This window comes from Methylobacterium sp. WL19, assembly GCF_008040005.1.
GTDB classification, from domain to species: Bacteria; Pseudomonadota; Alphaproteobacteria; order Rhizobiales; family Beijerinckiaceae; genus Methylobacterium; species Methylobacterium bullatum.
Genome location: NZ_VRVC01000024.1, coordinates 1 through 45,458, shown reverse-complemented (window position 1 = coordinate 45,458; position 45,458 = coordinate 1). Strand labels below are relative to the sequence as shown.

General features: G+C 67.2%; 42 protein-coding genes and 1 tRNA gene. 20 read left to right on the top strand and 23 right to left on the bottom strand.

Going from position 1 to position 45,458, the window contains the following annotated elements; genetic code table 11:
* Together FV220_RS07225 and FV220_RS07220 are read right to left on the bottom strand one after the other, a co-directional pair.
* Nucleotides 1–845: hypothetical protein (locus FV220_RS07225; protein ID WP_246689399.1), on the bottom strand; the 845-nt coding region annotated here is incomplete at its 3' end.
* A 101-nt stretch (nt 846–946) separates the two neighbouring features.
* The gene (locus tag FV220_RS07220) at nt 947–1,915 is read right to left on the bottom strand and encodes a glycine betaine ABC transporter substrate-binding protein (RefSeq protein WP_147830414.1); all 969 of its coding nucleotides are present in this window, start codon (nt 1,913–1,915) and stop codon (nt 947–949) included.
* A 187-nt stretch (nt 1,916–2,102) separates the two neighbouring features.
* On the opposite strand from FV220_RS07220, the gene FV220_RS07215 reads away from it, so the two are divergent.
* The gene (locus FV220_RS07215; protein WP_018045115.1) at nt 2,103–2,492 is read left to right on the top strand and encodes a response regulator; all 390 of its coding nucleotides are present in this window, start codon (nt 2,103–2,105) and stop codon (nt 2,490–2,492) included.
* 39 nt (nt 2,493–2,531) lie between these two features.
* On the opposite strand, the gene FV220_RS07210 is transcribed toward FV220_RS07215, so the two are convergent.
* Together FV220_RS07210 and rsmI are read right to left on the bottom strand one after the other, a co-directional pair.
* Complete coding sequence (locus tag FV220_RS07210) at nt 2,532–2,924, bottom strand: YraN family protein (RefSeq protein ID WP_056140849.1); 393 nt, start codon at nt 2,922–2,924, stop codon at nt 2,532–2,534.
* A complete protein-coding gene (rsmI, locus tag FV220_RS07205; protein WP_147830413.1) occupies nt 2,911–3,873 on the bottom strand; it encodes a 16S rRNA (cytidine(1402)-2'-O)-methyltransferase in 963 nt (320 codons plus the stop codon). Before rsmI ends, FV220_RS07210 begins: the two co-directional genes overlap by 14 nt.
* Before the next feature lie 208 nt (nt 3,874–4,081).
* Here rsmI and FV220_RS07200 point away from each other — a divergent pair, with 208 nt between their 5' ends.
* The gene (locus tag FV220_RS07200; RefSeq protein WP_246689398.1) at nt 4,082–5,254 is read left to right on the top strand and encodes a penicillin-binding protein activator; all 1,173 of its coding nucleotides are present in this window, start codon (nt 4,082–4,084) and stop codon (nt 5,252–5,254) included.
* A 111-nt stretch (nt 5,255–5,365) separates the two neighbouring features.
* Here the strand turns inward: FV220_RS07200 and FV220_RS07195 are convergent, their stop codons facing one another.
* From FV220_RS07195 to FV220_RS07175, 5 genes are all read right to left on the bottom strand, one after another.
* Complete coding sequence (locus FV220_RS07195) at nt 5,366–5,593, bottom strand: hypothetical protein (RefSeq protein ID WP_147830412.1); 228 nt, start codon at nt 5,591–5,593, stop codon at nt 5,366–5,368.
* Between the two features lie 16 nt (nt 5,594–5,609).
* Entirely contained in the window at nt 5,610–6,788 is a 1,179-nt protein-coding gene (gene hemW / locus FV220_RS07190) for a radical SAM family heme chaperone HemW (RefSeq protein ID WP_147830410.1), read from the bottom strand.
* 114 nt (nt 6,789–6,902) lie between these two features.
* Entirely contained in the window at nt 6,903–7,538 is a 636-nt protein-coding gene (rdgB, locus tag FV220_RS07185; protein ID WP_147830408.1) for an RdgB/HAM1 family non-canonical purine NTP pyrophosphatase, read from the bottom strand.
* Nucleotides 7,535–8,248 carry a ribonuclease PH gene (rph, locus tag FV220_RS07180; RefSeq protein WP_018045122.1) on the bottom strand — a complete coding sequence of 238 codons (714 nt, stop codon included), beginning with the start codon at nt 8,246–8,248 and terminating at the stop codon, nt 7,535–7,537. Before rph ends, rdgB begins: the two co-directional genes overlap by 4 nt.
* 124 nt (nt 8,249–8,372) lie before the next feature.
* Nucleotides 8,373–8,693 carry a hypothetical protein gene (locus tag FV220_RS07175; RefSeq protein WP_056140371.1) on the bottom strand — a complete coding sequence of 107 codons (321 nt, stop codon included), beginning with the start codon at nt 8,691–8,693 and terminating at the stop codon, nt 8,373–8,375.
* Nucleotides 8,694–9,183: 490 nt separating this feature from the next.
* Here FV220_RS07175 and FV220_RS07170 point away from each other — a divergent pair, with 490 nt between their 5' ends.
* Complete coding sequence (locus FV220_RS07170) at nt 9,184–10,224, top strand: glutamine synthetase beta-grasp domain-containing protein (RefSeq protein WP_018045125.1); 1,041 nt, start codon at nt 9,184–9,186, stop codon at nt 10,222–10,224.
* Nucleotides 10,225–10,411: 187 nt separating this feature from the next.
* Here FV220_RS07170 and FV220_RS07165 read toward each other — a convergent pair whose 3' ends face one another.
* On the bottom strand, nt 10,412–11,014 hold the full coding sequence (locus tag FV220_RS07165; RefSeq protein ID WP_056140368.1) for a glutathione S-transferase family protein: 603 nt from the start codon (nt 11,012–11,014) through the stop codon (nt 10,412–10,414).
* 75 nt (nt 11,015–11,089) lie between these two features.
* On the opposite strand from FV220_RS07165, the gene FV220_RS07160 reads away from it, so the two are divergent.
* Nucleotides 11,090–11,794 (top strand): WYL domain-containing protein, encoded by a 705-nt coding sequence (locus tag FV220_RS07160; protein WP_147830406.1) that lies wholly within the window; start codon nt 11,090–11,092, stop codon nt 11,792–11,794.
* A 29-nt stretch (nt 11,795–11,823) separates the two neighbouring features.
* Here the strand turns inward: FV220_RS07160 and FV220_RS07155 are convergent, their stop codons facing one another.
* The gene (locus FV220_RS07155; protein WP_056161658.1) at nt 11,824–12,753 is read right to left on the bottom strand and encodes a glutaminase; all 930 of its coding nucleotides are present in this window, start codon (nt 12,751–12,753) and stop codon (nt 11,824–11,826) included.
* Between the two features lie 213 nt (nt 12,754–12,966).
* On the opposite strand from FV220_RS07155, the gene hrcA reads away from it, so the two are divergent.
* Entirely contained in the window at nt 12,967–14,064 is a 1,098-nt protein-coding gene (gene hrcA / locus FV220_RS07150; protein ID WP_056140363.1) for a heat-inducible transcriptional repressor HrcA, read from the top strand.
* Nucleotides 14,065–14,475: 411 nt separating this feature from the next.
* Here the strand turns inward: hrcA and FV220_RS26475 are convergent, their stop codons facing one another.
* Nucleotides 14,476–14,853, bottom strand: a complete 378-nt coding sequence (locus tag FV220_RS26475) for a DUF1236 domain-containing protein (protein WP_308444979.1) — start codon at nt 14,851–14,853, stop codon at nt 14,476–14,478.
* Nucleotides 14,850–15,287, bottom strand: a complete 438-nt coding sequence (locus FV220_RS26470; protein WP_308444978.1) for a hypothetical protein — start codon at nt 15,285–15,287, stop codon at nt 14,850–14,852. Before FV220_RS26470 ends, FV220_RS26475 begins: the two co-directional genes overlap by 4 nt.
* A gap of 389 nt (nt 15,288–15,676) precedes the next feature.
* On the opposite strand from FV220_RS26470, the gene FV220_RS07140 reads away from it, so the two are divergent.
* Nucleotides 15,677–17,038 carry an MFS family transporter gene (locus tag FV220_RS07140; RefSeq protein WP_056140357.1) on the top strand — a complete coding sequence of 454 codons (1,362 nt, stop codon included), beginning with the start codon at nt 15,677–15,679 and terminating at the stop codon, nt 17,036–17,038.
* A gap of 93 nt (nt 17,039–17,131) precedes the next feature.
* Here the strand turns inward: FV220_RS07140 and FV220_RS07135 are convergent, their stop codons facing one another.
* On the bottom strand, nt 17,132–18,964 hold the full coding sequence (locus FV220_RS07135) for a chloride channel protein (protein WP_147830402.1): 1,833 nt from the start codon (nt 18,962–18,964) through the stop codon (nt 17,132–17,134).
* Between the two features lie 235 nt (nt 18,965–19,199).
* On the opposite strand from FV220_RS07135, the gene FV220_RS07130 reads away from it, so the two are divergent.
* From FV220_RS07130 to FV220_RS07105, 6 genes are all read left to right on the top strand, one after another.
* A tRNA-His gene (locus FV220_RS07130) sits at nt 19,200–19,276 on the top strand.
* A 317-nt stretch (nt 19,277–19,593) separates the two neighbouring features.
* Nucleotides 19,594–20,739, top strand: a complete 1,146-nt coding sequence (locus FV220_RS07125; protein WP_018045134.1) for a transglycosylase SLT domain-containing protein — start codon at nt 19,594–19,596, stop codon at nt 20,737–20,739.
* Nucleotides 20,740–21,027: 288 nt separating this feature from the next.
* On the top strand, nt 21,028–21,558 hold the full coding sequence (locus FV220_RS07120) for a response regulator (RefSeq protein WP_026176164.1): 531 nt from the start codon (nt 21,028–21,030) through the stop codon (nt 21,556–21,558).
* 221 nt (nt 21,559–21,779) lie between these two features.
* A complete protein-coding gene (locus tag FV220_RS07115; RefSeq protein ID WP_056140840.1) occupies nt 21,780–22,700 on the top strand; it encodes a transglutaminase family protein in 921 nt (306 codons plus the stop codon).
* A gap of 72 nt (nt 22,701–22,772) precedes the next feature.
* Nucleotides 22,773–23,579, top strand: a complete 807-nt coding sequence (locus FV220_RS07110; protein ID WP_018045137.1) for a transglutaminase family protein — start codon at nt 22,773–22,775, stop codon at nt 23,577–23,579.
* 110 nt (nt 23,580–23,689) lie between these two features.
* Nucleotides 23,690–24,343 carry a L,D-transpeptidase gene (locus FV220_RS07105; protein ID WP_026176166.1) on the top strand — a complete coding sequence of 218 codons (654 nt, stop codon included), beginning with the start codon at nt 23,690–23,692 and terminating at the stop codon, nt 24,341–24,343.
* Between the two features lie 75 nt (nt 24,344–24,418).
* On the opposite strand, the gene FV220_RS07100 is transcribed toward FV220_RS07105, so the two are convergent.
* The 4 genes from FV220_RS07100 to FV220_RS07090 all read right to left on the bottom strand — a co-directional run bounded on the left by FV220_RS07100 (nt 24,419) and on the right by FV220_RS07090 (nt 26,294).
* The gene (locus tag FV220_RS07100; RefSeq protein WP_018045139.1) at nt 24,419–24,751 is read right to left on the bottom strand and encodes a hypothetical protein; all 333 of its coding nucleotides are present in this window, start codon (nt 24,749–24,751) and stop codon (nt 24,419–24,421) included.
* A gap of 141 nt (nt 24,752–24,892) precedes the next feature.
* Complete coding sequence (locus FV220_RS25420) at nt 24,893–25,060, bottom strand: hypothetical protein (RefSeq protein WP_187273350.1); 168 nt, start codon at nt 25,058–25,060, stop codon at nt 24,893–24,895.
* 215 nt (nt 25,061–25,275) lie between these two features.
* Nucleotides 25,276–25,536, bottom strand: coding sequence for a DUF2798 domain-containing protein (locus FV220_RS07095; RefSeq protein ID WP_056140346.1), 261 nt, complete (start codon nt 25,534–25,536; stop codon nt 25,276–25,278).
* Nucleotides 25,537–25,805: 269 nt separating this feature from the next.
* On the bottom strand, nt 25,806–26,294 hold the full coding sequence (locus tag FV220_RS07090; protein WP_026176167.1) for a phasin: 489 nt from the start codon (nt 26,292–26,294) through the stop codon (nt 25,806–25,808).
* Between the two features lie 202 nt (nt 26,295–26,496).
* Between FV220_RS07090 and FV220_RS07085 the strand changes: the two genes are divergently transcribed.
* From FV220_RS07085 to FV220_RS07055, 7 genes are all read left to right on the top strand, one after another.
* Nucleotides 26,497–29,415, top strand: coding sequence for an ATP-binding protein (locus FV220_RS07085; protein WP_147830400.1), 2,919 nt, complete (start codon nt 26,497–26,499; stop codon nt 29,413–29,415).
* Between the two features lie 141 nt (nt 29,416–29,556).
* Complete coding sequence (locus FV220_RS07080; protein WP_147830398.1) at nt 29,557–30,849, top strand: ABC transporter substrate-binding protein; 1,293 nt, start codon at nt 29,557–29,559, stop codon at nt 30,847–30,849.
* A gap of 113 nt (nt 30,850–30,962) precedes the next feature.
* Nucleotides 30,963–31,223 carry a hypothetical protein gene (locus FV220_RS07075; RefSeq protein WP_056140337.1) on the top strand — a complete coding sequence of 87 codons (261 nt, stop codon included), beginning with the start codon at nt 30,963–30,965 and terminating at the stop codon, nt 31,221–31,223.
* A 169-nt stretch (nt 31,224–31,392) separates the two neighbouring features.
* Nucleotides 31,393–33,342, top strand: coding sequence for an acetate--CoA ligase (gene acs, locus FV220_RS07070; protein ID WP_147830396.1), 1,950 nt, complete (start codon nt 31,393–31,395; stop codon nt 33,340–33,342).
* Nucleotides 33,343–33,588: 246 nt separating this feature from the next.
* The gene (locus tag FV220_RS07065) at nt 33,589–33,897 is read left to right on the top strand and encodes a DUF485 domain-containing protein (RefSeq protein ID WP_018045146.1); all 309 of its coding nucleotides are present in this window, start codon (nt 33,589–33,591) and stop codon (nt 33,895–33,897) included.
* Complete coding sequence (locus tag FV220_RS07060; RefSeq protein WP_056140331.1) at nt 33,894–35,588, top strand: cation acetate symporter; 1,695 nt, start codon at nt 33,894–33,896, stop codon at nt 35,586–35,588. The genes FV220_RS07065 and FV220_RS07060 overlap by 4 nt, the downstream gene beginning before the upstream one ends.
* 386 nt (nt 35,589–35,974) lie before the next feature.
* Complete coding sequence (locus FV220_RS07055; protein ID WP_147830394.1) at nt 35,975–37,714, top strand: MFS transporter; 1,740 nt, start codon at nt 35,975–35,977, stop codon at nt 37,712–37,714.
* Nucleotides 37,715–37,857: 143 nt separating this feature from the next.
* Here FV220_RS07055 and FV220_RS07050 read toward each other — a convergent pair whose 3' ends face one another.
* The 3 genes from FV220_RS07050 to FV220_RS07040 all read right to left on the bottom strand — a co-directional run bounded on the left by FV220_RS07050 (nt 37,858) and on the right by FV220_RS07040 (nt 42,743).
* Nucleotides 37,858–39,228: a DUF2252 domain-containing protein gene (locus FV220_RS07050; protein WP_147830392.1), complete on the bottom strand. Its 1,371-nt coding sequence runs from the start codon at nt 39,226–39,228 to the stop codon at nt 37,858–37,860.
* Nucleotides 39,229–39,285: 57 nt separating this feature from the next.
* Nucleotides 39,286–40,884, bottom strand: a complete 1,599-nt coding sequence (purH, locus tag FV220_RS07045; RefSeq protein WP_147830390.1) for a bifunctional phosphoribosylaminoimidazolecarboxamide formyltransferase/IMP cyclohydrolase — start codon at nt 40,882–40,884, stop codon at nt 39,286–39,288.
* Nucleotides 40,885–40,958: 74 nt separating this feature from the next.
* Nucleotides 40,959–42,743 (bottom strand): heparinase II/III family protein, encoded by a 1,785-nt coding sequence (locus tag FV220_RS07040; RefSeq protein WP_147830388.1) that lies wholly within the window; start codon nt 42,741–42,743, stop codon nt 40,959–40,961.
* A 385-nt stretch (nt 42,744–43,128) separates the two neighbouring features.
* On the opposite strand from FV220_RS07040, the gene FV220_RS07035 reads away from it, so the two are divergent.
* Nucleotides 43,129–43,683 carry a hypothetical protein gene (locus tag FV220_RS07035; RefSeq protein ID WP_018045152.1) on the top strand — a complete coding sequence of 185 codons (555 nt, stop codon included), beginning with the start codon at nt 43,129–43,131 and terminating at the stop codon, nt 43,681–43,683.
* Nucleotides 43,684–43,692: 9 nt separating this feature from the next.
* On the opposite strand, the gene FV220_RS07030 is transcribed toward FV220_RS07035, so the two are convergent.
* The gene (locus tag FV220_RS07030; RefSeq protein ID WP_056140313.1) at nt 43,693–44,835 is read right to left on the bottom strand and encodes a hypothetical protein; all 1,143 of its coding nucleotides are present in this window, start codon (nt 44,833–44,835) and stop codon (nt 43,693–43,695) included.
* Nucleotides 44,836–44,843: 8 nt separating this feature from the next.
* Nucleotides 44,844–45,458, bottom strand: a 615-nt coding sequence (locus tag FV220_RS07025) for an RsmB/NOP family class I SAM-dependent RNA methyltransferase (protein WP_147830386.1), incomplete at its 5' end; no start/stop codon positions are given.

The following is a 45,458-nucleotide window of genomic DNA, read 5'->3' as shown; positions in this document are numbered from 1 at the left end:
CCGAGGGGCAGCGTCACTCGGGCCAGGATCTGGGCCTTCGTCAGGCCCATGGCCTCGGCGGCGTCGATGGCGGCGGGATCGGCGGCGCGCAGGGCCGTGCCGATCCCGCGCCAGAGGGGCAGCAGCAGGTAGGCGGCGATGCCGAGGAGCGCGGGCCACGGCCCGAGGGCCGAGAGGCCGAGATCGCGCAGCGCCGGCACGGCGCGCAGCACTCCGCCGACGAGGGCGACGAGGGCGCCCAGCAGGGCGACGGCGGGGATCACCTGCACGCCGCTGACGAGGAGCCCGACGAGCCCCTGCGCGGAGCGCCAGAGAGAGAGGAGCACGGCCGCCGGGATGGCGAGGGCGATCGCTCCCCCCGCCAGGAGCAGGTGCTCGGCGATGGCCTCGTGCACCGCCTCCCGCCGCGCGGCATATTCCACCGCCAGGGACAGCCCGTCCAACCCGCCGCCGCGCCAGGCCGCGACCAGGAAACCCGAGGCCGCGAGGATGGCGAGCACGCCGAGCCCCCGGCCTCGAACCCGTGCGATGCTGCCTCCGGCCAGCGCCAGGAGGCAGGACGAGGCCAGCCAGAAGCCGGAGCCGAGGCTGGCCCTCGCGGCCGGCGGCATGGAGGACACGATCCGGGCGGCCTCCGCGCCGAGGCCGAGCAGGAGCACGGCCCAGGCCGACAGGAAAAATCCCAGGGCGAGAAGGCCGCCCGTCCGCCGGGCCGGCATCACACCGACGACGAGGCCGGCCAGCGACAGGAGCGAGACGAGGCCGATCGACCATTCGTGGAACGCGGACGCACGGACGGGATCGCCGGGCAGGAGACGGTTTGCCGCCACATCGAGGAGCGCCATCCCATGGAGGGACGCGACGAGAAGGCCGGCCGCGAAAAGCCCGGCCCATGGCGCTCGATGGCCCGTCGCATGGCGCATCGAAGCGGGCGGCGATGGCGCTCTCACCCGATCAGCCCGCGCTCGTTGAGGTAGCGCCGGGCGACCCGATCCGCGACCTCGCCGTCCACGGTGATTCGCCCGTTGAGGCCGCGCAGGGTCGGTGCGTCGAGCCCGGCGAAGACCCGCGCCAGGGCCGGACCGATGGCCGGAAAGCGCTCCAGCGCGGAGGCGCGGATCACCGGGGCGACCTCGTAGACGATCTGGGCCGCCTTGGGATCGCCCATGACCACGAGATCGAGGGCGGCCAGCGCCCCGTCGGTGCCGTAGACCATGCCCGCATTGACCCCGCTGATGCGCTGCGCCGCGGCCCGGGCCGTCACCGCCGTGTCGCCGCCGGGCAGGCTGACGATGCGGTCGAGGGGCAGGCTGAAGCCGTAGGCCGCCTCGAAGGACGGCAGCGCCGCCGGGCTCTCCACGAACTCGGTGGAGGCCGCCAGCAGGATGAGGCCGTCATTGGCGGCCCTGGCGAAATCCGCCATCGTGGCCAGATGCCGCGCCCGTGCGAAATCCCCGTTGAGGGCGATGAGCCAGGTGTTGTTGGCGGGCGCCCTGGCGAGCCAGACCAGCCCCCGTTCGGCATCCTTGCGCCGGATGGTCTCGTAGGCCTCCTGCGGGATCTTCCAGGCGGGATCGGTCTCGGTGCCGGTGAAGAACGCGCCGTTGCCGGTGTATTCCGGGTAGATGTCGACCTCGCCGGAGAGGAGGGCCTCGCGGACGATCAGGGTGGGGCCGAGGCCGAGCTTGCGGACCACCGGCACGCCGAGATGCTCGAGCACGAGGGCGATCATCGCCCCCGTGAGCGCGCCTTCGGTGTCGCTCTTCGAGGCCACGACGAGGGGTCGCTCCGCCCGCGTGGACGTGCCGGCGGCGACGGCCCAGCTGACAAGGAGTGCCAGGGCGCCGCGCCGGTTCGTCGCTCCGGGCGCAACAGGTCCCGCCGATCTGCGTGAAAATGTATCGTCCGATAACATTAACCCGATCCTGAACCTCCGCGGCCACTTTCTGCGCCTTGACACGCCAAGCGGAACGGGCGACGGCTCGACCGTTGCCGCAGGCGCTAAACGTCATTCTCGCCAACCTCACGGATGGCAAGCCTGTAAGGCTCTGGATGACGGCACCGTTCCAGGCCGGAACGAATCGAAGGGAAGAATCCCCAGCGTGAGTGCTGAACAGAACGACACTCTCCTCGACGGCGCCAGGGTTCTGGTGGTGGAGGACGAAGCCGCCATTTCCATGCTGCTCGAAGACATGCTGCTCGATTTCGGGTGCACCGTCGTCGGGCCCGCGGCTCGTCTCGCGACGGCCCTGGAAATGGCACGGAGCGAGACCTTCGAGGTCGCCATCCTCGACGTGAACGTCGCTGGCGAACCCATCTATCCGGTGGCCGAGGCGATCACGGAACGCAACCTGCCCATCGTTTTCTCGACGGGGTATGGCGGCGCGGGAATTCGCGAGCCGTTCCGCGACCGTCCCGTGGTCCAGAAGCCGTTCAGCCAGGCCGATCTCAAGCGCACGCTGATCGCCGCCCTCGCCGCAGCGAGGAAGTAAGCGGCGACCTTCGATGTGCGGTACGGCCGTCGCGCCGCCTCACATGCCCTCGATCGCGAAGGCATCGGGCAGGTGGCGCGGCCAAGTGCGCGGTGCCACGAAGACAGCATCCGCACGCAGCGTCATCGACCCATAGCGCGGATTGCGCGCGATCCAAGCGCGCACCGCGCGCGAAAAACGGGCGCGCTTCTTCGCATTGATGGCGGTCCGGGCCGCGTCGAGGGTGGCCCTCGCCTTCACCTCCACGAAAGCGATCGTGTCGCCCCGGCGCAGGATCAGATCGATCTCCCCGCCGCTCGCGCTGAAGCGCCGGGCGAGTGGGCGATACCCCTTCATCATCATGGCGAGGAGCGCGAGGGTCTCGCCCGAATGGCCGCGCAGGTAGGTGGCGCGCCGCCGCTCTTTGGCGTCGACGAGCTTAGACGTCGGCATCGGTGCGCCGGGCGAGGACGAGGGCGCGGGCATAGACCACGCGACGGGGCTGACCGGTGGCATCGGCCACGAGGGCGGCGGCATCCTTGATCGAGTGGCGCGACAGCGCCGCTTCGATCGCCGCATCGAGACCGGCCTCGACCTCCTCCTCCGGCGGTTCTTCCGGGTTGGTCCCGATCACCACCACCACCTCGCCCTTGGGAGCCCCCTCCTCGGTGAAGGTCTCGGCCAGGGTCGCGAGGGTGCCACGCCGGATCGTCTCGTAGAGCTTGGTGAGTTCGCGGGCGACTGCCGCGGGCCGGCTCCCTCCGAGGATCGCGGCGGCATCCACCAGCATCTCGGGCAGGCGGTGGGGTGATTCGAACAGGACCAGCGTTCCGGGGATCTGCCCGAGCGCCGCAAGGCGATTGCGCCGGGCACCGGATTTCTGCGGCAGGAAGCCTTCGAAAAAGAAGCGGTCGGTGGGCAGGCCCGCCGCGACGATGGCGGTCATCACCGCGGATGGACCGGGGATAGGCGTCACCGCAATGCCCGCCTTGATCGCAGCCTGGACGAGCTTGAAACCGGGGTCGGAAACCAACGGCGTTCCGGCATCCGAGACCAGGGCCAAGGCCTCGCCGTTCTGCATCCGTGCGATCATACGCTCACGCACCGCCGCGTTCGAATGCTCGTGATAGGCGACGAGCGGCGTCGTGATGCCGTAATGCATCAGGAGGGTGCGGGTGACGCGGGTGTCTTCGGCGAGCACGGTATCGGCCGCCGCCAAGGTCGCCAGCGCACGGAACGAGACGTCCTTGAGGTTGCCGATCGGGGTCGCCACCACGTGCAGTCCGGGGTCGAGCGGTTCGGCCTCCGCCGCAAGGCCGAAAGCGGTGAAGGTGGAGACGGGCTTGGCCGGATCGTGCACTACCCTGGAGCGGCGCGTCCGATTGTCGATTCTCTGAGTCATGAGGCGGACTTTGCCACGGGGACACGGGCCGGAGGAATGCCCGCGCCGGGGGTGTCGGCACATTTACTTTTGTCGTCCAGGCTTTAACCCTGCGCGGATCGGGCGGGCGATGCAGATGAGCGACGGGGAGTACCGTGCAATGGGGAAAAGCCTTGCAAGGGGCCACGGTCCCGCCACGGTCGGTTGGGCAAGGGCCGCGGCGATCCTCATGCTTGTCGGGGGGCTTGGCGGCTGCATTGGCGGCCCCGATGGCGGCCCGCGCGCCACGAAAGCCGCGCCTAACCCGGATATGGCCGCCGCGGGCGATCCGCAGGCGACGTCATTGGGTGCAACGAAGATCGGCACCGGGTCGGTGAAGATCGCTCTCATCCTGCCCCTCTCCGGTCCGGGTTCGGCAGTCGGCGCGGCTCTGCGCAATGCCGCAGAACTCGCCGTGGAGGATTTCCAGAAGCCCGACCTGCAGATCCTGGTGAAGGATGACCGCGGCTCGCCGGATGGCGCGCGCGAAGCGGCCCAGGCCGCCCTCGCCGAGGGCGCCGAGCTGGTGCTCGGACCGCTTTTCGCGGCCAATGTCCAGGCGGCGGCGGGGGTCACGCGTGGGGCCGGCAAGCCGATCATCGCCTTTTCCACCGATGCGAGCGTCGCGGCGCGCAGCGTCTATCTTCTCAGCTTCCTGCCGCAGGCCGAGGTGGACCGCGTGGTCGACGAAGCGGTCGCGGCCGGACGCCGCTCCTTCGCCGCTCTGATCCCCGAGAGCAGCTACGGCAATGCCGTGGAGGCGCAGTTCCGCGAGGCGGTGGCGAGGAAGGGCGCCCGCCTGGTGGGAATCGAGCGCTACGCGCCCGGCGCGCCCGCCCCCGCCATCTCGCGCCTCGCCGGCCTGATCAACGGTCCCGGCGCCCAGGCCGATGCCCTGTTCCTGCCGGAAAGCCCGGAGGGCTTGGCCGTCGTCGCACCCGCGCTCACCACGGCGGGGTTTTCTCCCGGCCGGGTCAAACCCATTGGCACGGCGGTGTGGAACGATCCACGCGTCTTTGCCCTCCCCGCCCTGCAGGGCGGCTGGTTCGCAGCGGCGGATGCCAATGGGTTCAACGGTTTCTCGCAGCGTTATCAGGCGCGTTTCGGCTCCGTGCCACCACGCGTGGCGACGTTGGCCTATGACGCCGTCTCGCTCATGGCGGCGCTGACGCGGCAGTACGGTTCGCAGCGCTTCGCCGACGTCACCCTGACGACGCAGGCAGGCTTCTCTGGGATCGACGGCACCTTCCGCTTCCGGCCGGAGGGGTTGAGCGACAGGGCACTGGCCATCTACGAGATCCGTAGCGGCGCACCGACCATCGTCAGCCCGGCACCGCGCACGCTCGGCCCCTCCGGCACATGATCCGCCGTGCGCGTCAGGTGTGGCCGATGAGGGCTGCATGGAGGGCGACCATGGCCGGCGATGAACCCCAGGCGATCGGCTAGGTCTGGCCGAGATCGCCCCTGCGATCGGTCACCGGCAGCAGAGCGTTTTAGGCGATGTGGAGGAGGCCGCCGCGTAGGGCCAGCTCGACAGGTTCGGCAGGCCGAATGCGATGAGGCCCGCGAGGCCGAGCCCGCCGACGGCGAGGTTCATCACGCTCATCGACCAGAGCCGGTCCGTGCCGCCACGCAGTAATATGTTCCAGGCGGCGTGGAGGAAGGCCGCGACGAGCACGAGGGCGACGACCGACGCGGTCATGGCCGGCGCTCCGGCATCAGGCAGCGAGTTCCGCCACCACCGCGTTCAGAACCGGCGCACCGCGCGGGGTCGCGGCGATACGGCCTCCGTCCAGACGGGCGACGAGCCCATCGCCGATCAGGGCCTCGACCCGGACCGGATCGAGGGGGCGACCCTTGAGCATCGCATAGCGGCCCGGATCGACGCCCTCCCTCAAACGCAGGCCCATCATCAGGAACTCGTCGCCCTGGTCTGCGGCCGAGAGGGTTTCGGTCTCGACGATGCCGTGGCCGTCGCGCTCGACCCGGGCGAGCCAGGCTTCCGGAGCCCGTTCGGTGACCGTACCGATTCGCCCTTCGCCGGTCACCAGCCGGCCATGCGCGCCGGGACCGATGCCGGCATATTCGCCATAACGCCAGTACAGCAGGTTGTGCCGCGATTGCGCACCGGGGCGGGAATGGTTGGAAATCTCGTAGGAAGAGAGCCCGGCCGCGTCACAGACCTCCTGCGTCACGTCGTAGAGCGCTCTCGCCATATCGTTGTCCGGTGGGACGAGCTTGCCGGCGGCGTGAAGTCCGAAGAACGGCGTCCCCGGCTCGATGGTCAGTTGATAGAGCGACAGGTGCTCGGCCGCCCTGGCGATGGCCTCCCTGAGCTCGGCACGCCAGGCGGACGCGCTCTGGTTCGGCCGCGCATAGATGAGATCGAAGGAGTAGCGCTGGAAATGCGCGGCTGCCGTCTCGACCGCCGCCATCGCCTCTGCGGCCGTGTGGAGCCGCCCGAGGGCCTTCAGGGAGGCGTCGTCCATGGCCTGGACCCCGAGGGAAACGCGGTTCACTCCGGCGGCCCGATAACCGCGAAAACGGCCGGCCTCGACGCTGGTCGGGTTCGCTTCCAGCGTCACCTCGATATCGGGCGCCGCGCCCCAGGCATCGTCGATGGCCTCGAGCAACCCCGCGACGGTGCTCGGCTGCATCAATGACGGGGTGCCGCCGCCGAGGAAGATGCTCGACACGGTGCGGCCCGGAATTCGCGCCGCCACATTGGCGATCTCGGCCCGAAACGCAGAGAGGAAACGACCCTCATCCACTGGTGCATGGCGGACATGGCTGTTGAAGTCGCAATAGGGGCACTTCGAGGCACAGAAGGGCCAATGGACATAGACGCCGAACCCGGCATCGCGGGTCGGGTGGTCCGGGCCTGAACGATCGGTCATCGGGCGGATGTGCGCGCGGCTGGGGATTTTGGCAATGGTGCCGGGACGATCCAAGGTGACCGCCTCACCTCCGCATGCGGCCGAGGTGAGGCGTAAAGAAGCTCGCCCGCCCGTTCAGCCGGGCCGACGCAGGCAGCTCGCGGCCAGAAGCACGAACGCGCGGGCGCGGTGCGACAGGGCGTTCCCGCTCTGCCAGTCGACGCCATGCTTCTCCTCCGAGGAGATCTCGCCGAAGGTGCGATCGTAGCCGTCCGGCAAGAACATCGGGTCGTAGCCGAAGCCCTGTGAGCCGCGCGGCTCCACGAGATCGCCGAACACCCGACCCTCGAACGTTTCGGTATGGCCATCCGGCCAGGCGATGACGAGGGCAGAGACGAAGTGAGCTCGGCGGGTCGCGGCGCCACGCTTGTCGAGTTCGGCCGCAATGCGGGCCATGGCGCCGGAGAAGTCCTTGTTCGGACCAGCCCAGCGGGCGGAGAACAGGCCGGGTGCACCGTCGAGGGCATTGACGCAGAGGCCGGAATCGTCGGCGAAAGCGGGCAAGCCCGAGGCCTGGGCGGCGGCAACGGCCTTGATCGCCGCATTCTCGGAGAACATCGTACCGGTCTCATCGGGCTCGGGCAGACCGAGTTCGCCCGCCGAGACGGCCTCCACGCCGAACGGCGCCAGCAGCTCGCGCATCTCCACGAGCTTGCCGGGATTGTGGGTGGCGATGACCACCCGCCCTGTGAGAATGCGCGGCTCGCTCATGCGATCGCCTGCTTCTGAAGGGAAACGAGCTGCTCGACTCCGCCACGGGCCAGCCGCAGCAATTCGATGAGTTCGGCCTCTGAAAAGGGCTTGCCCTCGGCGGTGCCCTGCACCTCCACGAGGCCGCCGGAGCCGGTCATGACGAAATTCGCATCGGTCTCGGCGGCCGAATCCTCCGCGTATTCGAGGTCGAGCACCGGGGTGCCCTTGTAGATGCCGCAGGAAATCGCGGCGACATGCTCGCGCAGGGGGTCGACCGAGATGATGGAGCGCCCGCGCATCCAGGTGAAACAATCGTGCAGGGCAATCCAGGCTCCGGTAATCGCAGCGGTGCGGGTACCGCCATCCGCCTGAATCACATCGCAATCCACGGTGATCTGTCGCTCGCCGATGGCGGGAAGATTGGTGACGGCACGGAGCGAGCGGCCGATCAGCCGTTGAATCTCCTGCGTCCGCCCGGAGGGCTTGCCGGAATTCACCTCGCGGCGAGTGCGCTCGTGGGTTGCTCGGGGGAGCATGGAATACTCGGCGGTGACCCAACCCTTGCCGGAGCCGCGCAGCCATGGCGGGCCGCGTTCTTCGAGGGAGGCCGTGCAGAGCACTTTCGTCTGGCCGAAGGTGACGAGGCAGGAACCCTCGGCATAGCGGGCGACGGCGCGCTCCAGGGTGACGGTGCGCAGTTCGTCGTTCGCGCGCTTCGAGGGCCGCATGGGCACTCTCCTTGGTCGAGTTCCGGATTGATCGTCCGGGCTCTTAAGCCCCGGTTTGTCCACCGGCAAGCGCGGCCAGAATGGAGAGGAGCGCGCCCACGGGGACGCGCCCCCAACTCACGCCTCAGTAGCGGTAGTGGCGACGATGATGATGACCGAAACGGCGGTGATGGTGGTGGTGGCCGAAGCGACGGCCGTAGTGATGGCCGAAGTGGCGACCGCGATGGTGACCGAAGTGACGGCGATGATGCCGGCCGTGATGGCGCCAGTGACCACCACCGTACTGGACCTGCGTGGCGGCCACGTTGACCGAGCCGGCGACTTCGCTGGACACCGCCATCGGTGCGGCTTGGGCGCCGCGCGGAGTACCGAGGATCATCGCGCCCACCAGGGCGACCACGATGGCGAGGGTCTTCGCCATGGCGGACAGGGTTGGGTTCTTCATCAGGACGGACTCCGTTCCGTGAGTTACTCGTATCGCCGACCGTATTGGTGCGGATGCGATGGAACGCGTGCTCGCCTGGAAAGGCAGCATGCGCTGCTCCGAATTTATATTTTTTGTTTAGGGATTAAGCAGAAGGCGCGCTTCCACCGGACAATGTTCCTAGCCACACGACCACGCTGCGTCGTCGCTTGCTAAGCAAATGGGCAAGGCAACGATGGCGAACAGAATATGAGCATTCGCTCGAGCACTTCCCGGATGCCCATTTAGGGGTGCCTACACGGTAGGCAGAAACATTCCCGCGAGAAGGATTCTCTATCCATGTGAGTAAAGGGTCCGCCTCGTTGCGGCCGGATCCCGCCGTCGATGGCACCTCGCCCCACGACCATGGCTGGCACACGTTATGCTAGCGGCGATTCCGGCTACGAACGGCCGCGAACGATGTGAGGGGGAGACCCGGCCGTCGGATCGCTTGAGGGACGAGAGGCTCGAAATGACGAAATATAAGCTCGAGTATCTATGGCTCGACGGATACACGCCGGTGCCGAACCTGCGTGGCAAGACCCAGATCAAGGAATTCGACGGCTTCCCGACCCTCGAGCAGCTTCCGCTTTGGGGCTTCGACGGCAGCTCGACGATGCAGGCCGAGGGCGGCAGCTCCGACTGCATGCTCAAGCCCGTGCGCCACTTCCCCGACAGCACACGCAAGAACGGCGTGCTGGTGATGTGCGAAGTGATGATGCCGGACGGCGTGACGCCGCATGCCTCCAACAAGCGCGCCACGATCCTCGACGACGACGGCGCCTGGTTCGGCTTCGAGCAGGAGTATTTCTTCTACAAGGACGGTCGTCCGCTCGGCTTCCCCGCCAGCGGCTACCCGGCCCCCCAGGGCCCGTATTACTGCGGCGTCGGCTACAAGGAAGTCGGCTCAATCGCCCGCAAGATCGTCGAAGAGCACCTGGACCTGTGCCTGGACGCCGGCATCAACCACGAGGGCATCAACGCCGAGGTGGCGAAGGGCCAGTGGGAGTTCCAGATCTTCGGCAAGGGCTCCAAGAAGGCCGCCGACGAGATGTGGGTCGCCCGCTACATCCTGCAGCGCCTGTGCGAAAAGTATGAGATCGACATTGAATACCATTGCAAGCCACTCGGTGCGACCGATTGGAACGGCTCGGGCATGCACGCCAACTTCTCGACGGAGCACCTCCGCACGGTGGGCGGCAAAGCCTATTTCGAGGCGCTCATGGCGGCGTTCAAGGAGAACCTGGACGACCACATCGCCGTCTACGGCCCGGACAACCACATGCGTCTGACCGGCAAGCACGAGACTGCGGCGATCGACCAGTTCAGCTACGGCATCGCCGATCGCGGCGCCTCGATCCGCGTGCCGCATAGCTTCGTCAACAATGAGTACAAGGGCTATCTGGAAGACCGCCGTCCTAACAGCCAGGGGGACCCCTACCAGATCGCTTCGCAGATCCTGAAGACCGTCGCCTCGGTTCCGACTTCCGAGGAAGCGAAGGCAGCAGCCTGACACGACATCCGCCACGGCGCTGCTCGGCGCCGTGGCGATTTTCATTCTCCATGACTGCTTCATGAGCCGAATGACTTTTTTTTAGGCACAATGCCCGATATCGACGCTGCGCGGACGATAGTCGAGGCATTAGCTCAGAACCGCCGCGCTTCACCCATGCTGAGATGGAGTGCCCTGCTGAGACCGCTCATTTCAGTGGGTGTAGGAGGTCGAACTCCGTGGCGAAAGCCGCCCCAGGACGGGCCATGCAGCGCTCGACCCACGCATCGAGGACCGGATCGCCCGGTTTGCCGAACCAGGCATAAGGCGAGTGAAGCAGTAGGTCCGCCGCCGTGAAGCGCTCGCCGAAGAGATAGGGCCCCTTGGCGAGTGCTGCAGCGAGCCGCTGTCGCACCTCCACACTCCCGCGAAAAGTCGAAGCGATGGCGGGATGCGTGAGCCCGATCGCTTCCAGCAGCATGACCGGCTCGACCACACCCGAATACCACGCGAACCAGCTGAGATAGGCCCCCCGCTGCGGATGACCCGGCGGGATAGTCAGGCCAGCTTTCGGGTAGAGGTCGGCGAGGTAGAGCATGATCGCGCTGCTCTCCCAGATCGTTACGCCGTCATGAACGAGGAGCGGCACCTTTCCCTCGGGATGGGGATTGCTGGGATCGCACTGGCCGGAGCCGTCCTGGCGCGCGATGGCGACGATTTCCACCGACACCTCGTCGAGGGCGCCGAGCTCGTGCAGCAACGCGATGATGCGGGTCGAGCGGCTTTTGGGCGAATGAAAGAGGGTCAGCATCGGGGTACTCGTGTTGGCGGGGTCGACACCGATGCTTTTAAGCGAGCGCTACTGCCACTCTGCGTCAGTTGAACTTTGGCTCGCACGGACCGCCTCTTCCGACTGCTTCAGGCTCTGCGCATGCTGCCTGCGCCGGTGACGGCGGCCCGGCTGGCGGAGGAGACGGGCGTCTCCCTCCGCTCGCTCTACCGCGACATCGATAGCCTTCGCGCAGCCGGCGCCCATATCGAGGGTGAGCGCGGCTACGGCTACCGACTGATCGAGGACGGGGCTCTGCCGCCGCAGATCTTCGATCGAATCGAGATCGAAGCGCTGGTGCTCGGCTTGTCCGAGGTCCGGCACATGGGGGATCCGGCGCTGGCGAGGGCCGCCGCCGCAGTGCTCGCCAAGGTGGCGGCGACCCTCCCCGATACCGGCCAACAGCACCTGCTCCACGCGGTCTCGCAGGTCCGGCGCTCCGAGGAGCGCTTCGCCCCCTCCCCCGCCACGGCGGTGATCCGCGAAGGGTGCTGGCGCGAAGAGGCGGTGACGATCCGCTACGCGGACGGTGAGGCGCGGATCACGGAACGAACGATCGGGCCGCTTGCGATCGTCTATCTCGACCGCAAGCTGGTGGTCCTCACTTGGTGCTGTCTGCGCGAGGCGCACCGGATGTTCAGAGTGGACCGGATCGCCGCTGCCGAACTCGCGGGCGCAAGCTTCCGGCCGAAACGCGTGGGGCTCCTGCGGGACTACCTCGCTGTGTTGAAGAGAAAGGCCGCGGACGCGCCGGAGAGCTGAGGACCGGAAAGGCGCCCGGGCGAGCGCGATCAAGCGCCGAAGATCGACCAGCCGAGGCGCTTGGTCAGCTGTTCCAGGGCGATCCGGCCAAGATGGGAATTGCCGGATGCGTCGAGGCCCGGCGACCAGACCGCGATCGAAGCCTTTTCCGGTGCCACGGCGATGATCCCGCCGCCGACTCCGCTCTTGCCCGGCAGGCCGACCCGATACGCGAACTCACCCGAGCCGTCGTAGTGACCGCAGGTGAGCATCACCGCATTGATACGCCGGGCTCGCTCAGCCGAGACCACGGAATAACCGGTCAGCGGGTTGCGCCCGGAATGCGCCAGGAAACGGGTGGCGTTGGCGAGCTGCCGGCATGACATGGCGATGGCGCAGTGGTGAAAATAGACGCCGAGGGTAAAATCCACCGGATTGTCGAGAACGCCGAAGGATTTCATGTAGTTGGCGAGCGCGATGTTGCGAAAGCCCGTGCGCAGCTCCGAGGCCGCCACCGCCTCGTCGATGATGATCGTGGGATCCTGCGCCAGGAACTGCATGAAACGCAGGATCTCGCCCAGGGCCTCCCTCGGCTGATGGCCCGACAGGATCACGTCGGTGACCGCGATGGCGCCGGCATTGATGAAGGGATTGCGCGGAATGCCGCGCTCGCGCTCCAGCTGGACGATGGAGTTGAAGGGGCTGCCCGAGGGCTCGCGTCCCACCCGGCGCCAGAGACGGTCGCCGGCCATGCCGAGTGCCAGGGTGAGGGTGAAAACCTTCGAGATGCTCTGGATCGAGAACGGCGTGTCGCTGTCGCCTCCCGCCGCCACGTGACCGTCCGCATCGATGACGACGAGACCGAACGCCTTCGGGTCGACCCGGGCGAGTTCCGGTATGTATGTGGCGACCTCCCCCCGGTCCGGCCTGTCCGCCATCTCCTCGGCGATCTCTTTGACGACGGTGTCGAGGTCGGGCACGGCGGCGTGTTCCTCCGAACGGACGGGAGCTGCGGGTCCGTCAACCAGACCCGCCGGCCACGGCGAGCAGGCTCGCGAGGGCGGCGACGCAACGCAAAGGCCGTTCCGTTCGGGCGGCAAACGGATTAGCAGACCACAGGGCGGCTATGCCTCACCGGTAAAGGTTGTGCCCGGGCTCCGGGCCGGACACAATCGGCGGTCAGGAAACACCCAGTGACCGAACGCGCGCATCCCTATTCGTCCTCGCAGCAACTTCAGGCCCTCTCGGCCCTGAATGAGCGGACACGTGAGATCTTCCGGCAGATCGTCGAGAGCTATCTCACGACGGGCGAACCGGTGGGGTCGCGCAACCTCGCGCGGATCCTGCCGATGGCCTTGTCCCCGGCCTCGATCCGAAACGTCATGGCGGATCTGGAGCATTCCGGGCTCATCTTCGCGCCCCACACCTCCGCCGGGCGCCTGCCGACGGAACTCGGCCTGCGCTTCTTCGTCGACGCCATGTTGGAGATCGGCGATGTCGGCCGCGAGGAGCAGGAGCGGATCGAGGCGCAGATGCGCGCCGCCGCCTCGGGCCACACCTTCGAGAGCGCCCTCGCCGAAGCCTCGTCGATGCTGTCGGGCATTTCGCGGGGGGCGGGCGTTGTCGTCACCACCAAGAGCAACGTCCATCTCAAGCACATCGAGTTCGTCAGGCTCGATCCCGCCCGCGCCCTCGTCGTCCTCGTCTCCGATGACGGCTCGGTGGAGAACCGCCTCCTCGACCTGCCGCCCGGTCTTCCGGCGGGCGCCCTGCAGGAGGCCTCGAACTACCTCAATGCCCGCTTGCAGGGGCGGACCCTCGGAGGCTTGAGAGCGGAAATCGAGGCTGGCCGCGAGGCGATGAAGCGCGAACTCGACGTCATCACCGAGCGGCTGGTCGATGCCGGTCTCGCCACCACGGTCGGGCCGTCAGAGGCACGCCAACTGATCGTACGCGGCCAGGCGAACCTGCTCGACGACCTGCGCGCGGTGGAGGATCTCGAACGGATCCGCCTGCTGTTCAACGATCTCGAGACGCAGAAGGACGTCATCGAACTCCTCTCCCGCGCCGAGGGCGGCGAGGGCGTCCGCATCTTCATCGGCTCGGAGAACAAGCTGTTCTCGCTCTCGGGCTCATCGATGATCGCGGCGCCGTTCCGGGACGGTTCGCAGAAGATCGTCGGTGTCGTCGGCGTGATCGGTCCGACCAGGCTCAACTACGCACGGATCGTTCCGATGGTGGATTACACCGCCAGGGTGGTCTCGCGGATGCTGGATCGAGGCGGCCGCTGAGGGAAACCAGGCACCGTGAGGGCCGGCCCGCCCGAGCCGAGTGGGCCGCGCGAAGGCGCCCCCCGTTTCTGCCTTTGAGAACCTGTGACACGCCGAAGGCCCGAACGACCAAGCGGTGCCGGCGGCGGAAACCACGAACCGAGAGACGAAGACGACAAAATAGGATCACAGACCTTCGCTGGCTACGGATATGCCTTTCGCAGCGAGCGACAGATCGGTGGAAAAGCTGAGACGTAGAGGCTCCGGATCGGTGATGACAACCGATCCGGAGCCTCTGGACTTACTTTCGCATCATCACGTCGCGGCTGTTGAGCACCAGCATCGCTATGGCCGGCATCGCGGCTACGGACGACAAAGGAAGATGCTTCGCCCTGCGGCGGCTCCCCTCTCGGGGAAACCGCCGATCCGAGATCAGCCGCGAATGACGTCCACGATTTCGTAGGTATCGGGATCGACGATGACGATGTCATCATCGACGAGGACGTAGCGGTAGTCTTCGTATTCCGGCACGATCCGAACGATATCCGGCGGGAGGTCGTAAAGGGTGTAATTGCGAGCAATGGCGGTCCCCACCGTCAGGGCGAAGGCACCGGCGGCGAGGCGTGGAATGCCGCGACGCAGCACGTTCTGGCGAAACTCCGTCCGCTGCGGAGCACCAAGCCGGCCATAGGCTCCACGCACGGCGCCACTGTCGCCTCGTCCGCCTCGATCTCCACGCCCGCCCCTGTCACCGCGATCACCCTTCTCGCGATCCATCCGCTCGCCACGGTCCGCCTTGCCGTCCTTCATGTCGCGATCGGCCTTGCCGCCTCGCTCCATGCGCTCGCCCCGGTCCGGCTTATCATCGCGTTCAGCCTTGCCGTCACGATCGGCCTTGCCGTCACGATCTGGCCGGCCGGCGTCCGTCCTTCCGCCGGCACCCGGGCGTTCACCCTGCTCCATGCGGCCATTCCGGTCGCTACCGCCCCGTTCCATCCCGGCCGCTCCGCCGCGCTCGCCCGCCGGACCACCACGTTCCCCCGGAGAACCGCCACGCTCCGAACCGCCTGCCGCTCCACCACGTTCCGCTCCGGCGCCACCGCCGCCACGCATTCCGGCGCCACCGGCCGATCCCGCACCACCCGCGCCGCCACCACCCGGCGCACCGGCTCCTGCCGCGCCGCCGCCCGCACCGCCTCCACCGCCGGCTCCAGGCCCACCTTGGGCGAAAGCAGTCGCCGCACCGACGACCAGAACGGCAGCCGTCATCGTACTCCGCAAGATCTTGCTCATGTCGATCAGTCCATTCTCATGTGGAACTCAGACGCCGACAGGCGCCGATGCGAAGCCGAAACAGAAAGACCGGCAAAACCGTTCCTCATTTTTGTAACATGACGCCTCTCATCATGGAGACCGCTACGCTCAAGCTTGAATGATGCGCCTTTCATTGGACGGGCGCGCTCGCCTATCCTTTGGCTCTGAACAGCCAACCGTCCCGGCGCGAAGAACGGCTGACATTTCAAGCGCGCTGTAGAAAAGCCGCGCTTAAGCCCTTGTGAATCTTGGACCGGTGCTTAACGTCGCCGCCCAAGAGACCTACTCCGAAGGTCCTGCTCGAAGTCTGGGAGTCCACATGTCCGATGCTATCGCGATCGATCCTTCGCGGCCCGACGATCCGGAAGATCGCCGTCGCCGCATCTTCGCCATCGTCGGCTCGTCGTCGGGCAACCTGGTCGAGTGGTTCGATTTTTATTGCTACGCCTTCTTCGCCCTCTACTTCGCGCCGGTTTTCTTCCCAGAGGGTGACGATACCAGCCAGCTCCTGAAATCCGCGGCCGTGTTCGCCGTGGGGTTCTTCATGCGCCCCATCGGCGGCTGGTTGTTCGGCCGCATCGCCGACCGTCTCGGCCGCAAGACCTCGATGATGATCTCGGTGCTGATGATGTGCGGCGGATCGCTGATGATCGCCGTGTTGCCGACCTATGCCAGCGTCGGGCACTGGGCTCCCGCCCTGCTGCTGCTCGCGCGCATGATCCAGGGCCTGTCCGTGGGCGGCGAGTACGGCACCAGCGCGACCTACATGAGCGAGGTCGCCCTGAAGGGTCAGCGCGGGTTCTTCGCCTCGTTCCAGTACGTCACCCTGATCGGCGGCCAGCTCCTCGCCTCGCTGGTGCTGATCATCCTGCAGAGCGTCCTCACCGCCCAGCAACTCACCGCCTGGGGCTGGCGCATCCCGTTCTTGATCGGCGCGATGGCGGCTGTGGTCGCCCTGTTCCTGCGCTCGTCGCTCGCGGAAACCGCCACGAAAGAGGACATGGCCTCGAAGGAATCCGGCACCTTCGCCGCCCTCTTCAAGCATTGGCGGGCGTTCTGCGTGGTGCTCGCCTACACCGCCGGCGGCTCCCTGAGCTTCTACACCTTCACCACCTACATGCCGAAGTATCTCTTCAACACGGCGCATATCGACAAGATCACTGCCTCGCAGATCTCCACGGCGGCGCTTCTGGTCTACATGGTGATCCAGCCCTTCTTCGGCTGGTTGTCGGACCGGATCGGCCGCAAGACCAACATGCTTCTCTATAGCGGGCTCGGCACGTTGATGGTGGTGCCGCTGATGACCGCCATCGGCGCCACGACCAACCCGTACCTCTCGTTCGGCCTGATCATGATCGGCCTCACGGTGATCAGTTTCTACACCGGCATCAGCGGCATCGTGAAAGCCGAACTGTTCCCGACCCAGGTCCGCGCGCTCGGCGTCGGCCTCTCCTACGCGGTCGCGAACTCCATCTTCGGTGGCACGGCGGAGATGGTGGCCCTGTATCTGAAGCAGATCGGCTCTGAGAGCAGCTTCTTCTGGTACGTCACGGCGATGCTCGCCATCGCCTTCATCGGCTCGCTGATCATGCCGAACCCCAAGCGTCACGGCTATCTCGACGGCGACGGCACCGTGGAAGAGGCGCTGATGCGCAAGTCGCGCCGGGTGGTGCCGGCCTGAAACGACCAATCCCATCCGCCCTTCCCGGGCGGATGGGGCGATGGCGAAACCAGCTCCCGGGTCCGGCACAGAAAATCGCGAAGCGTCCTGTGCTTATCCAGACTCGCCCATGATCGCCCGCCTCTGCCGGTCGAGTTCCTCGGTGTAGCGCTTCAGCGTGTGGCTCTCGGTGAGCAGGCCGACCACCCGGCGCGAGGCCAGATCGTCCACCACCGCCAACGCCTCGCTCTCGGCTCCATCGAAGGCAGTGGCCGCCTGCTTGGCGTTCATGTCGGCAGTGAGGAACACGTCGGCATAACGCATGGCCTCGGCGAGAGCGGCCTCGCCATCGACGGTAGCGAGGGCATGGGCCTCGGGCACCAGCACGATCCCCGCATAGCGCCCTTCCCCGTCGACCAGCACCACGCGCGAGGGCGAGCCGAGGGGATGGGCTTTCAGGAAATCCCGCAGCGTCATGTCGACCGGTGTGGTTTCGACCTCGCGGCGCATCAACGCCCCCACGGTGAGCGACCGGATCCAGCCGATATCGTGCGCGCTGCGGATGCTTTCGCCGCGAAGGTGGAAGCGCCAGGTGGCGAAGGAATAGCCGAAGGTCTTCCGCACGGTCATCGACGAGGCGATCACGGCCACGAGGACGAGGCCGGTTATGGGAAAGCTGCCGGTGAGTTCGAGGGCGAGGAACGTCATCGTCAGCGGGCCGCCGATGACGGCCACCGCTAGCGCGCTCATGCCGATCACCGCATAGGCGAGCGGCGTGAGGCCGAACATTGTGAGGCTCTCCAGACCGGACAATCCGTGAAGGCCTGACAGGCCGGGGATCGTCTCCGCCACCAACGCGGCGAAGAGTTTCCCCGCAAGGGCGCCGAGGAAGAGGGAAGCGAAGAACAGCCCGCCGCGAAAGCCCGATCCGATGGAGATCGCCGAGGCCGAAGCTTTGGCCACGAACAGCAGCGCCAGGGCACCGATCCCCATGGCGGGCATGTCGACATCGAGGTGGAGATGGAGCGCGCCATGACCGCCGGAGAGAATCTGCGGCGAGACCGCGAGAGCCAGGGCGCCGACGCAGAGACCGCCGAGGGCCGGCGCGAGGAAGGACGGCAGACCGGTCGCCCGCACCCCCTGCTCCACCAGGGTGACGCCGCGCATGATCAGGATGCCGAGCCCGGCGCAGGCAAGACCGAGGGCGAGGCTCGGCAGGGTGTCGATTCCCGTAATCGCCCGGGTCGTCAGGGCCTCGAACCCATTGGCGCTGACGAGGGGGCTTTGCGTCACCAGCGCCTTGGCCACGAGGCTGCCGCACAGGGCCGCCACCACGACCGGTGTCAGTGTGGCAATGGAATAGGTGCCGATGATGAGTTCGAACGCATAGAACGCCCCCGTGAGCGGCGCGCCGAAGGCGGCCGCGATGGCAGCGGCCGACCCGCAGCCCACCAGGGTCCGTAGATCGGAGCGGCGCATTTCGAAGGCGACGCCGAGACGGGAGGCGAGGCTGGCGCAGATCTGGGTGAAGCCGGCCTCGAGGCCGACCGAGGCACCGCTGCCGTTCGAAATCACGTTCTGGGCCGCCACGGCGACGGACCCCTTCACCGAGAGCCGCCCCCCATGCAGGGCATTGGCCTCGATGGGATCGACGATGGGCCGTTGCGGGCCGCCGCGACAGCGCGCGAGCCCGAAAGCGATGAGGCCGATAGCCAAGCCGCCGATGGCCGGGCCGAACAGGATGAGGAGCGGATCCACATCCGTCGATGCGCTGAGGCGCGCGCCGTGCGGCAGGCGATAGAGGATTTCCCGCAGGCCCTGAGTCGTGAGGCTCATGGCCGAGACGGCGATCCCGGCGATGGTTCCAACGCAGGCGGCCAGGATCACGAGGCCGAACTCGCTGCCGCGCACCAGGGCGCGCAATCGGCCGGGCACGTGAACCAGCATCTGGCCGGCGGGAAATCCACGGCGCGGCACGCTTCTTGGCTTCATCGACCGCTGGGAAAGAGTGAGACGAAAGGGGTGGGAAACAGCCGCCACCTTAGGGGGCAAAGGCCGGAGGCGTCGACCGGTTTCCGGTGCGAGCCCGCCTGCGCGCGACAATGAGTTTTCCCCATTCTGCATTCCCTGCGCCGCAGGCGCTTGAAATGCCCGCGGCCTCGGGATACATCGCAGCCCGAGTGCCGCTGTAGCTCAGTTGGTTAGAGCGCTTGATTGTGGATCAAGAGGTCCCCCGTTCGAGCCGGGGCAGTGGTACCATTCGACCTTCCGGGCGCGTATGACGACGCCCGGCAAGGCATCGGGCACGGGTTCGCGTCACGGACTTCCATGAGGTCCGACGGCCGAGACGCCATCCCTCCATCGAAAGTCTGGAATCGGCGATGCCGTAAGTGTCCGATGGACACGGAGCGGGTCCGATCGAGCGCGCGATAGCGCGGCCGTTGCCTCGACTTACGGCCAAGCTGCCTCAAAGCGGCCATCGACGCCACGGGATGAGCACAAGCCTAGCCGTTTTGTCGCCACAACTGTCCTCGTAAATGCCGATGTGCGCCACCACACGGAGACGAGTCGATCAGATGCGGGTTCAGAAGGTCGGATCATCACGGATTTCCCCTCCCTCGCGCCGCTTCGGCGCTGGCGGTGACGTTGCGACATCGTCCGATGCTCTGACCCTCAAGAATCGCGTCGGCCGCGATCATGGCAGCCGCCCCGCGCTCACGCGCTCCGTTATCGCGATGATGCTGGTCGCCGGCGGCCTCAGCGCCGTCGTCCTCAACGGCACGGGCACGAGCGGCTTTGGCGCCGTGGTGCAGTCGGCTCAGGCGATGACCGAGCCGTCGATGCCCAAGCCCAGGATTCAATCGTCGGTACCGGCGGTCCTCGATGCGGCGCCCACCGTGCTCACGGCGTCCTCGGCCTTCGCTGCCGTACACGACCTCGACACCGAGATCGGCTCCAATGCGGTCGACCGGGTGTCTTACGATTATCTGCTCACCGAAAGCGCCGTCGGCGACCCGAACGACATCCTCGAATTCGGGCCGATGAAGATCCGGCGCCACCTCGTTCAGAAGATCGTCCGTGCGGCCCAGGCCGTCCAGACCGACCCTGTCCTGCTGATGGCGGTGGCCGACAAGGAATCGAGCTTCATCACCGAAGTGCAGGCCAAGACCTCCTCGGCCACCGGTCTGTTCCAGTTCATCGAGCGGACCTGGCTCGGCGTCGTGCGCGATTTCGGACCGAAATACGGGCTGACGCAGGAAGCGGCCCTCGTGGTCTCCGGCGACAATGGCAAGCCGAGCGTCGCCGATGCCGCCGAGCGGACCCGCATCCTCGAATTGCGGCGCGATCCCTACCTCGCCGCCCTGATGGCGGGCGAGATGCTCAAGCGCGACGCGGCGCGAATCTCCCTGCGCATCGGCCGCGAACTCACCCTCGGCGAGGTCTACCTCGCGCACTTCCTCGGGCCGGACGATGCCGAGGAATTCCTCGCCAGCGTGGTCGACAAGCCGAAATCCGCCGCGGCACAGATGCTGCCCGGCCCGGCACGCGCCAACCGCACCATCTTCTTCGCGGCGCAGCGCGGTCGTCGCAAGGCCGCAAGCCTGTCGGTGGCCGAGGTTCACGAGAAGTTCGAGACCATGATGAGCACCCGCGGCGCCCGCTACCGCGATGTCCGCTCGCTTTCGGGCGTGATGGCCTATGCCGACGCGTCGGCCGAGTAGGCGCACGACACCGATTTCCATCTTCATGCTGTCCGTCGCCGGCACGGATCACGCGCCTTGCGGCCGCGTTCGCCGCATGCCGGCCCCTCTTGTTGTCCATTGGGGCAACTGACGCCGAACTCCCGACGTTGAGCTTGCAGTCGCGCATGTCGTGCGGGGGCGGATTACGAAAGTCGGAGGGATGACGTGCTCGATCCAAAAGGCCCGTTGAAGGATCGGTCCCCCACGCCGTTCAAGGCCGCTCCCGCCAAGCGCGCCGGTCACGATACGCTCGCGCCCAGCCTCGCTCTGGATCAGATCGGCGAAGCGCTCGCTTCCTTCTATGACGACCTGATCGCCGAGGGCATCCCCGAGAATCTGGCCGCCCTCGTTCGTCAGGTACCTTCGCCGGACGCTGCGGCCGAGCCGGAGCCCGTCGTCTCCGCACCGGTGCGCAAGTCCGGTCGCCTCGCTTTGGTGGTGGAAGACGACGCGTCGACGCAAGGTCTGGCGGTCGCCCTTCTCGATGAGACCGAACTCGACACGATCGGCTGCAGCTCGGCGGAAGAGGCGCTCGCCGTGATGCGGGATCGGGGTGGGGACGTCGCTCTCGTCTTTGCCGATATCCAGCTCTCCGGTGTCATGGACGGCCTGCAGCTCGCACGGGCCGTGGCCATGCTGTGGCCCACGGCCCGCATGGTCGTCACCTCCGGCCGGCGCGCCCCGCGACCGGATGCGTTACCCGAGAGAGTGGTGTTCATCCCTAAACCCTGGCGACCGCAGGACGTTCTGGTGGAGGCCGAGCACGCCACGAGCAATCCTCCGCCGGCCGTACCCTGATCGACGGCTGCGCACCGAGACATCGACTCGGGCCGCACGGTCCTTCATCCAAAAACATCCCTGTCGAGCAGGCTCGCCGACCATTGCCCCGGCGATGATATCCAGGACAATGCTGCGCAGGCGTGGCAGCGGAATCCTGCTCCGCCACGGAGTTGGGCGCACCTCTTGCATTGCGTCGATCCAAGAGAGTGGTACCGACCGGTGCCGCGGAGCCCGTCAACGTGCCGATACTGTCCGTCCGACACATCACCACGTACCGCTACCGCCAGCCCGTCGGGTTGGGCGAGCATCGAATCATGTTCCGGCCTCGCGACAGCTACGACCAGCGCTTGCTCGCCGCGACGTTGAAGATCACGCCGGAGCCCTCGTCCCTGCGCTGGCTTCACGACGTGTTCGGCAATTGCGTCGCGGTGGCCACCTTTCAGGGGCGGGCCTCGTCCCTCATCTTCGATTGCTCGATCACCCTCGACCACACGCCTGAACTGGCGCCGGAATTCCCCATCGCGCCGCATGCGGCCTTCTACCCCTTCGGCTACGGCGCCGACGACATGCCCGATCTCAGCCGTTCCATCGAGCGCGAGCATCGCGACCCGAAGAACGAGGTCGATGCCTGGGCGCGCAGCTTCGTCCCGCCCGCCGGCCGCGTCGGCACGCAGGAATTGCTGGCCGACATGACGCGCCATGTCCGACGCAATTTCGCTTATCTCGCCCGCTCGGAAAAAGGCGTTCAGGATCCCGTCACCACCCTGCGCCTCAAGCGCGGAAGCTGCCGCGATTTCGCGGTGCTGATGATCGAGGCCGTGCGCGCTCTCGGAATGGCCGCCCGCTTCGTCTCCGGCTACCTCTACAACCCGCGCGGGGACCGCAACCGCCATGTGGGCGGCGGCTCGACCCATGCCTGGGTCCAGGTCTACCTGCCGGGCGCGGGCTGGATCGAGTTCGACCCCACCAACGGCATCGTCGGCAACCGCGACCTCATCCGCGTCGCCGTCGCGCGCGACCCGCGCCAGGCGGTGCCGTTGCACGGCTCCTTCTTCGGGTTTCCCGCGGACGATCTCGGCATGTCGGTGAGTGTCGAGGTCGACGAAGTCGAACCGGGTTCCATCGAGCAGCGCACACCGGATCCGATCCTCGTGCGTTGACGACGATCACGCCCCTGTCGTCGGACGACGACCGGGTTCAGACCAGATTTTTACAGACATGGGGCCATTACGATGAAGATCAGGACTGGGTTCGACATCGCCTTCGAATCGGTTCAGCCGACGCCCATGATCCTCGAACTGAGCGTGCACCCGTCACGCATGCCGGATGTGATGACCCCGCACGTCATCAGCTTCAATCCGCCCATCCCCTTCCAGGAATACCGGGACGTCTACGACAACATCTGCACCCGCATCGTCACGCCGGTGGGGCGTCTCGACATCTCGGCCGACTTCACTGTCTATGACACGGGAATGCCGGACGAATACGCTCCCTACGCACAGCAGATCGATGTCCAGAACCTGCCGAGCGACGTGCTGGTCTACCTTCTCGGCAGCCGCTACTGCGACACCGACAAGCTGTCGGAGACCGCCTGGTCGCTGTTCGGCGGGACGATGCCGGGCTGGTCACGGGTCCAGGCGATCTGCGACTACGTCCATGACCGCATCCGCTTCGACTACATGCTCGCCGACGCCACGCGCACCGCATGGGACGGCTTCATGCAGCGGCAGGGCGTGTGCCGCGATTTCGCGCATCTCGCCGTCGCCTTTTGCCGCTGCATGAACATTCCCGCGCGTTACTGCACCGGCTATCTCGGCGATATCGGCATCCCGCCCGTCCCCGACCCGATGGATTTCTCGGCCTGGTTCGAAGTCTATCTCGACGGGCGCTGGTACACGTTCGACGCCCGCCACAACACGCCGCGCATCGGCCGCATCGTCATGGCGCGGGGTCGCGACGCCACCGACGTCGCGATCACTACCAACTTCGGATACTCGCACCTCGCCCGCTTCGACGTGCATACCGACGAGGTGTACTGATTTTGGAAGCTCACGTTAACGAGATGTGAAATCTGCATCGGGGGGTGGAACCACCGGCCTACGCTTACGCTTGTATAGCAAAGGTTACCGTACAGCCAAGGCATCTGACCATGAAGACGTTGGCGACCGCTCTTGCAGGCATCATGGGTGCTTGCATCCTCGCTTCCACCCCCGTCCTCGCCGCCTCCTCCTACGATCCGTTCGGAACGGGTGGCGACGATTACTACCCCGAGACCGAGTACGCTCAGCCCTCCTACGATCCCTATGGCTATCAGGGCACCGTCGGTCAGGGCGCTCAGGCCGCTCCCCAGGCCCAGGTCGCGCCGATCCCGCGCGAGATCGTCGGCTTCAACGGCGCATACAAGCCGGGAACGATCGTCGTCTCGACCGCCGAGCGGCGTCTCTACTTCGTCCTGCCGAACGGCGAAGCCATCCGCTACGGCGTCGGTGTCGGCCGCCCAGGCTTCACCTGGTCGGGCACCAAGACCGTCACCGCCAAGCGCGAGTGGCCGTCATGGACTCCCCCGGCCGCGATGATCGCTCGTCGCCCCGACCTGCCGCGCTACATGGCCGGTGGTGTAGAGAACCCGCTCGGCGCCCGTGCCATGTATATCGGCAACACCGAGTACCGGATCCACGGCTCGAACGAGCCCGACACGATCGGTCAGGCCGTTTCCTCCGGCTGCATCCGCATGACCAACGACGACGTCACCGATCTCTACGAGCGTGTGAAGGTCGGCGCCAAGGTCGTCGTCCTCAACTGAACGACATCCGGCACAAGATACAACGCCGCGTCATCGCTGGATGGCGCGGCGTTCTTCGTCGTTGGCTCGAGACCCTTACGGGACGACGCGCCCCACTGCCGTCTGAGGTGCGCTGAAGGACGCGATTGGCATGTCGCAGAAGCAGCGGGCGCCGAGCGGACGCGGCCCCGGCAGGGGACAGGAATAAGGCTGCGGCCCGGTGATGCCCGATTGAACCGCATCGCAGTTCAGGCCCACGGCCCGGCGGGGCGGGGGGCCGCGATCGTCGTAGTAATCACGGCGCGGCGGCGGACGGTAATAGCCCTCGTCATCGTATTGCGCGCTGGCGGCGCCAGCGGAGAGCACACCAGCCAGAGTGAGGGCCAACAGGCCGAAACGCTGGGCGGAGCGCGAAAAACCAGGTCGCATGGAGGATCGCCCTCTTCGACGAGCCCGAAATCCGGGCGGGGCGCCAGGGTTAGGAGACCGCTCGCCGCCGTGCAAGCGCCGTGTCGCACGTCGTTCGCTGCCGTCGCCGACGGGACTACGGCACCGGCGATCGCGCGCCTTTCAAAGAACCGTGAGGGAGGCGATCGGCAGCCACGCTTCCAGTTCGTCGCCGTCGACGTCGCCATCCACGAACCAGCGGCACAGGGCCTTGTCGTCCACGATCTCGACGACGGTCATGGTCGCCTCGTTGTCGTCCGACCCTACGTAATCACCCGGCTTGATGGTCATCGATCCCCATTCCCCCGATCTGCGCCGCCTGTCGATCCTGAGCTTTAGTCTCGAGGCTCTCGAGCAAGGCTCCCGCACCGCACCGGGCATGGCCTCGGGAGCGATGCGGGAGTTTCTTATGCCGTGCCGGCTTGTCTGAGAACCTGCCTCAGCCCTCTCTGGCTTGGTCCAGATCGTCCTTCCGGACATCTGATGTTTGTAGGCCGGGGCGGGCGTCAGGCTGATCTAACCAGGAACCCGACGATCCGGCGGACCAGGGGCAGAACCAGGAGAAGCGTCGGGAACGCCACCACCCAGGACAAAGCCCAGGCCGGCGGCCAATGGTCGAGGAAAGCCGCGTCGGCCCCCAAGGTCTTGTAGGTGGAGATCGCCGAGACGACGAGCGTCATCAGCAGCGAAAGTACCAGCGGCATGATGAGCCACTGACTGCTCTGTGGCAGGCATCCCCGGAGACGGAACGATTGCAGGCGGTTCATGATAACCCGACGTCTGGACCGTAATCCGGGGCAGCACTGACACCGACCGGATGACGGATCGGAAAATGCGTTGCTTGACGTCAGACGCTTACGGCACGCGCTCGGCGCGGCGAAACTTGACTAGGACAGCTTGGCCGGGACCGTCAACAACCGAATATCGAGCCGGATCATCGAGCCCGTCTTCCGAAAAACAGCGAGGCCCGCCTCACCGTGCGGGCGGGGCGGGCCTCTATCGTCGGACGGATCAGATCCGTCGCATTTCGAAACTATCAGGAATTGGCGTTGCGAATGGCCTGCTCGGCATCGGCGCCGGCCTTGCGAGCGGCTTCCGTACCCTGTTCCATCGCCTTGCGGGTGTTCTCGGCAGTCTCCTGCATAGCGGCCTTGGCCTTCTCAGCACCCTGCTGCATGGCGCTCTGCGCCAAGCCACCGAACTCCTTGGCCTGCGCCTGGATCGCAGCGAACTGGCTGCGGACGAACTCGGCCTGATGCTGCATGGCCTCCTGCAGGTCGCGCGAGCGAACCAGCTTCTGGGCGAGGTCGAAGGCGGCATTCACGTTCTGCTCGGCGAACTCGAAGCCGCGAGCGGAGACGTCATGCGCGCTCGTGCGGGCCGTATCGGCCGAGCCATGAACCGTGTCGGCGGTGCGGCGGGCCGCACCGATGAACGAATCGAAAGCCTTGCGGGCCTGATCGACGCTCTTTTCGGCAAAATCGCGCATTTCAGCAGGCACTTCATAGTTCGGGGTGTTGCTCATGTCCGTCTCCTCTGAACTTGCTTGTTGATCGTTTGTTGTGCGCTGCACAATAACACATCGCCTGCCCTATGCCACCCTCGTGCGTGGCATTAAGGATGACAAAAGGTAAACGCGCACCGGCAGCGCTTGGTGTCTATATCGGCGGCGCGTTGCGGGTAAAAAAGGGCGCGAATCACTTACATGCCAGGCGAAACGGGTACGGATGTTCGAAAAAGGGGCTGAAGAACCGACGTCCGGCCCCGAACCGGACCTCGGCGACCTCGTCAGACACTGGAGTGGTGATTCGCGGTTCGGGCTTCGCCTGAGCGCCCCGGATGCCGTTTGGCTCGTGCTGGACGGGACAGCGGAGCGAGTCCTGCTGGCTTCGACGGCGGCGGACGGCCTCGGCCGCGCGATCGGCACCGACGAATCGGGCCGGGTCGATGCAATTCGCCTGTGCGACCAGGTTCGCCCGCGCCGTCTCCCGTTGGATCGGCCGACGCTGATGAAGCTTCGGTTCGAAACGCGCCGTCTCGGAGCGGCCACAACGTGCCTCGTATTGCGGACGAAGGACAAGTCGGGGCGCAACCTGCTGATCGTGGCGCTTCTCGACCGCTTGCCGAACCACCGCGCATCGCCACAGAAAGCCATCGTGGCGCCCGCCCTCCCGCAGGCCGAGGAGGCGCCAGAGCCCGCGGGCCTGTCCCCGGTCGCGGAAGGCGTGCCTTCGCCGCAGGACACTCCTTCGATGCAGACCGGCCGCCTGGTATGGCGCAGCGATGCCGACGACAGGCTCACCGACATTTCCGGCGCTGCCGCCGCGTCGGTCAAACCGGCGATGCTCGGCCGGACATGGTCCGCCCTGTCACAGACCCGTACGCTCCTCGATGCGGAGGGGCTCCTGCTCGCCCTCGCCCAGCGCCGCACCTTCCGGGCGATCTCCGTCACCCTGCAGCCGGACGGGGCGCCGGATGCGATGGATCTCGACATCTCCGGTACGCCGACCCGGCGCGCCGGAGACGAGTTCTCCGGATTCAACGGCTTCGCCATGGTCCGCCCCTCCGTGTCCCCCTCGGCACAGGATGTCGTGGCGAGCACGGACGATGCGGAAGCGTCCCCCGATCAGTCTCCGAGCGAGCGACCCGTCCCGGAGGCGGCAGGCGGCATCGGCACCGTTTCCGATCCGGCCGAGGTGACGGCCCCCGTCACCTCTCTGTCCAAGAGTACCGGATCGCCCGTTTCCTCCGGGGTTCCGGCAATCGATGCGGCGGCGCTCCCGCCCGTCGCCGAACCCTCCCCCTTTCTCATCGCAGACGCGGCGAGCCCGGTGGTGGAGGCGGATGCTCCCCCTGCCCCGCCGCCGCTCGTTTCGGAGTCCGACGCGCCGCCCGAACAGGTCGAGTTCGCCACCGAGCCTTCGTCCGACGCCCAGAGCGGTTGGTCGACGCTCCAGGACTCTCATCTGTCCAGCCACGAGCATGCGGCGTTCCGCGAGATCGCCCGCGCCCTGGGCGCGCGCTTTGCCGGCGATTCCGAATCCGATGATGAGGTCACGACGGACGACGAACGCCCGGCCAGCGGATCGGTGACCCCGTTCCCCTCCGCGATGGCGCGCAATGTAGAACCGGCTCCGGAAGGCCCGAACGCCGCCGTGGCGGCGACGCTCGAACGGTTGCCCGGCGGCGTGATGATCTATCGCGACGACAGCGTCCTGTTCGCCAATGGTCGCCTGCTGACAATGGCCGGGTTCGCCGATCTCGCCGAGCTCACCGCGTCGGGTGGCCTCGACAGGCTGTTCGGAGGGCTCATCCCACACGAGCGGTCGGCGGACGGCGCGCCCGCTCTGCTCACCACCAGGACCGGCGACCGCCTGAGCGTCGATATCCAGGCGTCCGAAGTCGACTGGACCGGCGCGCCGGCCCAGCTGCTCCTCGTCCGCGATGCGGTCGCGGGGGAGCCGGCCCGCGAGCGCGCGGCGATGCAGATCGCCGACGCCTTCGCCGGTGCCCGCGCCGCCGACGCGCAGGCCGTGCTCGACAGCCTGGAAGACGGCGTCGTCACCCTCGACCGGAATGCCCGGATCATCGGGCTCAACCGCAGCGCGGCGGCAACGTTCGGTCTCGACCCGCGCGAGGTCGTCGGTGCCGGTATTCTCAGCCTGTTCGCGCCGGAAAGCGCCGTGGCCGTGCTCGCCAGCGTCCATGGCATCGCCGGCCCGGCACAGGCGGCTCAGTCGCAACCGGTGCCCGATGTCATCGCCCGGGCGGCCGCCGGCATGCTGCCGATGCTGATCCATGTGGCGCCTCTCGCCGGGCGGGACGACGGCCGCATGGTGATGACCGTCCGGGACGTGCGCGCCACCAGAAGCGTCGAAGCCGAGTCCTCGAACGCGCGGCGCGCGGCAGAATATGCAAGCGCGCGCAAGTCGGATTTCCTCGCCCGGATCAGTCATGAGATCCGGACGCCAATGAACGGCATCCTCGGCTTTGCCGACATGATGCTGGCCGAGCCGTTCGGCCCCATCGGCCATGAGCGCTACCGCGACTATCTCGGCGATATCCACGCCTCGGGCACCCACGTCCTCAGCCTCGTCAACGACCTGCTCGACCTCGCAAAGATCGAGGCCGGGCGCCTCGACCTGACCTTCGAGGAGGTGCCCCTCAACGACGTCGTCACCCATTGCGTGGCGATGCTGCAGCCGCAGGCGATGCGCGACCGGATCGTCCTGCGCACGAGCTTCTCCCACGACCTGCCGCCCCTGGTCGCCGACGAGCGCTCGTTGCGGCAGGCCGCCCTCAACATCATCGCCAACGCCATCGCCTTCACCGAGGCCGGCGGGCAGGTCATCGTCTCCACCACCCTGGCGGACCGGGGCGAGATCGCCCTCCGCGTGCGCGACACCGGGATCGGGATGAGCCCGGACGAGGTGGAGACCGCCCTCGAACCGTTCCGGCAGATCGCCGTGGCGGCCTCGCCCAAGGGGCGGGCGGATGGGCGAAGCACCGGCACCGGCCTCGGCCTGCCGCTCACGAAGGCCCTGGTGGAGGCCAATCACGGAAGCTTCCGCATCGAGAGCCGGAAGGACGAGGGCACATTGGTGGAAATGCTGTTCCCGCCCCAGGCGGCGGTCAGGACCGCCTGACCGTCGAGGCGGGCGCGGACTCGTCTCACGGCCGGGCATCTGCCATCATCGGCGGGCCATGCGGCGTGCCTCGCGCCTGCGACGCGCGGCCTGCGGAGGACCGGGCCCCATGCACTCTCCATGACGAGACGCCTGCCTCCGATGGCCGTGACGGCCCTGATCCTGGCGCTCTGCCTGTCGGCCGAAGCCGCCGAGCCCGTCCGCATGACCCTCCTCACCAACCGCACGGGTCCCGGCGCCGCCATCGGCGCGCGGGTGGCCAACGGCGTTCACGATTACCTGGAGATGCTGAACCAGCGCGATGGCGGGATTGGCGGCGTGCCCTTGCAGGTGGAGGAATGCGAGGTCGCCTCGGAGGTCGAGCGCGCCCGGGCCTGCTACGCCGCCGCGCAGGCGTCCGGAACGGTCCTGATCACGACGCCGGACCGGGGCATCACCCAGGACCTGCTGGAACCGGCCGCGCGCGACCGGATCCCGATCCTGTCCCTCGCCGACGGCTTCCCGGCCGGAACGCGCGGCGACCTGCTTCCATGGGTGTTCAACCCCTCCTCCACCGTGCTCGGCGGCATCACCATCGCGATCCGGTATCTCGCCAATAGGCTCGGCGGCCTGTCCGAACTGCAGGGCCTCTCCATCGGCCTCGTCTACAGCCATGCGGGCGCCGACCCGTCCGCCCTCCTCATCCTGCAAGAACTCGGCGCCCGCTACGGATTCTCGACACCGCTCTTCGCCGACGACGAGACTGAGGCCAGCAAGGCCGCCCTGTGGACACGCATCGCCGCCGCGCGCCCGGACCATGTCATCCTTCTCGGCCAGGGCACGCGGAGTGGAGCTTCCATCGAGGAGGCCCTGAAGGTCGGCTTCCCGCCCGACCGAATGATCGCCCTGCGCTGGCCCGATCAGGACGGCATCCGCCGCACCGGCTCGGCGAGCCGCGGCTTCAAGGAGGTGAGCCGCCACGCTTTCGGCGATGCTTTCCCCGCCTTCGATGCCATCGACACCTTCGTCGCCGATCGCGGATTGTCCTCGACGCCGAAGGACGGTTCGGGGGAGACCCATTACAACCGGGGCGTCTACAACGCGGTGCTCGCCGCCGAAGCCATCGCGGAGGCCCAGAGAGCGCGGCGCGGCGCACCGTTGCGCGGCGCGGACGTGCGCCTCGCCTTCGAGGGCCTCTCGATCGACGACAGCCGCTGGAAAGGACTCGGGCTGGCGGGCTTTGCCCATTCCCTCACCTTCACCTGCCGCGATCACGGCGGACGGCCTTCCGGCTTCGTGCAGGTCTGGGATGGCGCCAAATGGCTCCGGGTGGCCGAGGGGGTTCCGCAGATGAGCGACATCGTGGATGCGCGCCTCGATGCGGTCGTCGCCGAGTTCCGGACGGCCAACCCGTCGCTGCCGGCCCGCGCCGAGCCCTGCGGGTCGCTTCCCTGACCCGCCCTGGCGTGGCCTACCCGTGCCGACACAGTGTTCGACGACGCCGCTCTTCGGCCGTAAGCAACCCCGGCGCACCCCATCCGTTCTTCCGCGACAGATGGAGAAGCGCGATGCGTACAACCCTGAGACTTCTGGCCGCCGGACTTTTCATGGCCGGAGCGACCGGCGTCCTGGCCCAGACGGCCGGCACCTCGACGACCGGGCAGAACCTCGACTCGGCCGGCGCCTTCCGCAACATCACCCCCACCGGCGTCACCAAGCCCCCCGGCGCCGCGGCCGCGCCCGACACGCCGGTGAAGCGTGACGACGGCGGCAAGCGGCCCAAACCGGAAGGTTCGGGCATCAAGGGGATCTGTATCGGCTGCAACTGACCTGCAGGCCACCGCTGGCGAGGAGTATTCCCCCAATTGGGGGGTGCCGGCGCTGTTGGATCATGCCCCTTCGCGCTTGCGGTAAATCTGCTCCTGCGCATAAGAACAAGGTGGAAGTCCCGGCTGCGCGGTTTTCGCGATACGATCGGGCACCAGCAGGGAAAACGTCATGGACGAGAAGGTGGTCGACGTCCGCGCGGCCTGGATCGACGGCGCGCATGTGGACGATGCCGGGTATCAGGCGATGTACAAGGCCTCGGTCGACGATCCGGCCGCGTTCTGGGGCGAGCACGGCAAGCGGATCGACTGGTCGACGCCGTACTCCACCGTGAAGAACACGAGCTTTGCTCCGGGCAACGTCTCGATCAAATGGTTCGAGGACGGCAAGACCAACGTCGCTTACAATTGCATCGACCGCCACCTCGCCACCCGTGGCGATCAGGTCGCGATCATCTGGGAAGGTGACGACCCCAACGAATCCAAGCACATCACCTACCGCCAGCTTCACGCGGAAGTCTGCCGGATGGCGAACGTGCTGCGCAACCGCGGCGTCGGCAAGGGTGACCGCGTCACCCTCTACCTGCCGATGATCCCGGAAGCGGCCTATGCCATGCTGGCCTGCGCCCGGCTCGGCGCGATCCACTCCATCGTCTTCGGCGGCTTCTCGCCGGATTCCCTGGCAGGCCGCATCGAAGGCTGCGCCTCGAAGCTCGTCATCACCGCCGACGAGGGTCTGCGCGGCGGGCGCAAGGTCGCGTTGAAGGCCAATGTCGACGCCGCCATCGCGCGGCTCGGCAAGGATGCGGTGGACCATGTGATCGTCGTGCGCCGCACCGGCACTGCCGTGCCGATGGAGCCCGGCCGCGACGTCTATTACGACGAGGCCGCCGCCCAGGTCACCGATGATTGCCCGGCCGTGGCCGTAGAGGCGGAGCACCCACTCTTCATCCTCTACACATCAGGCTCGACGGGCCAGCCCAAGGGCGTGGTCCACACCACCGGCGGCTATCTCGTCTACGCCGCCATGACGCATCAATACGTCTTCGATTACCGCGAGGGCGAAGTCTATTGGTGCACGGCCGATGTGGGCTGGGTCACGGGCCACAGCTATATCGTCTACGGGCCGCTGGCCAATGGCGCCACGACCCTGATGTTCGAGGGTATCCCGACTTATCCGTCGACGTCGCGGTTCTGGGACGTGGTGGACAAGCACAAGGTCAACATCTTCTACACCGCTCCCACGGCGATCCGCTCGCTCATGGGCGGCGGCGAGGGCCCGGTTAAGAAGACCTCGCGGGCCAGCTTGCGCGTCCTCGGCTCGGTGGGCGAGCCGATCAACCCGGAAGCCTGGGACTGGTACTACCGCGTGGTCGGCGACAGCCGTTGCCCCATCGTCGACACCTGGTGGCAGACCGAGACCGGCGGCATCCTCATCACCCCGCTTCCCGGCGCCACCAAGCTGAAGCCCGGCTCGGCCACCCGCCCGTTCTTCGGCGTGCAACCGCTGATCGTCGACGCCGAGGGCAAGGAACTCGACGGCCCCTGCGAGGGCAACCTCTGCATCAAGGATTCCTGGCCGGGCCAGATGCGCACGGTCTATGGCGACCACGAGCGGTTCGAGCAGACCTACTTCTCCACTTATCCGAACCTCTACTTCACCGGCGACGGCTGCCGCCGGGACGCGGACGGCTATTACTGGATCACCGGTCGCGTCGACGACGTCATCAACGTCTCGGGCCACCGCATGGGCACGGCAGAGGTCGAATCCTCCCTCGTCGCCCATCCGAAGGTGTCGGAAGCGGCCGTCGTCGGCTACCCGCATTCCATGAAGGGACAGGGCATCTACGCCTACGTCACCCTGATGGAGGGCGAGGACGGTTCGGACGAGTTGCGCAAGGAGCTGGTGGCCTGGGTCCGCAAGGATATCGGCCCCATCGCCTCGCCGGACCTGATCCAGTTCGCCCCCGGCCTGCCCAAGACCCGCTCCGGCAAGATCATGCGCCGCATCCTGCGCAAGATCGCCGAGGACGAGTTCTCGTCGCTGGGCGACACCTCGACCCTCGCCGAGCCGGCCGTGGTCAACGACCTGATCGAGAACCGGCAGAACCGCGCGGACTGATCGTCAAACTCCCGCAACGAAGCGGCGCATCTCGAAGGAGATGCGCCGATCGCGTCCTGGCCGGATCCCGAGCCGTCGCTTCCGTTCGACCTGACGATATCGTGACCCTGCGACGCTTGCGCTGACGCGCCTCGGGACATGAGACAAGATCGGCAGACTTAAGCGCGCCCGCTCCTTCATCGCTACAGTATTCGTCGAGACCGAGACCCCGTTCAGAAGGGTCGACGCTCCAGGGAAAGGTACGCCATGTCCGATATCGAGACTGCGCGGATTGCGCAGAACCCGCGGTTCAAGGAGCTCGTGCACGAACGCACCCGCTTCGGCTGGACGCTGACCATCCTGATGCTGCTGGTCTATTTCGGCTTCATCGGCCTCATCGCCTTCGACAAGTCTTTGCTCGCCCTGAAGATCGGGAGCGCCACGACGTCCCTGGGCCTGATCCTCGGTGTCGCCGTGATCGTCTTCGCCTTCATCCTCACCGGCATCTACGTCCAGCGCGCCAATGGCCGCTTCGACGAACTGACCGCCGCGCTCAAGCGGGACCTCGGCCGATGATCCGCTCCGCCCACCCCATCGCCCTCGGCACCACCCTCGCGGTCATTCTCGCGGGTGCCGCCTATGCGGCCGGCCCGGATATCGGCGCCGTCACGAAGGCCCAGACGAACTGGCCGGCCATCGGCATGTTCGCGTTCTTCGTGCTCTTCACCCTCGGCATCACCTACAAGGCGGCCAAGGGCACCAAGTCGGCTTCCGACTTCTACGCCGCAGGCGGCGGCATCTCGGCCGGCACCAACTCGCTGGCCATCGCCGGCGACTACATGTCGGCCGCCTCGTTCCTCGGTATCTCCGGCCTCGTCTACACCTCCGGCTTCGACGGGCTGATCTACTCCACCGGCTTCCTCGTGGGCTGGCCGATCGTGCTGTTCCTCATCGCCGAGCGCCTGCGCAACCTCGGCAAGTTCACCTTCGCCGACGTGGCGAGCTTCCGCCTCGACCAGACCTCGATCCGCATCATCTCGGCGGTGGGCACCCTCGTCGTCGTGGCCTTCTACCTGATCGCCCAGATGGTCGGTGCGGGAAAGCTGATCCAACTCCTGTTCGGGCTCGAATACCTCTACGCCGTGGTCATCGTAGGCGTGCTGATGATCGTCTACGTGGCCTTCGGCGGCATGAAGGCGACGACCTGGGTCCAGGTGATCAAGGCCTGCCTGCTGCTGGGCGGCGCCACCTTCATGGCCGGCGCGGTCCTCTACAAATACGGCTTCAACCCGGAGGCCCTGTTCTCGGCGGCCGTCGCCACGCACCCGAAGGGCGACGCCATCATGGCGCCCGGCGGCCTCGTCTCGAACCCGATCGAGGCGATTTCCCTCGGCGTCGGCCTGATGTTCGGCACCGCCGGCCTGCCGCATATCCTGATGCGGTTCTTCACGGTCTCCGACGCCCAGGCCGCCCGCAAGTCGGTGTTCTATGCCACCGGCCTGATCGGCTACTTCTACATTCTCACCTTCATCATCGGCTTCGGCGGCATCGCCCTGCTGATGTCCGACCCGGCCTATTTCAAACTCGATCCGGCCGGCGCCTTCGACAAGCTCAAGGGCATGGTCGGCGGCACCAACATGGTCGCCGTGAACCTCGCCAATGCCGTGGGCGGACCGTACTTCCTCGGCTTCATCTCGGCGGTGGCCTTCGCCACGATCCTCGCGGTGGTGGCCGGCCTGACCCTCGCCGGCGCATCGGCGGTGAGCCACGACCTTTACGCCAGCGTCATCGCCCGCGGGCGCAGCAACGAGACCTCCGAGGTCCGGCTCTCGAAGATCTCGGCGGTCGTCATCGGCATCGTGGCGATCTATCTCGGCTACGTCTTCGAGAACCAGAACGTCGCCTTCATGGTGGGCCTCGCCTTCTCGGTGGCGGCGAGCTGCAACTTCCCGATCCTCACCATGTCGATCCTGTGGCGGGGCACGACCACCTGGGGTGCCCTCATCGGCGGCTTCGTCGGCCTTTTCGCGGCGGTCGGCATGGTGATCCTGTCGAAGGCGGTGTGGGTGACCACCTTCGGCAATCCGGTGGCGATCTTCCCCTACGACAACCCGGCCCTGTTCTCGATGCCGCTCGCTTTCCTCACGATCTATGTGGTGTCGAAGCTCGACAATACTGCAAGGGCCAAGCGCGAGCGCGCATTGTTCGAACAGCAGTTCGTGCGCTCGGAGACCGGGATCGGAGCCGACGGCGCTCACGCTCACTGACGGTTTCAAGATCATTCGACAAATGCTTGAAAGGGCGCGGCGGAAGCCGCGCCCTTTCTCATTCATGGCATCCCGCCGGGCGGCGGCCCGATCAATCGGCACCAAAGTGACACGTTTGCATAAAAACGTGAGTATCCTTGTGCCGTACAGCTTTTTCACTCTTGGGCGAAATCATGGCGTGAGGTAGCGTCGATCGCTCTCTTTTCCGTGAGCGGTCAGACCAGCGCGCGCCAGGACTAGGGCGACTGCGAACGCCGACGCAGTGCCCAAGTCTCTGAAGTGTTGAAAGCCAGGCCTGCAAAAGCCTGGAAGTATAAAAAATTTTGGAGGTTCCCCCCATGTCTGCAACGTCAGCGGTCTCATTACCAAAGGATGCCGCACGGCCCATGAGTGCCGGCGAGAAGAAGGTCATCCTGGCCTCCTCGCTCGGCACCGTGTTCGAGTGGTATGATTTCTATCTCTACGGATCGCTCGCCGCGATCATCGGCGCACAGTTCTTTTCGGCCTACCCGGAAGCCACGCGCAACATCTTCGCCCTGATGGCCTTTGCCGCCGGCTTCCTGGTCCGCCCCTTCGGTGCGCTGGTGTTCGGTCGTCTCGGCGACCTGGTGGGCCGCAAGTATACCTTCCTCGTCACTATCCTGATCATGGGCATCTCGACCTTCGTGGTCGGCCTGCTGCCGTCCTACGCCACGATGAACGAGTACGGCGTCGGCTGGGTCGCACCCGTGGCGCTGCTGGCGTTGCGCATGCTCCAGGGCCTCGCCCTCGGCGGTGAGTACGGCGGCGCGGCGGTCTACGTGGCCGAGCACGCTCCCCCCGGGCGTCGCGGCTTCTACACCGCCTTCATCCAGACCACGGCGACCCTCGGGCTGCTGTTGTCGCTGATGGTGATCCTGTTCACCCAGATCTACGTCAACGCGAACTACGCGCCCGTCGCCACCACCCTCGCCGATGGTTCGGCCGGGACGATCACGCCCTTCGCCGCCTGGGGCTGGCGCATTCCGTTCCTGGTCTCGATCGTGCTGCTCGGTGTCTCGGTCTGGATCCGTCTGCAGATGCAGGAGAGCCCGGCCTTCAAGAAGATGAAGGACGAGGGCACCGGCTCGAAGGCACCGTTGTCCGAGGCGTTCGGCCAGTGGCGCAACGCCAAATGGGCGCTCCTCGCGCTCCTCGGCCTCACCGCCGGCCAGGCCGTGGTCTGGTACACCGGCCAGTTCTACGCGCTGTTCTTCCTCCAGACGATCCTGAAGGTCGATCAGTTCACGGCCAACGTGCTCATCGCCTGGTCGCTCATCCTCGGCACCGGCGGGTTCCTGTTCTTCGGCGCACTCTCCGACAAGATCGGCCGCAAGCCGATCATTCTCGGCGGTTGCGTGATCGCGGCACTGACCTTCTTCCCGCTGTTCAAGGCGCTGACCGCGGCCGCCAACCCGGCCCTGCACGCGGCCCAGCAGAGCACGCAGGTGGTGGTCAAGGCCGATCCGGCGGATTGCTCGTTCCAGTTCAATCCGGTGGGAACGGCCAAGTTCACGAATTCCTGCGACATCGCCAAGGCGCTGCTCGCGCGCTCGGCCGTGAACTACACCACCGAGCCCGCCGCTCCCGGCACCAAGGCCACCGTCACCGTCGCCGGCAAGGAGTTCGCCGCCGCCGATCCGACCTTCGCCAAGGATATCGGCGCGGCCCTCACCGCCTCCGGCTACCCCACCGCCACCAACCCGAGCATCGTGAAGATCGCCATCGAACCGAAGGACGGCCTGTCGAACTTCGCCAAGATGATCGATATCTTCTCGGTCCAGAAGCTGACGATCATCGGTATCCTGACGATCCTCGTCCTCTACGTGACGATGGTCTACGGCCCGATCGCGGCGGCCCTCGTCGAACTGTTCCCGACGCGTATCCGCTACACCTCGATGTCGCTGCCCTACCATATCGGCAACGGCTGGTTCGGCGGCCTTCTGCCGGCCACCGCCTTCGCCATGGTGGCCCAGACCGGCGACATCTATTTCGGCCTCTGGTACCCGATCGTCATCGCCCTCGCGACGGCCGTCATCGGTGCCCTGTTCATCCCCGAGACCAAGGACAGGGACATCTTCACCTGGGACGACCGCCCGGCGCGGTAGTCCTCGAACGGGGGCGTCGGACCGGGCTCTCCGCCACGGTCCGACGCCGGACGTGAAGCGCCCGATGTTCCGCCATGAAATAAGGGCCCCGGATCGCTCCGGGGCCCTTTCTCGTGTCGTCCGCGCGCGGAGCCCGTGTGCCGTCAAGCAGCCTCGACGGTCTCCGCATGGGCCGCCTGCAGGGCGTGATGATCGGCCATCGTCTGCCAGGCATAGCGCATGGCGAACTCGGCCACCGCCTCGTCGAAGGCGTCGCCCTTGCCGAGATAGCCGGCGATCATCGCCGCGTCCCCGGAGCGGGCATGGGCACGGGCGAGCGTGGTGCCGCAGAGCCGCGCATAGGCTTTGGGGCCGCTCTCGGCGAGGATCTCGGCGACGGCCGAGAGCTTCTTGTTCTTGAGCTGGCGCACGTAATAGGAGCGCCCGCTCACCTCGGAATGAGCGGTGCCGAGGAACATGTCGCTGGCCGCCTGCATGATGCGCTGGCCGTCGATCACCCGCTGACCCTCGGATGCGAGGAAGAACGGGCTCAGGGCGAGCTGACCCAGGACAGAAGGCCGGGCTTCCTTGATCTGCAGGAAGAGCGGCGCGCCATCCGAGTCGGAGTAGAGCCCCACGGCGCAGACCGTGCCCACCGAGCCGATGCCCACCACCTTGAAGGCGACGTCGCGCTGCATGTAGCGCAGGGTCAACAGGTTGCGGTCGGCCTGCAGGCTCTGCGGATAGGCGAGCAACGCGGCGGCCGCTTCCTGCACCGCCTCGGTCAGGCCGTTCGGCCCTTCGTGGAAGATCGTCGGGTCCTTGTCGGCGATGCGCCACTGGGCCGGGTCTGAATGGAAGGTCGCCGGGTCGAGGTCCGGGGCGTCGCCATGGCTCAGACCGTCGGCGGTCTCGGAGGCCGCATCGGCCAGGAGGCGCCGGCACAGGTCCCCATCGCCGAGGCGGCCGATCTCTTCATCGAGGTCGATGCGGCTGTGCCAGATCGCCAGGGGCGAGAGATAGGACAACTCGCGAATGTGCTCGCGATAGGCGCAGACGCTGGCGCGAGCCGCGCGATACGCCTTGTCCTCACCCTGGGCGAAGGCGGCGACGGCGACGCTGGCGGCGAGGCGCTTCACGTCGATGGTGAAATCGACGTTCCAGAGCGTCTCGTCGAAGTCGTTGATGTCGAACAGGGTCTGGCCTTCGGCGCTGCGATACACGCCGAAATTGCCGATGTGGCAATCGCCGCAGGCCTGGACCGGGATGCCCGGAACCGGAACGCCGGCGAGATCGGAGGCCATCACGGCGGCGGCCCCGCGCAGGAAGGCGAACGGACTGGCCCGCATCCGCTCGTGGCGCAGGGGGATCAGCTCGAGCAGCCGGCCCGCATCGTTCGCCCGCAAGACAGCCAGCGGATCGCGGTTTTCGGCCGGGTACCAATCGGCATGCGACTCCCGGGGGACCGAATCGCGCAGGCGCTTGCCGGCCGCCCGGCGCTCCGCGCGATTGGAGGAAAGATACGTGTTGGTCATGGAAGATAGCCTCGACAGGGCGATGCGCGCAGGCCGTTCGCCGCACACCGCGCGGCATCAGTGCCGGAAGTGGCGATGTCCTGTAAACACCATGGCGAGCCCGGCCTCGTCGGCGGCCTTGATCACGTCGGCGTCCCGCATCGATCCGCCGGGCTGAATCACCGCCGTGGCGCCGGCTTCCGCCGCCGCGATCAGGCCGTCGGCGAAGGGGAAGAAAGCGTCCGAGGCCACCACCGAGCCCTTGGCGAGGCTCTCCGCCGCGCCGATGCGCTTGGCGCCCTCCGCCGCCTTCCAGGCGGCGATGCGCGAGGAATCCACCCGCGACATCTGCCCGGCGCCGATGCCCACCGTGGCACCGTTCCTGGCGTAGACGATGGCATTCGACTTGACGTGCTTGGCGACGCGGTAGGCGAAGCGCAGGTCGGCGTATTCCTGAGCCGTGGGCTCGCGCTTCGTCACCACCTTCAGCGTCATGTCGTCGACCACGGCCGCGTCGCGGCCCTGGACCAGGATGCCGCCGGCGAGGTTGCGCATGGCGAAGCCCTTGGCGCGCGGGTCGGGCAGGCCGCCCGCGAGGAGGAGGCGCAGGTTCTTCTTGGCCGCGACGAGGGCGATCGCCTCCTCGGTGGCGTCCGGGGCAATGATCACCTCGGTGAAGATCTCGACGATCCGCGCGGCCGATTCGGCATCCAGCGTGCGATTGAGGGCGACGATGCCGCCGAAGGCCGAAGTCGGGTCGCAAGCCAGCGCCCGCTCGTAGGCCTCCGCCAGGGTGTCGCCTTCGGCGACGCCGCACGGGTTGGCGTGCTTGATGATCGCCACCGCGGCGGCGCGGGCCGGGTCGAACTCGGCGACGCATTCATAGGCCGCGTCGGTATCGTTGAGGTTGTTGAAGGACAGTTCCTTGCCCTGGAGCTGGCGGGCGCTGGCCACACCGGGCCGAACGAGGCCGGGCGTCCGGTAGAAGGCCGCCGATTGGTGCGGGTTCTCGCCATAGCGCAGGGATTGGGCGAGCGTGCCGCCGAAGGCGCGGAAGGCCGGGGCCGCCTCCATCTCCACATGGTCGGCGAGCCAGGAGGCGATGGCGGAATCGTAGGAAGCGGTGCGGGCGAAGGCCTTCTGCGCCAGCCGCCTGCGGGTCGCGGCCCCCAGCGTGCCGTTGCCGGCTTCGAGCTCCGAGAGGATCGCGCCGTAATCGGCCACATCCACCACCACCGCCACGTCGGCATGGTTCTTGGCCGCCGCGCGGATCATCGCCGGGCCGCCCACATCGATGTTCTCGACCGCGTCGTCATAAGCGCAGGGTTTCGCGATCGTCGCCTCGAACGGATAGAGATTGACCACGAGCAGGTCGATGGCGCCGATGCCGTGGGCGGCCAGCGCCGCCTGATGCTCGGGATCGTCGCGCACGGCGAGGAGGCCGCCATGCACCGCCGGGTGCAGGGTCTTCACCCGCCCGTCCATCATCTCGGGAAAGCCGGTGATCTCAGCGACTTCCGTGACCGGCAGTCCCGCCTCGCTCAAGGCCCGGTGCGTGCCGCCGGTGGAGACCAGGGCGACGCCGCGCTGGGACAGCGCGCAGGCGAAATCCACGAGGCCCGTCTTGTCGGAGACGGAAAGGAGTGCGCGGGCAACCCGCGCCTGATCATGCGACATCGTCGAGAACCGTCCGGCACAGGGCAGAATCTGCCCCTGAAACGCGGCGGGTACCACAGATGCCGCCCTATCGGCTACCGCGCCGCCTCGTCGGCCACCGGAGCCTCGCTCCGGGCGGGGTCGTTCCGCCCCGGCGCCTGCGCGAGGTGCAGGAAGCGCCATCGCACCCGCGTGCCCTCCCCCGCTGTCACGTAGAGGACGATCTGGTCGGTCCGCCGCGCACCCGTCAGCCCCGCGAAATACACGCTCTCCTCCAGGGCCAGGGCCGCGCCGTCGGCCTCGAACCGCCAGATCTCTCCCAGGGGCGAGGCCAGGTCGACCCCTCCGCCCTCGGCCGCATTGGCCGCGATGGCGGGATGGAGGTGGAATCGGATCGCCGCCTCCGGCGGACGCAGCCGGATGCGATTTCCCTTGTGGGCCACGGACACGAAGGCATCCTCGCCTTCGAGCCCGGCGCCGTCCGGGAGGAGGCACCAGCGCCGCTCGTGGACGATCCCGAATTCCGCGGCATAGCCGTCATGGCGGCCGGCGAGGATCAGCGAGCCGCCATCGGTCGTCCGCTCGGATTTGACCGCGCGCGGGCCGCGCACCAGCACGGGTCCGATCCGCCCGATGAGCCAGTCCGACGCCCAGCGACTTCCCACCCCCTCGCTGGCGCCGAGGAAGCGGCAGGATGAGGAATCTCCCACCGTCGCGGTGGAATGGGCGGCGGTGCTGCGGGCAAGGCGCCGCAGCTCCGGGCCGCTCGCCGGCAGGCCGCAATTGATCACCACCCGCTGGGGGCCGCTCGACATCTCGAAGGAAAGGCAGCCGGCCCCGGCATTCATCGAGAAGGGCAGCGGCGGCGGCGCACCCACATCGGCGACCACGACGACCCGGCCGCTCTCCAGCCGCTCGTAGCCGGAATTCGGCGCGTGCATCATCGGCTGCGCCAGGGCGCCGTCATAGACCAGCAAGGTGGCGAGATGGTCCGCCGCCGTGGCGCCCATGCCGTTGAAATGGCTCAGGGACGCATCGCCGTGGCGCAGGAGGCGCAGCAGGGGCAGCATGCGGTCGATGGCATGGAGCAAGGCCACCGGCGGATCGAGGCTGCGGCTGAGGAAGCTCTGGCGCAGGGGCAGAAGGTCGAGGAGGAGCTCCATGGCGAAGCGCGGGTCGCGGCTACGAGGGCCGCCGTCCGCCATGATCTGCCGGTCGAGCTCGCGCGACAGGATGCGCGTGGCCCGGCGCAGGATCGGTTGAATGCCCTCGCAGCACAATCCGGCATAGCACAGGGCCACCACCGCCAGGAGCCGCGATTGCGGTGGCAGGCCCCGGCGCAGGGAGCGTTCGAGGTCTCTGGCGCCGCGCCCCACCGCCTTGAGGAAGGCCTGGTAGAAGGCGTGGTCCGCCCCTTCCAGCACGAGGGGCGACTGGCACAGGAAGGAGATCAGCCGCCGTGCCGCCACGGGCACGGTCGCGGCCAGGGCCTCGTCGCCACGGCCGGCGATGAAATCCGCCACGAAGGCGCGGGCATTGGCGCGCGCCAGCGCCGTGTCGGCGGCGCGCAGGTGGCGCAGCCAGCCGAAGCCGTAGAACGCATCCGCCCATTCCGGCGAGGGCGGCGCGTAATCGAAGGGCGAGCGGCCGCTCACCGAGAGCGAGCGCCCCGCGAAGACGAACAGGCCGGCATAGATATCGTCGGCGAAGGTGGCGTCGCTGGTGCGCAGATCGTGCGGGGCGATCACCAGAGCGCTGACACGGGCGCGCGCGAGCAGGTCCGGGCTCGCGGTGAGGCGTGCGGAAACGCCCCGCGCCGAGCGCGCGATCTCACGCCCGACGAGCCGATAGAAACGCCAACGATCAGCCCCCCAACCCACGCACGCCTTTCCTCCAGCACCGCGACCCGGATGGCCATTGTGCCGGATGTCGTCCCATCTGGAAGCTAAGCCGTGCCTATTAACCAACAATTAAGGATGCCGATACTCATCGCGCCGCCTCGTGGCCTCTCCGCTCGGGATTTCCCCCTCCGGAGTGGCGCCGCGCACAGGGGAAAGGTTGGGCACCGCCACGGCCCGGCAAACTGTATTTTTTGGCGAACTCGGCCGGAACGGTTGAATGCTGCACAGGTTATACACAGCGCCAGCGAGTTTCGTTCCTGCAGCCTCCAGCAATGGCAGTGTGCCTGTGACTGTCATCCCCGTCTTCAAGCGCGCCGGTCTCTTGATGTCCGCCGCGGCGTTATTGTGCACGTCTGGCGCTGCGATGGCCCAGAACGCTCAAGACCGTGGCCTCGGCGGCCTGTTCGAGGCGTTGTTCTCTCCGGCCCGCCCAGCGGTGGAAGCGCAGCAGCCCGCTCCCGCGATCGAGTTGCCGCAAAGGTCCCTGACGATCCGGCGCGAGGCGAACCGCCCGCGCCCGAAGATCCGTTACGCCGCCCTGCCGAAGAGCGAGCCGCTGCAGCTGCAGATCGGCGACCGCCAGACGCCGATCCCGCTCTCATCCGGGCCGATGGCCGCCCTCCTCAAGGATCCGACCCTGCGCCCCGGCGACATCGTCGTGCTGAAGGACGGCGCCCGCGTCTTCACCGGCAACGAGGACAAGACCCATACCGCGCGGGATTTCGAGCCGGTCAGCCGCTCCGCTTCGGTCGATCGCAAGACGAAGGCGCTCCTGTCCATGATGATCGCCCCGGTGGGCGCATTGCCGCCCGACGAGGTGCGCAAGTTCATGGCCCGGCTGAAGAAGTCGACACCCGCGAGCGACGTGAACGGCGCGGCGCAAATTCAGACCGTCTCCATGCGGGTGATCACGCCGTAGGGCGGGCGTCTACCGAAGATACGTGACGCTATACAAAGTCCGTCGCAACTCGCTCTCCGTCACCCAGATGCGACCATTGTCGCAGCGCTCGCGGATGCCGTCGCGCATGCGGCCGCAATATTCACCGGTATTGTCCTGGATTCGATACTGGCAAACATCGCCCGCCTTGCGGCGGCCGATGACCGGGCTCGCATGGTCGGCGAACAGGTCGGGATCCTTCGGGTCGCGGTCCTCCAGGAGATACCAGCTGTAGCCCACGGTCGGCACGCGGCCATGGTCGAGGGCGTAATCCACCATGGCCAGGATGCGGTCGAGCTTCGGCCTGCTCGGATGGCGGCCGGATTCGATCATGTCGGCGAAATCGGCCTGGCTCGCCGCCACGCGGTAGGAGACCGGCAGGAGCGGCACCGGCAGCGGCGTCCGGCGGCAAGCCGTCTCCACATGGGCGATCCAGGCCGCGTTGAACGGATCGGCCCATCGCCCGCGCAGATGGGTCGCGGTGGCGGCTACAGCGCGAAAGCTCTGGCGCGTCGGGCGAAGCTTCGTCCGGTAACGCAGCGCGCGTAACGCCGGCATCACGTAGCGATAGCCGTCGTTGGACGGCAGGTCGCGGTCCTCGCAATACCCGCCGATATTGTAGAGGAGCGCTGCCGTATCCTCCTCGCCGCCCTCGATCTTGTCGAAATACGGTTCCAGGCTCGGATTACCGTCCTTGGTCACCTCCGCATTGTTGCGGCTCCAGGCGATGTCGGCCCGGTAGGCAGGGTGCGCGCGAAGATGGCGTTTCAGATGCGGGTCCGCGATCGCCTCCAGGCGCGCAGGGTCGGCGAAGTAGAATTTCGTCGCCACGTCGAGGGGCGAGACCGATTTGCCGACTCGGTGCGAGATCATGTCCGCCGTGGCGTAGGCAAAGCAGATCGCGCTCTCGCCCTGGTTCAGGGGCAGGTCTTTCGGCGAGGGCGAAATCCCCACGTCGCGGGTGCCGGTATGGATCTCGAACGGGATCGTCAGCGAGACAGGGGCGCAGGCGGGATTGCGGGCATAGGCCGGCGCCACCGGCAGGATGCGGCGGTCGGTCCCGTCGGCCCCGGCCTGTCCGACGAGAGGCAAGACCGCGAACAGTCCGGCAATGGCATGGCGGAAGCCCCGCACCGTGCGCCTTAGGCTTTCCGAACCAGACGGCTCGCGAAGAACCCGTCGATCCCGCCACGGACCACCGCAGGGGCACCTTCGCCATCGACCCTATCGCCGGACAGATGCGAGGGCAGCGTTCGAAGGTCACCGTCGCCGTTGATGAGCTCGCCGAGGCCGCCGACCTCTTCGGGGCGGATCGCGAGCCGTTCGAAAGCCGGATTGCGGGCGAGGAAGGCGGCGACCTGCCCCTCGCCTTCCTCGGGCTCCAGCGAGCAGGTGCAGTAGACGAGACGCCCTCCCGGCTTCACCAGGGTGGCGGCGCGGTCGAGGAGGCGGCGCTGCAGCCCGCCGAGGCGCCCGACATCCCCGCCGGCCTTGGTCCAGGCGACGTCGGGATGGCGGCGGATGGTGCCGGTGGCCGAACAGGGCGCGTCGAGGAGCACGGCGTCGAACGTGCCGGCGTCGGTCTCGGGCAATTGGGTGGCATCGCCGACGCGGATCTCGGCCTTCAGCCCGAGGCGGGCGAGGTTCTCGGACAGACGTTCGAGGCGCGGGGCCGAACGGTCCACGGCCACCACCTCCGCCCCCGTGGCGGCGAGCTGGGCGGTCTTGCCGCCACGGGGGCGGAGGTGGTGGCCGTG

Bases quoted from the DNA above. Each gene is read 5' to 3' on its own strand.
- FV220_RS07220 (WP_147830414.1), bottom strand. From the start codon at position 1,915: ATGTTATCGGACGATACATTTTCACGCAGATCGGCGGGACCTGTTGCG.
- FV220_RS07210 (WP_056140849.1), bottom strand. From the start codon at position 2,924: ATGCCGACGTCTAAGCTCGTCGACGCCAAAGAGCGGCGGCGCGCCACC.
- rsmI (WP_147830413.1), bottom strand. From the start codon at position 3,873: ATGACTCAGAGAATCGACAATCGGACGCGCCGCTCCAGGGTAGTGCAC.
- FV220_RS07200 (WP_246689398.1), top strand. From the start codon at position 4,082: ATGCTTGTCGGGGGGCTTGGCGGCTGCATTGGCGGCCCCGATGGCGGC.
- FV220_RS07195 (WP_147830412.1), bottom strand. From the start codon at position 5,593: ATGACCGCGTCGGTCGTCGCCCTCGTGCTCGTCGCGGCCTTCCTCCAC.
- hemW (WP_147830410.1), bottom strand. From the start codon at position 6,788: ATGACCGATCGTTCAGGCCCGGACCACCCGACCCGCGATGCCGGGTTC.
- rdgB (WP_147830408.1), bottom strand. From the start codon at position 7,538: ATGAGCGAGCCGCGCATTCTCACAGGGCGGGTGGTCATCGCCACCCAC.
- rph (WP_018045122.1), bottom strand. From the start codon at position 8,248: ATGCGGCCCTCGAAGCGCGCGAACGACGAACTGCGCACCGTCACCCTG.
- FV220_RS07175 (WP_056140371.1), bottom strand. From the start codon at position 8,693: ATGAAGAACCCAACCCTGTCCGCCATGGCGAAGACCCTCGCCATCGTG.
- FV220_RS07170 (WP_018045125.1), top strand. From the start codon at position 9,184: ATGACGAAATATAAGCTCGAGTATCTATGGCTCGACGGATACACGCCG.
- FV220_RS07165 (WP_056140368.1), bottom strand. From the start codon at position 11,014: ATGCTGACCCTCTTTCATTCGCCCAAAAGCCGCTCGACCCGCATCATC.
- FV220_RS26475 (WP_308444979.1), bottom strand. From the start codon at position 14,853: ATGAAGGACGGCAAGGCGGACCGTGGCGAGCGGATGGATCGCGAGAAG.
- FV220_RS07140 (WP_056140357.1), top strand. From the start codon at position 15,677: ATGTCCGATGCTATCGCGATCGATCCTTCGCGGCCCGACGATCCGGAA.
- FV220_RS07135 (WP_147830402.1), bottom strand. From the start codon at position 18,964: ATGCTGGTTCACGTGCCCGGCCGATTGCGCGCCCTGGTGCGCGGCAGC.
- FV220_RS07125 (WP_018045134.1), top strand. From the start codon at position 19,594: ATGCGGGTTCAGAAGGTCGGATCATCACGGATTTCCCCTCCCTCGCGC.
- FV220_RS07110 (WP_018045137.1), top strand. From the start codon at position 22,773: ATGAAGATCAGGACTGGGTTCGACATCGCCTTCGAATCGGTTCAGCCG.
- FV220_RS07105 (WP_026176166.1), top strand. From the start codon at position 23,690: ATGAAGACGTTGGCGACCGCTCTTGCAGGCATCATGGGTGCTTGCATC.
- FV220_RS07100 (WP_018045139.1), bottom strand. From the start codon at position 24,751: ATGCGACCTGGTTTTTCGCGCTCCGCCCAGCGTTTCGGCCTGTTGGCC.
- FV220_RS25420 (WP_187273350.1), bottom strand. From the start codon at position 25,060: ATGACCATCAAGCCGGGTGATTACGTAGGGTCGGACGACAACGAGGCG.
- FV220_RS07095 (WP_056140346.1), bottom strand. From the start codon at position 25,536: ATGAACCGCCTGCAATCGTTCCGTCTCCGGGGATGCCTGCCACAGAGC.
- FV220_RS07090 (WP_026176167.1), bottom strand. From the start codon at position 26,294: ATGAGCAACACCCCGAACTATGAAGTGCCTGCTGAAATGCGCGATTTT.
- FV220_RS07085 (WP_147830400.1), top strand. From the start codon at position 26,497: ATGTTCGAAAAAGGGGCTGAAGAACCGACGTCCGGCCCCGAACCGGAC.
- FV220_RS07080 (WP_147830398.1), top strand. From the start codon at position 29,557: ATGGCCGTGACGGCCCTGATCCTGGCGCTCTGCCTGTCGGCCGAAGCC.
- FV220_RS07075 (WP_056140337.1), top strand. From the start codon at position 30,963: ATGCGTACAACCCTGAGACTTCTGGCCGCCGGACTTTTCATGGCCGGA.
- acs (WP_147830396.1), top strand. From the start codon at position 31,393: ATGGACGAGAAGGTGGTCGACGTCCGCGCGGCCTGGATCGACGGCGCG.
- FV220_RS07065 (WP_018045146.1), top strand. From the start codon at position 33,589: ATGTCCGATATCGAGACTGCGCGGATTGCGCAGAACCCGCGGTTCAAG.
- FV220_RS07060 (WP_056140331.1), top strand. From the start codon at position 33,894: ATGATCCGCTCCGCCCACCCCATCGCCCTCGGCACCACCCTCGCGGTC.
- FV220_RS07055 (WP_147830394.1), top strand. From the start codon at position 35,975: ATGAGTGCCGGCGAGAAGAAGGTCATCCTGGCCTCCTCGCTCGGCACC.
- FV220_RS07050 (WP_147830392.1), bottom strand. From the start codon at position 39,228: ATGACCAACACGTATCTTTCCTCCAATCGCGCGGAGCGCCGGGCGGCC.
- purH (WP_147830390.1), bottom strand. From the start codon at position 40,884: ATGTCGCATGATCAGGCGCGGGTTGCCCGCGCACTCCTTTCCGTCTCC.
- FV220_RS07035 (WP_018045152.1), top strand. From the start codon at position 43,129: ATGGCCCAGAACGCTCAAGACCGTGGCCTCGGCGGCCTGTTCGAGGCG.